This is a genomic window from Tautonia marina (genome assembly GCF_009177065.1).
In the GTDB taxonomy this organism is placed as follows: domain Bacteria; phylum Planctomycetota; class Planctomycetia; order Isosphaerales; family Isosphaeraceae; genus Tautonia; species Tautonia marina.
In genome coordinates this window covers 287,976-345,394 of sequence record NZ_WEZF01000002.1, presented here as the reverse complement: position 1 = coordinate 345,394, position 57,419 = coordinate 287,976, and the positions used below count along the sequence as shown (strand labels likewise).

The following is a 57,419-nucleotide window of genomic DNA, read 5'->3' as shown; positions in this document are numbered from 1 at the left end:
CCGCCTTCTCCGTCTATGCGTTACGCCGCATCGGTTTGAATCGCGAGGCAAGGAACTTCCTCGCCTGGGTCCACGACGTCATCGACCAGGATGGCGGGCGTCCCCGAGTCCTTTACACCCTCGACGGTCGGCAACCCGAGCCGGAACGGGAGGACCCGACCCTGAGCGGCTATCGAGGCTCCCATCCCGTCCGCTGGGGCAACGACGCCGCCGAGCAACGCCAGCATGATGTCTTCGGAGAGATCATCGACTGCGCCTTCCAGTGGGTTCGCCACGAAGATCATCTCAGCGAGCGGTTATGGAGCCGTCTTCTCCCCTTGGTCGAGGCGGCTCGCGTCGAGTGGAACGAGCCGGATCAAGGCATCTGGGAGATCCGGTCCTCGGGACGCCCCTTCACCTACTCGGCCGCGCTGTGTCAGGTCGCCCTCGATCGCGGCGCCTGGATCGCCGAGCGACTGAAGCTCCCCGGAGACATCGACGGCTGGCGTGCCGACGCGGCCCACCTCCGCAAGACGATTCTCGAACACGCCTGGGACCCCGAGCAGAACGCCCTGACCGAGCACATTGGCGGCGAGCAGCGGAGTGGACTCGATGCCAGCATCTTGGCACTCCCCTTGCGTCGAGTCGTCCGGGCCGATCACCCTCGCATGATCGCCACGACTGAGGCAATTCGCCGCACCCTCGATGCCGGTGACGGTCTGCTCTACCGATACCGCCCCGACCACTCTCCCGACGGCCTCCCCGGCCACGAAGGGGCCTTCATTCTCTGTAGCTTCTGGCTCGTCGATAACCTGACGCTTCAGGGCAGGCTCGACGAGGCCCTCGATCTCTACAACTCCCTCTGTGCTCGGGCCAACCCTGTCGGTCTCTTCTCCGAGCAGATCGACCCCTCCAGTGGTCGGTTCCTCGGCAACTTCCCTCAGGCGTTCAGTCAAGTCGGGGTGATTTCCTCCGGCGTCAACCTCTCCCGGGCGCTCGAACAAGGCCACCACGACCTCGGCGAAGGGGCTGCCGGCCGTCCCAATTCCGCCCGATCGTAAGGTGGGGAGGACGAGCAGCGCGGGACCCTTGATCTCCTCTTTCGGTGGCTTGCCTTGTCGGGGCTCGATCGGCCGATTCTAATGAAAGGGTCTACGTCGTCTCCCGCGATCGACTGGCCACCGCGCCGGTCTCCCTTTCGCGGAGGCTGGCGACGCCCACGTCTCCTGCCCGTTGCCCCCCTCCGTTGCCGATGAGGTCCGCCCGATGGAGTTCCCGCCGATCGCCCGAGTCCGCCAGTCGGTTCCCCAGCCCCGGGTCGATGACATTCCCGGCACCGTTCGCCGCCTGATCCGCGAGAGCCGGATCACCGATCGGGTTCCCGCCGGCGGGCGCGTCGCCGTTGGGGTCGGTAGCCGAGGGATCAACACCATCTTCGTCATTGCGAAGGCGGCGATCGAAGAACTCAAGGCGATGGGCTTCAATCCCTTCATCGTCGCCGCCATGGGCAGCCACGGCGGCAACACCTCCGAGGGCCAGCGCCAGCTTCTGGCCGAGTACGGCATCACCCCCGATCGCCTCGGCGTCGAGGTGAAGACCGACATGGAGACGACCGTCATCGGGACCAGCCCGATCGGCCTTCCCATCCACTTCGACAACAACGCCCTGGCGGCCGACGGCATCGTCCTGCTCAACCGCGTCAAGCCTCACACCGACTTCACCAGTGAGTTCGAGTCGGGCATCCTCAAGATGATGGTCATCGGCCTCGGCAAGCGCGAGGGGGCCAGCCAGATTCACAAGCTCGGCCTCACCGGCATGCGAGAGGTCCTTCCTGCCGTCGGCAAGTTCCTCATCTCGAACACCCCCTTCGCCCTCGGCCTGGCGATCCTCGAAAACGCGAAGGATGAGCCGGCCGAGATCGTCCCCGTCGATCCCGACACGATCCTCGACGTCGAGCCCCGCCTCTTGCAGCGGGCCCGCGAGTTGATGGGCCGCTTGCCCTTCGATCAGATCGACGTACTCGTCGTCGGCGAGATCGGCAAGAACTACTCCGGGGCCGGCATGGACCCGAACGTCATCGGCCGGCTCATGGTCGAGACGATGCCCGATTTCGACCGCCCGAAGGTCACCCGCCTGGCTGTCCTCGATGTCTCCGAGGAAAGCCACGGCAATATTGTCGGCGTTGGCTTTGCCGATCTGGCGACCGAGCGAATCGTCGAGAAGATGGACCCCGAGCCGTTCCGGATCAACGTCCTCACCTCCTGCTTCCTCGAACGCGCTCGCATTCCGATCACCCTACCAACCGACCGCGAGGTCCTCCGCGTCTGCCTCGAAACCTGCTGGCGGATCACCCCCGACGAGGCCCGCGTCGTCTTCATCCCGAACACGCTCGAAGTCGATCACCTTTGGGTTTCTCCCGCCATGAAAGCCGATGTCGACGCCCACCCTCATCTGAGCTTCGAGACCGACTTCCAGCCCATGCCGATTGACGAGGCCGGCACACTCGATCAGGAATTCCTCTTTCCCCACAGCGTCCGCGGCCGTCGCGCCTCCGGCGCGTACGTTTCCGCCTGACCGGGAAGGCCAACCCGATCGAGGGATCTCTCACACGCTGCTCAAGCCTTCGATGCGGTCCCTCGATCAGCCCTCGTCCTTCGGCTCGGCCGTTTTCTCACGTTCGGTCGGGTCGAACCCCTCCAGCGGAGCATCCTGCGGGTTCAGATCAAACCGGAGCCGACCGAAGGCCGGCGGCCCGGGCGCTCGTTGCACGGACATCGGCACGACGATCCGATCGGGGACCGTCTCTCCCGTTGCCAGCGTCATCGCATTGCGATATGCCAGGATGCCCAACCCCCGATCATCCGCGAAGGCCGCCGCCGAGGCGAACGATTCCTCCACGACGACGAAGCTCTCCGGGTCCACCAGAAACCCCGCCACCGTCACCCCCGTGCCTTCCGGCAGTTCACTCCGTTCGATCGTCGCGCCGAGAAAGCTCGTGTCATCGCCGGTCAGGACCATGGCCAGTTCCGGCCGCTCCTTCAGCCGCTCCAGCACCAGGTTGCCCACGTCGTACTGACCTCCCGCGACCGCCTGGGGGCCGTCTCCAATCGTCTCGATTCCCGCTCGCGTCAGGGCCTCGAACAGGGCCCCGGCGCGCCGATCCGCCTCGGGAAAATCCTTTGTGTACACGACGAGCGCCGGTCCCTCGGCCGACTTGCCCAGCTTGCTTGCATCGCTGGCAGCGGCTTCGATGAGTTCCTCGGCGGCTCGCTTGTAGTCCCCCCGGACGACCACCGGCACCGGTTCCCCCCCGGCCGTCACCGGTTCGAGAATCGTCACGACGGCGATGCCTCGACGCCTGGCCTCGGCGATCGCCGGCCCGAGAGCCTCGGCGTCATCCACCACCACGACCATCGCTGCCGTGCCTTCCTGGCTGACCCGGCGGACAAAGTCGGCCATCGACTCCCCCTCGCCGGCCGTTCGGGCGGTGAAGAGCGCGTTCTGTTTCGCGGCATCAAGCTGCGCCGCTTCCTTCCAGATCAAGGGTTGCGTCTGCGGCGCGTTCGGCAGCAAGAACGTGATGCGAGGCACCCCTCCCCTTGATGTCGGGATCGCCGGCAGGCTCGACAGCCCCGATCGGCTCTCCGAGTCCGTCGCGACCGGGGCGATCCGGTTTCCTTGCGAGTCGCCACACCCCAAACCTATCGCCACCGGCACCAGGGCTACGAGGCCCCAAATCGTTGCAGCCGTCCGGCTCATTGTTGAATCGAACCTCCGAACCGGGAAATCAACACCCAGCGCCCATCACAAGCCTGCTGCCGAGGGGCGGAACGGCTCTGCGTTCGGTACGAGGCCGTCCTCCCCCGCGCTGCGGATACTCCGAGTTATTCTACGCAATTCCGATCCTGCCAACACGCGCCTCGGTCTTCCATCACTCAGGCGATCCCTGGCCATTTTGTGTGACTGGCCCGACCGAATTCCTCGATACTGTTCTCGTGGCTCTGTGTTTTCAACGCGATTCCCCAAAGCGCCCCGAACTCCCGATGCACCCCCTTGGCCCTGTTCCCATCCTCCCCTGGCAACCTCTCAAATCCCGATCGCCGATCGGCCCGGCCCCTCGCGCGAAACGAAGCCATCGCCGGAGCGCTCCACAACGGAACGAAGCCATCGCAGATCACGTAACCTGCTGCTGGAAAATGGTTTTCGAACAAATTGGCGAGGCGCTCCCAAGCATTCCTGCACCCGTTCTGCGTCAGATCAAGAATGCCATCCGGGCCATGACCATCACACTGAGCCAGAGCAGTTGCGCCAGGGCGAGCGTGGCCAAAGCCCGGATCAGCGACCGTCGTCCCCAGCGGGCCATCGACCGGGTCAGGACCGTCTTGGGCATCGGATCGACCACGCGATCGACCAGGAGATACGCCGGCACGAGCAGCAAGACCGGGATGATCAGGAGCGTCCCCGTCTCGCCGATCGTCCGCATCAACCCGAACGCCAGGCCAATCAAGGCGATCGCCACCATCAAGCGGCCGAGACCGATCTGCCGGTCCTTCGACTGGAAACCCTTCGGCAGTTCGAGCGGCGTGCCCGGCAGTTCCGAGACGAGCCACCAGAGCAACCCCTGGATCGCCAACGCATGGCCGATCTTCCCGTTCCGAATCAGAGAGGGGACCTCTCGCGCCGGCACGATCTTCAGACGCAACTCCTCTCCTTCATCCCAGTTCGGTTCGCGGATCAATTTGGCGTTGCGGATCAAAATGGTCGTGATCCGAGAGGTCAAGAGCGATGGACAGGCCCAGACAGTTCCCAGAATGATCGGCTCGTCTCCCGCGTACCCGGTCTCCTCCAGCAACTCCCTGGCTCCAGCCTCCAGCGGGTCCTCTCCGGGGTCGAGCAACCCTCCAGGGGGTTCCAGGCTGTCGTTCGCCGAGCCGGCCCGAAACTGCTCAACCAGGATCAACCGATTCTCGGGCGTCAGGGCGATCACATTGACCGCATCGGCCAGGTGGACCACATAAAAGTCATGCGCCTTTCCCGACTTGCGCGATCGGTACCGTTCCCGACGCAGCGTGATCAGCCAGTTCGATTCGAGGGTCGTATCCCCCTCGGGCTCCCGGACCCAGGAGGCCTTTCCCTGGAATCGATCCCGTTGCGGCGGTTCAGGTTCGGTCGATGCGCTCATGGTCGGGCCTCGTCAAGGAGTTCGTCGTACGATAGCCGATCGCGCCTCGATCCGGGAGCCTCAAGCCAGCAAGACCTCCTCAATGAGCGTCGCAACTCCATCGGCCTCGAAGGTCGGAGCGACCAGATCGGCGGCCTTCTGGACCGCTTCCGGAGCCTGACCCATCGCTACCCCCAGCCCGGCCCCCTCGATCATCGGCAGGTCGTTCACATCGTCTCCCACCGCGACGATCTCCGACGGGTCGATCCCCCAGCGCTCGGCCAGGTGCAGGACGGCCGACCACTTGCTCGCCTCGGTGTTCAGGACCTCGCACATCGTCCCCGAATAGGCCGACGTATGCAGCACGAACGTCCTCAGGATGCCCGGCACCGCCTCGATCAGGGCGGCTTCCACCTCCAGCATCGCCGCCCGCTCTCCCACGGCGAACAGGTGGAAGTGGTCCCCCTGGTCGGGACGGGTCATCCAGTGGGGATCGACCCGAGCATACGGCCCGTTCCGTTCCACATACTCATCGAACAGGGCCCGTCCGGTCGGCCGGGCGGGGATGAGGAAGTCCGGCGGCGTTTCCTCATGATCCACGATCGACACGGCCGGCTCTCCCAGGCGTCGCAAGACATCGAGCACGGCCGTCGTCAGCTCCCGACCCAGATCGGCCCGCCAGAGGGTTGCGTGGCTGCTCGTTTCCTTGACCAACGCTCCCGAGTTGCACACGACCGGCGCATCGAGCTCCAGTTGCCGGGCCACCGGCAAGGCCCTTCGATACCGTCGGCCCGTGCACAGGACCGGCTGGATTCCCGCCGCCGCCGCCCGAGCTACCGCTGCCGCCGTTCGAGGACGCAGGATGCCATCCTTGCCGATCAGCGTTCCGTCCACATCGAGCGCCAGCAGTTTGTACGAGGGCATGGTCCGACTCTTCGGGACGATGAGCAGAAGCGATTTCGGCCGGTTGGGGGGTGCAACCATCGTAGGCCGACGGCCCCAAACCGGCAATCACACCACCCGGACGCTCCCTGTCCGTTCGGAATCGAGCGTATGATAGAGCGCGATCCTCGACTCCCCCGAGCCCTCCGGAGCCCCTCGACGATGATTCCCGAGAGCCTCTCCTCGATCCTCCTCACCGCCGTTCTCATGTTCGGAACCGGAACCGAACCCCCCGCCGACCTGTTCGACCGCGAAAACCTCGTGGCCTGGTGCATCGTTCCGTTCGACGCGGCGCAGCGAGGCCCCGAGGAGCGGGCCGCGATGCTCGACCGGCTCGAACTCCGTCGCCTCGCCTACGACTGGCGGGCCGAACACCTGCCGACCTTCGAGGAGGAGCTGGCAACCCTCGACCGCCACGGGATCGAGCTGACCGCCCTCTGGTTCCCGACCACGCTCGACGACACCGCTCGGTTCTTCCTCGACAGCCTGGCCGAGCACCAGCTCACCCCTCAGCTCTGGGTCACCGGCGGAGGCGAGCCGACCACCTCTCCGGAAGACCAGGCCGCCCGCGTCGCTGCCGAGGCCGACCGCATCCGACCCATCGCCGAGGCCGCCGCCAAAATCGGCTGCACGGTGGCCCTGTACAATCACGGCGGCTGGTTCGGCGAGCCCGAGAACCAGATCGCCATCATCGAGGCCCTCGACTTGCCCAACGTCGGGATCGTTTACAACCTGCACCACGGTCACCCCCACCTCGACCGCTTCCCCGCCTTGCTTGAAACGATGAAGCCCCATCTCCTCGCCCTGAACCTCAACGGCATGGATCGCGACGGCGAGGCGAAAGGACGCAAGATCCTCGTGATCGGTGAGGGAGAGGAGGATGCCCGGTTGCTTCAAGTCATTCGATCGAGCGGCTGGCACGGCCCGATCGGCATTCTCGACCACGTCCCCGAAGCCGACGCCGAGCAGCAGCTTCGGGCCAACCTCGACGGCCTCGATCGCCTGCTCAGGGCGATCGACCAGACGCCTTGATCCCGAACCAGGTTCCTGAACTCCGAAACCCCATCGAACCCATGCCATTCATCGTTCGTCATGCCTTTCCTCATGGTCTCGGTCTTGGCGGGAATCCCCCGAACCCCGTATCATGTGTCGTAACTTCAGGAGCGGAGCGAGGATGATTCCCGATCAGATGAAAGCCGACCGTACGTTTCACTTCGTCAGCCTGGGCTGTCCGAAGAACACTGTTGATTCCGAGCGCATGCTTGGCCTGCTCGCCCAGGACGGCTACGTGCCGGTCGCGGCCCCCGACGGCGCCGATCTGGTGATCGTCAACACCTGCGGCTTCATCGACGCCGCCCGAGCCGAGAGCCTGGCGGTGATCCGCGAGATGCTCGACCGCAAGGCCGCCGGGCAGGTTCGAGGCGTGGTCGTTGCCGGCTGCCTGGCCGAGCGTCAGAAAGACCTGCTGCTCGAAGAGGTCCCGGAGGTCGATCAGGTGATCGGCGTCTTCGGTCGAGAGGAGATCGTCAAGGCGGCCGACCGTATCCTTGGCGGTCTCGACGAGCAGCGATCCATCTTCAATCCCGCCCCGATTCGGGCGATGGACGACACCGCCCGATTGCGGATCACCCCCCGGCACCTCGCCTACCTCAAGGTCTCGGAAGGGTGTAGCCGGTTCTGCACCTTCTGCGCGATCCCGTACATGAGGGGCAAGCACCTGACCAAGCCGATCGAGACCGTTGTGGCCGAGGCGAAGGAACTGGCCGCCGACGGCGTCGTCGAGCTGAACCTCGTCGCCCAGGACATGACCTACTACGGCGTCGATCTCTACGGCCGCCCTCGCCTGGCCGAGTTGCTCCGGGAACTCGATCAGATCGACGGCATCCGCTGGATCCGCATCCTCTACAACTATCCGAATTACTTCACGGAGGAGTTGTACGATGTTCTTGGCTCGTCCGAGAAGATCATCCCGTACCTCGATATGCCGCTTCAGCATATCAACGACCGCATGCTGAAGATGATGAACCGCCGACATACGCGGGCCGAGACCGTCGAGATCATCCGACGCCTTCGCGAGGTGATGCCAGGCCTCGTCCTGCGGACGACCTTCATCGTCGGTTTCCCCGGCGAGACGGAGGAGGAGTTCGAGGAATTGCTGGACTTCGTCAAGGAGACGAAGTTCGAGCGGCTCGGCGTCTTCCCTTACTCCTTCGAGCCCGACACCCCGGCCGCCAAGCTGCCCGGCCACCTGCCCGACGACGTGAAGGCCCATCGTCGCGATCGGGTGATGGAGGTCCAGCAACCCATCGCCTTCGATTTCAACACCTCCCTCGTTGGCAAAACGCTGGATGTGTTGATCGATGGGCCGGCCCCGGCCGAACTCGGTCCAGGAGTCTGGGCCGGGCGTTCCTACGCCGATGCTCCCGACGTCGATGGGCTCGTCTTCGTTCGTGACCGCAACCTTCGCGCGGGGGACCTGATTCCCTGCGAGGTGCTGTTGACCGAGGGGTACGATCTGGTCGCTCGGCCGGTTGAGGGTGCCAGCCCGAAGCGCAAGATCCGTCACAGGCCCAAGGCGAGGAAACTTCCGCCGGCCTCCCCGTTTACCATCTTGCCGGGTTGACCGGAGAACCCAGTGCCTTGACGATCAGACGCTCATGCGATGACGTTCTCTTCGATTGCACAAAGGATTCGCGATGCGAGTTGAGGCCAGTCCCAGCACGAGCAAGCCGATCGGGCTCCTCAACATCCCGAACGCGCTGAGTGTGGCTCGCTTGTTTTTCGGGGTGGCGACGCTCTGGCTCATCGAGATCAACTGGTACATCCCTGCCCTGGTCCTGTTTCTGATCGCCGCCATTACCGATGCCCTGGACGGCTATGTGGCGCGGCTCTTGAAGCAGGAAACAGCCTTCGGGCGTCAGCTCGATCCGATGATCGACAAGCTTCTGATTGCCTCGGTCCTGATCTTCCTGGTCGCCATTCCCGGCAGTGGCGTGGCGGCCTGGATGGCCTCAGTCATCGTGGTTCGGGAACTGGTCATCCAGTGGCTTCGCAGCATGATGGAAGGCAAAGGAGTGGCCTTCGGCGCCAAGATGGCCGGCAAGCTCAAGACGGTCTTCCAGTGTGCGGCGATTGTGGCCGCGCTGCTGGCCCTCGCCCTGAGTCCCGACCCGGCAACCTGGGTTCTGGTCAGCCGCGATCTTCTCATCTGGGTTGCCGTCCTGTTGACGATCTATAGTGGAGTGGAGTACCTGGCCGTCGCAGCGCCGAAGCTGCGAGAGATGTAATGGCGTTCTGAGTCGAACTCCAGTTCCTTGCCCGATCCCCTGAGTAACCGACCCATGACCTGGTTCGAAGCCCTGACCCTGGCCGTGCTTCAGGGCCTGACGGAATTCTTGCCGGTTTCCAGCAGTGGGCACCTGGCGGTGGCGGCGTCTCTCTTTCACTCGCTGGGAACGGTCGAGAACCGTCCTGATGGCCTGTTCTTCATCGTGATGCTGCATCTGGGAACCCTCCTGGCCATCCTGGTCTTTTATCGTCGCGTCATGAGGTCGGGAGCCCGGGGATTGGTGACCGGGGGCGGAGTGGGCGAAACCCCGACCCGAGCGATCGTCCTCCGCAGCGGCTTGCTGGCGGTCGTCGCGACCTTGCCGGCAGTGGTCGTCGGGCTGACCTTGAAGAAGACCGTGGACGAGGCGTTCGAAAACATTCTCGTGCCAGGGTTTGCCTTCCTCGTCACGGCGGCCTTGCTGCTCTCGACCACCCGCATGAAGGCCGGGCTGAAGGGGCCGGCCGAGACGACCTGGCTCGACGCCCTGCTTGTCGGCGTGGCGCAGGCGTTCGCCATTACTCCGGGGATCAGCCGAAGCGGTTCGACCATCGCCGCCGCCCTGGCGTTGGGGTTTTCGCGCACCTGGGCGGTCGGGTTTAGCCTCCTGATCAACGTCCCGGCGATCCTCGGGGCATCGGTCCTGGTCGGCAAGGATCTTCAGATCGAGTCCCTTTCAACCGAGGTTCTTCAGATGACCGGCCTGGCGACGATCCTCTCGGGAATCGTCGGCTATGGTGCAATTGTCTGGCTGGTTCGGATTGTCCGATCGGGCCGACTCTGGTATTTTTCTGTATACCTGGTGTTGCTTTCGGGGGTGGTCCTGGGCTCCGTGGCGCTGATGGGCCAGGGCGAGGATTCGAGGGGGATGACCCATGAGCAAGGCGGCCGACCGGAGGCTCTGGACCGGCCCGGTGGGGGCGTCCTGGCTCGATCGGGTTCGAGGACCGAAGGGGCGGGCCACCACCTGGATCATGCCGACTCCGCTGGCCCGGGACCGGCTGGCCCGTCGGATCGCGCAGGCTCCGGGCCGATCGCCCGCTGACCAGGTCTTCTGCTGGGCCGATCTCTGGCACGACCTCCGCGCCGATGATCCCGGAGGACCGCTCTGCCTGGCTCCGGCCGGGGTTCGGGCCGCCTTGCAAGCGGCCATCGAGCAGGCCAGACACGTCGGAGCCCTGTCCGTCTCGGCCTCGGTCGCCGATTCTTCCGGCTTTCGCCGTCGGGTCTTCCGCCGCATTGCCCGATGGATGGCCGCCGGTCGGGCACCATCCGACCTGCCTCCGCCGATCGGGCCGATCGAGGCGGAGGTTCGGGCCGTGTACCGCTCGTATCAAGAGGTGCTGGCGCGGCTTGGGGCAGTCGATGAGGCCGGGCTACAGTCCTACTATGCCAGTTGGTTTCATCTGGCCAAAACGCTTCCCCGGGCCTGGGGATCGGTCGATCGGGTGGTCGTGGTCGAGCCTCCGACCGAGGATCGTCCCGTCCGGCTGGCCATCGACGCCATGCGGCACTCGGTGAACCAGCTCGGCCTGGTCCTGACCTTCGACGGTGATCCGTCCCGAGCCGAGGTTGATGCACCATCGGCCCGGTTCCGCGAACGGATGCTCGCGTGGGGGTTCCTTGAAACGTCGATCGAGCCGTCCGACCATCGACCCGCCGGCCTTGTTTGCCTCGACCGGCACCTGTTCCGGGAAGGGGATCACGGTCAGGGTCAGGTCGATCGTTCGGAAGGGCTAGCGCTTCGGGGAGCTTCGAGTGGCGAAGGGTTGGCCCGGGTCGCGGCCGTCTGGGCCCGCGAACGCCTGGCGGAAGGGGAGCCTCCTGAAGAACTGCTGATCCTGGTCCGATCCTGGGATGAGCAGGCATCGATCTCCGTCGAGACGCTCCGCGCCTGGGGGCTTCCTGTCACCACGGGACGCGATCGGCCGATTGGTTCCGACGCGGCGGTTCAGGCCCTGAAGCTAGCGATGGCCGTGCCCGTTGAGGACTGGGACACGGAACTCCTCGGCCGACTGCTCCGGAATGGCCGTCTTCGCCCCGACTGGGAGGAGGCCAAGGGGCATCCGATGGCCCTTGCCGCCTCGGCCGCGGCCTTGCGTGAAGCCCGTGTCTATCGAGGATGTGACGCCATCGCAGAGTCCCTCGGCCGGATGATCGATCACCCAACGTCGGACGAGGAAATGACCTCCAAGCCCGATTACCGGCGACGCCATCGGCAGCGCCTGGCCTGGCTGGGGGGAATCGCGTTGCCCGTCTTTGAACGGTTGTCCGAGTGCCTCAAGTCCGTGGCCATTCCCGGTCCCTGGTCGGAACAGGTGGATCGACTCGCCGGACTGGCGATCGAGCTGGGACTCGATCCCGAGTCAGAGGGAGCGTTGGGCCACCTGTTCAGCGCACTTGATGATCATGCAATGGTGCTCGAAGGGCTGGGACTGGGGAGGGAATCGTGGAACTGGGCCTCCTTTGTCGCGGAGGTGGAGGTGATCCTTCAGGACTTGCCCGCCCCGGAAGGATCGACGGTCGGTGCCATTCGCTTCGCCACCGTCGATGAGGCGGCCGGGGTGATTGCCCGGCACATCCTTCTCACAAACCTGGCCGAGGGAACCTTCCCCAACCGCTCCTCCGTGGGACCGACCGCCGACCCAGACGACCAGTCTCACGAGGCGCCGGAACCGGGTCATGATGGGGAGGAACTCCCCCTGAACGACGAGCCTACGGACGCGGTCCTCCGTCGTGGATCGATCAGTCAAATGCGATTGCGCTTTGATGATGCACCGATCGCGGCGTCGGATCCCACACCGTTCGGTCGAGAGATGGCTCGGTTTCTCCGCGTGCTGGGGGCGGCTGAGGTCAGCCTCACGCTTGCGTATCCGACCAGCGACGAGAAGGGAGTCGATAAGCTCGCGGCCGGGTTCCTCGTCGAGGTCGAGACCCTACTGTCAGACGAAGTCAGGCACCGGATTGTTCGGGACAACCGGAAGCTCGATCCCGCGCTTCGAGAAACGCCGCCGCAATCGCCGCTTGAGCGCCGCGTTCGAGCAATGGCCCGAGCTGCGATCAATGATCCGAGCGAGCTGGCCATGCTCGCCTCGGGTCCCGAACATCGTGCCTTGCTTCGCGCCTCGGCCTCGGCCTTGCTGGTCAACGAGCGACGGGCCCGGCACCCCGTTTGGCGGCCCCGACGACATGGAATCAGCCGCTTCGAGGGAATGCTACGCGACCCTCGAATCATCCAACGCCTGGCCTCCGAGTTCGGCCCGTCGTACACCTTCAGCGCGAGCCAACTGGAATCGTTGGCATTCTGCCCATTTCAATTCTTTCTCAGATATGTGCTTCGTCTTGATCCGATCGAGGAGCGTGACGAACTGGAGGAGGACCGGACCGCCGGCGGGAGCCTGATGCACGCGGTCCTTGAATCGTTGCATCTGGGCTTGCGCGACGAGCCGCCCTCGAACGGGATCTCGCTCGATGAGGCGATTGCCGATCGGATCGAGCGAGCGGTTCGTGATGAGCTGGAACGCGAAGCGAGCCCCAGCTCCGACGTGGGCCGAGGGCTCCGGGCGATCGAGGCCGAGCGCATGGCTCGGATCGGGAAAACCTACGCTGATCAGTTTCGGCGTTATGCTGAGTCGCTCGGGCGTGATCTGGCTCCCGAGCATTTCGAATTTTCGTTCGGCGACGAGGAGCATCGCGACGGCCCGGCCCTGGTGCTGGGCGAGGGGGATGAACAGGTGCGGCTTCAAGGAATGATTGATCGCATCGATATGATCCGGCATCCCTCGGGCTTGCTCTTTCGTGTGATCGACTACAAGACCGGATCGGTCCCCTCGCGGAAGAAGCTGGAGGAGGGACTGGCGCTGCAACTGCCGCTTTATGCGATGGCGGTCGAGCGAGCCTTGCCGGCCGAGGAGAATCCGCGGGCGATCGACGCCGGCTACTGGGCCTTGCGGGGGAAAGGGTACGCCCCGCTCGTGACCCTGGCCGAATACCGAGACGGCGACCTGTTCTCCCGAGAAGGATGGAAGCCCGGTCCCGATCGGATCGTTCGCTTCGTGCTTGATCTCGTCGATCGGCTCCGGCTCGGGATGATGCCGGCCCAGTTCGAAAAGCCCGATTGCGAACGGAATTGCGATTACCGAACCGTTTGCCGTTTCCACCAGGTTCGACAGGCCCGCAAGCCCTGGCCCGAGGCCCCGACGATGAGTGAGCCCGGCGAGGAGGACCTTCGATGAGTGGCCCGGATCACGCCGTCGAGCGGACCGTGGTGGTCGAGGCGGCCACGTCCCACCCGCCGACCCCCGAACAGCAACGGGCGCTCGACGCGAGGGTGAGCGTTGCGCTGGCGTCCGGGGCGGGCTGTGGGAAGACCCGAGTCTTGACCGACCGCTTCGTTCTGGCGTTGAACGATCGGATGCCGCTCGATCGCCTCGTTGCCGTGACCTTCACCGAAAAGGCCGCGGCCGAGATGCGCGGCCGCATCCGGGCGGAATGCCGACGCCGGATCCATGCCGGAGGCCCTGACACGCACCACTGGCGTCGGGTGCTTCGTGGCCTTGAAGCTGGACGAATCGGCACCTTTCACGGATTCTGTCTTGAACTGTTGAAGCGGTTTCCGGAGCAAGCGGGGTTGCCACCGGAATTCGGCGTGCTGGAGGAGTCGATCGCCCCGACCCTCCGGGATGAGGCCTTGCGGATCTGCATGCGTCGATGGCTGGCGGACGGTCATCCCGACCTCATCGCCCTGGCCGTCGAACTCGGGCTCGATGCCGTTCGGAACGGCTTGCGATCCCTCTTGCTCGGTCGAGCCCTGGCCCACCCTGGTCAGTGGGCCGACCTGAGCGCGGCCGAGCTGATCGATCGCTGGCGATCGGCCTGGTTGAGCGAGGGGCAACCGTCACTCCTGCAGCGTTTTGTCGAGGATGCCCGGCCTCTGCTGGAATTGCTCCGAAATCACGAATGCGAGCATCCGGTGGGGGCCGATCGTCGAGCGGTCCTGCTCGCTGAGATTCCGCTGTTACCCGAGGCGCCTCACCCGGATCTCTCGTTCGAGGTGATTCGAGAGCATGCGACTGTCGCCGGAGGAGGGACCGGGAAACACTGGACGTCGATCGACGTGTACATGAGTGTCCGAGATGGTTACAAGGCACTTCGGGACGCCGTCGATCGGGCGCGCAAATCGTTGCAGTGGGATGAGGATCTGACCCACCGATCGGCCGAACTGGGGGTGCGGTTCGCGGCGCTGGCTCGGGAGGCCCTGGACGAAGTCGATCGCCTGAAACGCCGCCGCGAGCTGGCCGATTTCGACGATCTCCTGATCAAGGCACGGTCATTGTTGCTCGATCGCGGAGAGGAGGTGCTCGCGTCGCTTCAGGAGGAAATCGAGTTGCTTCTTGTCGATGAGTTCCAGGACACCGACCCGATTCAAGGCGCCATCGTGCAGGCACTGGCCGGTGACGATCCCTCGATGGGTCGCCTGTTCCTGGTCGGTGATTCGAAGCAGTCGATCTACCGCTTTCGAGGGGCTGAGCCGACGATCTTTACGCGATTTCGAGACGGTTTGGAGGAGGAGGGACGGCTCTCATTGACCGGAAACTTCCGGAGTGTTCCGGGGGTGATTCAGTTCGTCAATGCCCTGTTCGCGGATCTCTACACGGACCCTTCGGAGGCCCTTCGGGCCGAGCGTCCCGTGCCTTCGACCCCGAACGATCCCCCGGCGGTCGAGTTTCTCTGGGCGTATGAGCCGGAATCCTCGGGACGATCGAAAACGGCAACGCGACGGGTTGAGGCGGGCTGGATTGCTCGTCTCATCGCCGATCGGCTGGAACAGGGCTGGACGATTCAGGACCCGACCGACGGCTCGAGGCGTCCGGCCCGACCCAACGACGTCGCCATCCTGTTCCGAGCCCTGACGAATGTGGGGGTGTACGAGGAGGCCCTCGCCGCCGAAGGGCTTGATTATCATACCGTCGATGGCTCGGCCTTTTTTGCCCAGCAGGAAGTGCTGGACGTCGTGAACTTGCTGGCGGCGATCGAAGACCCGTTCGATCCGCTCGCTCTGGCGGCGACGCTCCGGAGCCCGTTCTTCGGCATCAGCGATGAGGGGCTCTACTGGCTCGCCAACGCCCGACCCGACGATCGGCCGGCGGATCTGCAGCAAAACCTCCGGCGCTGCGATCAGATCGAGGAGCTTGGCCCGGCAGATCGTCGTCGGGCGGTTCGGGCGCGGGAACTCTTGAATCGCTGGCGATTGCTCAAGGATCGGGCCCCCATTGCGACTCTGTATGATCACGTGCTCGATGAGTCGGGTTTTGAAGCAGCGATCGTGGCTGATCCGCTCGGTGATCGCAAGCGGGCCAACGTGCGGAAGTTGGTCCGCCTGGCCAGTTCGTACGATCGAGGGGGGTATCCGCTGGCCGATTTCGTGGCCCGGCTCCGGAACGACCTGCGGACCCTCGCGCGGGAGGACCAGGCGGCTACGAATACCGAGCAAGGGGATGCGGTTCGCCTCATGACGATCCACCGGGCCAAGGGGCTCGAATTCCCGATCGTCATCGTGCCCGATCTCGACCGCGCCGCTCCCCCGCGGTCGCAATCGGTGTTGATGCATGCGCGCTACGGACCGATCGTCCGCACGAGTCCCGAACCAGGTGAAGACGCGCCGACCTTCGGGCAGGACAACTCACCTCGGGGGCTTGCCGAACTGCTGTACCGTGCCTCCGAGGAGCGCGAGGAGCGGGACGAAGCCGACCGACTTTTTTATGTGGCCGCGACCCGAGCGGTCAGTCATTTGATTCTCTCCAATGGGTTGAACAAGCCCCTGCTGCTCGGGGATCGTGGTCAGGAGTCGTCCCGGCAATCGTTCTACCGACCGTATTCCCCGGCGATGGTGCGCATTGCCCAGCGATTCGATCTGACCAACGGGGCGTTGCGGGTCGAGATCCCGGAGGAGTGGCCTCTCCCTCGGGTCGGGGTCATCACGCAATCCCCGGAACGGCAATCGTTGCGAAATGCGGTCACCCGGAAGCGCGTGGATCGGTTCACGATTGCCCGGACGATTATGCGAGCCACTCCGGGAGGGGCTCCCGATCGCTCGACTCCGGCAATTCGTCCGACCTGGCTCGAACACCTGCCGGAAACGGGGCTGCCTCCCTTCGCCACTCGGGTCCTTCGCCTGATCCGAGGAGTCCTTTGCGATCCGGACGCGGCCTGGGTTGCCGATCCGATCGCCGCGATCGAGCGCGCTGGTCGAGCGACGATCCCGGCGTCTCCACGTCGCGTGGTCGAGGCGGCGAAACATCTGGTGATCCCGTGGTGTGTCGGATCGCTGGCCCGCCGGATTGCAGCGGCCGAGGCTCGGGTCGGCAGGCGCTCCTGGACCTTGCTTGCAGACGGGACCGGTCCTGAGGCAATGGACGGCGTCCACCGGGGTGAGCTTGACCTGGCGTTTCGTGAAGGGGGCTCGTGGAACCTGGTGGTCTGGGAACATCCCCAGTCACCGGCGGGATGGGGGGAACGTCGGCTCGTGCTTTCAGGTCAGGCTGCGCCGGGGCTCGGACTCGCTCGGATCGAGGAGGGCTGGCTCGTTCGTCTCAGAGCAGAGCCGGAAGAAGCCCTGGAGGAGAGGCTCGACCGTCGACGGTTCTCTCGTACAATCGCCAGCGAGGATTCTCCCGCTCGCTCCCAACGCCGACCGGTTCGCCGGCGATCGGCCGGGGCGTCTCGATCCGAGGCCGAACATGACCGCTCCTGATGCGATGACCGACGTCAAGAACCACCCCGACCTGGCCCTGGCGCTGGCCCTGGCCGATGCGGCGACCGAGACGATTCTGCCCTACTTCCGTCGCTGCGCGGTCGAGTGGAAGCCGGATGGGACGGAAGTGACGGCGGCCGACCGGGCAGCCGAGCAACGCATTCGCGAACTCTTGAGCCGGGAACGGCCCGACGACGGTGTGCTTGGCGAGGAGTTCGGCGAGCATCCCGCGCGGAACGGAAGCAATCGCCGATGGGTCATCGACCCGATCGACGGAACGGCGGCCTTTGCCCTGGGCTTGCCGATGTTCGGCACCCTGGTCGCCCTGGTTGAAGGGGACGACCCGGTAATCGGTGTGATCCACCAACCGGCCACCGGCGAAACGACCTTCGCCGCCAAGGGGTCTGGTTGCTGGTGGCGTCCGTCACCCAACGAGTCGCCGGAACCCGTTCGGGTGGCGTCTCCTGTGCGACTTAGTGAGGCCTATGCCTCCACGACCGGCCCTCATTCGAGTGACATTCAGGCATCCGACGGACAAATTCCGTTTCGATTGACGCACCTGATCCGCTCGGCCCGGCGGTTCCGGTTCGTGGGAGATTGTATCCAGCATGCCCTGGTCTGTCGGGGAAGACTCCACATTGCCTGGGATTCGTTGATGAGTCCGTGGGATATCGCGGCCCTGGTGCCGTGTGTCGAGGAGGCCGGTGGGGTGATCTCGGGACTCGATGGTGAGCGCGACCAGATCCTCTCAAGGCGAAGTCTTCTGAGTACCTGTGACCGAAACTTGCATGATGAGGTGTTGCGGGTTCTGGCCCCCGATCAGAAACGCTGAGCACCGAGGACCAGGGATTCGGCCCCTTGAGCGTTCATCCCTGGATCTCGGTCGAGGTTGAGCATGCTATCGGGCGCGGGGTGTCGCGTCGGGGCGGACGGCGATCAGTTCATCGGGGGTGGTCGCCGATTTCCGTCGGGCGTGGGAGAGCCATCGGGTATGGAGGTCCTCGGCACTCTGGAATCCATAGACGGTTTTCAGCGCGTTTTCGGTTCCGAGGCGCTGTGACGCTCGGAGGAAGCTGAGAAATCGAGCGGGTGAGTCAAGCTGGATCAGGTATCGCGTCAGCGAGGCACTCTGGGCCATGAACAGGTCCCAGTCGCGCGGCTTCGGCCCCGATGCACTCATCATGGCTCCGGTGCGGAAGACGCGGCCGGAGGCGAGAGATGCTTCGAGATCGGCCAGTCGGGCCACCTGGGCGTCGATCGGCTCGGCGATGACGGCCATCCCCTCATCCGCCCAGCGGGGGATCTGCTGGCCTGGAAAGAGATCGGCGAGCACGACGTGAGAGACCTCGTGCGGTGCGACCGCGTCGAGCAGGCGGTCGGCATCGGCCCGCAGATGGATGCGACGCGAAACCACACGTCCCCGGCTCAGGTCGAGGGTCGAGAAGCCCGGAGAATCGGCGGGCTGAGCGGTCATCCGTTCGAACGTCGCGGCGTTGGGGTAGAGGTACAGGTCACAGCGAGGGGACCAGGAAGACGCTGATGACGAGGCGGTCCAGTAACGATAGAGATCGCTCCGGGCGTCCTCGACCCGGCGAGCCAGTTGATTCGCCAGGGAGGGATCGACGTGATAGATCCGGAAATTCTCGGTTTCGAGGACCTGCCACGATGCGGTGCTCCTGACCGTCTCGCCGGACTCGGACTGCCCCCGAACAATAAACGCGCTTGGCTTGGCCCCGACGGCTGCAGAACGTTCGGTGGCCAGGCGACGAAGGTACTCACTGAACCAGATTTCGGGGGCCAGGGCGCGGACCTCGCGGATCTCGGCGTGAATGGCGGACCATTCGGCCGGAGTGCTGGGCTGGGCATTGATTCGTCGAGCAACAGCGACGAATCGGCAGTAGGCCCAGACCGCCTTGTGCGATTCGGGCAACTGCCCTCGCTGAGCGAGCAGGGCATAGATCCGGCCCGCGTCCTCGTACTTCTGGGAGCGGAAGGCCGCGTCGGCCGATCGCAGCACCTCGGCCAGGGTCTGGCCCTGAGGGGGGGCCGAGAGTGGAGCGGGGGACGAGTCGGCCGCCGGAGGTTGCGCGATCGGAGCGGTCTGCTCTTGAGGAGAAGTCTGGGTCGTGTCCGCCTCATTCATTGAGACCGGGGGCTGAGGCTCTCCATCCGCCGTCGAGTCGGATTTTGGAGGATCGGTTTCCAGAACCCCGGCGGTTGGTTCCTGAACTGGGGACAGCCCCGGTGATTCGGGGGGTGGCAGAGAGTCTTCCGGTTGCGGAGCAGGGGAGGGCGATTCCGCGGGGGGCTCGTCCGGATCGGGAGGCGTTCCGGCCTCGTTCGAGGTCCTGGAGACGGCAGGGTCAGCAGGCCGTTTCGGCCGATTCAAGATCAGGAGATTCTCACGATAGAGCCGGGCGTGGCGTGTGTCTCCCGCGGCCTCTGCTTGCGCGGCGGCACGTTCATACGCCCGTCTCAGGTCGTCAAGAACGGCCGGGCGTTCGGCCGAGGAGACGGCTAGCAAGGCCGATTCGAGCAGGGCGACGGCCGCCGGACCATCGCCTCGGCTGAGTGCCTCGCGACCGGCCTGGAGGTCGGCGGGCGGATCGGCCGTTCGGGCATGGCAAAGCGCGGCGGACAGCGACAGCAGGGCCGCGGCCATCAGGGCGGCGGTCGGGGCGAAAAGCCGATGCATGACGGTCCGTGTCCTCGGTTGTGGCCAACCCGATCCGGGCGGACAGACCAGATCCGAGGGAGTGGATCGGGTCTTCCGGCTCGTTTCGACACGTCTCGTCGTCGGTGTAGGAGGCTCAGAGGGTGCGGTGGACGGGCCGAGGGGCCGGTGTCCGTCGCGGCGGGTCAACCCCTGCGTCCTTGGGGTCATTCTCGCCGAGTCAGGGAGCATCGCTCGCGTCGTCAATCACGTGAGGGTTGGACACGTTGCGGTGCGAATCCTGTGGGCATTCCGGGGGGGAGTATGGCCATCTTGCGCCAGCCGGTCAAGTCGAACTGACAGGTTCCTTGAGAACCGAATCCGGCCCCGGGGTGTCAGGGGAGGGACCGGGAATCGGGTGATGAGCAACGAACCGGCTGAGGGAATCGGATCGGGCCTGGTATACTCGGGGGCTGGTCGGCTCCGCCGATCCGGAAACGGGGCCTTGTCCTTCTGGCGAAGCGAGTGAACGATGCGTATCATCGCCGGTATCCGGCGCGGGCATACGATCCAGGGGCCGAATGATTCGAAAGGGACGAGGCCGACGAGTGACCTTGTCCGCGAGTCGATTTTCAACATTCTCGGCACCGAGGTCGAGGATCGGCCCGTGATCGACTTGTTCGCCGGGACGGGCGCTCTTGGGCTCGAAGCACTGAGTCGGGGAGCCGTCTCGGCGGTCTTCGTCGAGAAACGGCCGCAGAATGCCGCCGTCGTTCGAAAGAATCTCGCGGCCTTGCGATTCGAAGGGCTCGGTGAGGTGGTGGTCGCAAATGCGTACGCGTGGGTCAACCAGTTCGAGCCGTCGAGCGAAGACGGCCCGTTCGTCGTTTTTCTCGACCCGCCGTACCGAGAGTACGACCAGAGCGAGAAGAAGCTTCGCACCTTGATTCAGACGCTCGTCGATCGCTTGCCAATCGGCTCGACCATCGTGGCCGAGGCGGGTCGGGCGCTCGGCCCGGAGTTTCTCCCGGACCCGGACGCCTGGGACCTTCGCCGCTACGGAGACACGCACGTGGCGATCCGGACGCTCGACCAGCCTGCGCAGGAGCTTTGAGGCGATGGGAGAGGAGACGCAACCCCGGCCCTTGCCGACGGTTCAGGAGCGCAGGCGAGCGTTCGCGGTCCAGGTCGTCCGAGGGCTCCGGGAGGCGGGGCATCAGGCCCTCTGGGCCGGCGGTTGCGTGAGGGATCTGCTGATCGGGCTGACCCCCAGTGACTACGACGTGGCGACCGACGCCCCTCCTGAGCGGGTGATGCAGATCTTCCGCCGAACGGTGCCGGTTGGGGTCAGCTTCGGAGTGGTCAAGGTGATCGGACCAAGGGGGGCAGGGGAGGTCGAGGTGGCGACCTTCCGGAGCGACGGAGCCTACATCGACGGCCGACGCCCCGAATCAGTCGTCTTCAGCAGTCCCGAGGAGGACGCCTCTCGCCGAGACTTCACGATCAACGGCATGTTTTTCGACCCGATCTCGGGAGAGGTGATCGACTACATCGGCGGCAAGCACGATCTGGATAGCGGACTCTTGCGAGCGATCGGGAATCCAGCCTCGCGGTTCGCCGAGGACAAGCTTCGCCTGGTCCGAGCGGTTCGGTTTGCGGCGCGGTTCGGGCTCCGAATCGAGCCGGCCACCGAGGCGGCGTTGGTGGCAATGGCTCCAGAAGTCACCGTGGTGGCCGCCGAGCGCATTGCCCAGGAATTGCGGCGAATGCTTGTTCACCCGAGTCGCTCGGCCGCCATGCGTCTGCTGATGGATTTTGGCCTCGCGGCTGTGATCGTGCCGGAGTTGCTGTCCCTGGTCGGAGTCCCGGCGCATGTGGCGGCCCGGCCCGAGCACGATCTCTGGGAACAGACGTTGGCCGTACTCGATGGTCTGCCGCACGATCCCTCGATCGGCCTCGCTCTGGCTGCCTTGTTTCACGAGATCGACCGGGCAACCACGGGTTACGGAGCGGTCGAGGCCCTGAATCGGGTGGCCGATCGCTTGAAGCTGGCAAACGTCGAGCGGGACGCCGCTTCGTGGCTCTTAGCCCATCACGAAACCCTGAACGCACCGCGATCGATTCCGGTGTCTCGCCTGAAGCGATTGCTGGCCGAGCCGGGCATCGGCGAATTGCTCGTGATGCATCGGGCGGTGGCCGAGGCGGCCGAGCTGCCCATCGACCACGTGGCGTTTTGCGAAGACTACCTGAGGGTCGAGCCGGACGGGCCGATTCGGCCGGCCCCCTGGATTGACGGCAATGATCTGAAACGCCTGGGATTGCGTCCCGGTCCCGTGTTCAAGCAGTGGATCGATCGAGCCTACGATGCCCAGCTGGAAGGGACGGTGACGAATCCGGAGGAGGCGGTCGCCTGGTTGAGTCGGCAAATCGAGGCCGAAGGGTCGGCTTCGACCTGATTCCAAGGTTCAGGAGCCGTTCTGGCCAGCAGTTCGGGCGCTGGTTGGGGAGACGATCGGGACACCGATGATCCGGCCGTGGTAGACCATGGCGTCGTCGACGAACCCTTGCGTATCGAAGATGGTTTGGCGGCGATGGAGTCGCTGAGCCTTGCCGACAATCACCAGTCGATCTCCGGGGCGGACCTGACCCCGGAAGCGAACGTCCTCCATGCCGCCGAAGCCGAGGAAGCCGTCGGGGACCAGTTGCACCGCCTGGCAGAAGTAGCTGCAAAGCTGCGCGGCGACCTCGCAGATGAGGACCCCCGGCATGAGTGGGAAGCCGGGAATATGCCCCCGGCACCAGAACTCATCGTCCGTGATGTCCTTGTAGCCGACGATCAGGTTTTGCTCGGTATCGATCTGAACGATCGCCGAGAGTTGCTCCATCTCGAACCGCTGAGGGTTGAAGCGACGGATTTGTTCCTGATCGGCGACGACTTGGGTCAGATCGATTTCGCTGGGCGTGATGAAAGCGACAGGTGGCATGAGTTGATCGGTCCCCTCCGGGAGCCGTCTCGCGACCTCGGCAAATACGGGACACCGTCGAGGCACGGGCCTCCGGCCCGGTCGGCTCGGCAAGCGTGATCAAAGCCCCCTCCGGGGCGAAAGACCTAGGTATGATGACGATCTCGCCACCCTGAGACAAGTCATTTCTTTTCTGTGTTCACGCTGCCTGGGACCCGACAGGGGTCAAGGATCGTGACGGAGCGCGTGGACACCACCTCGAAGCGTCAATCCTCGACTCCCAGCCGGACACTCGGGGGGGTGACGATGGGCAGAAGGTCGATGGACTGGAGGGCGGCGACCAGGTCGGCCTCGGAGGCGGGATGGGTCATGATGACCAGGGGAACGGGGGCGTCGGGGTGATCGTCCTCGCCCGGATCGTGCTGAATGACACTGGCAATACTGACACCATGCTGCCCGAGGATCTGGGCAATGGTGCCGAGCACGCCGGGACGGTCGGCAATCATGAACCGAAGGTACGAGCGGCCTCGGACATCTCGGGGAGAGCAAAGCCGGGGAGCGGGGGCGTCGGCCGGCCAGAGATCGAGCGATCGGGCCGTCAGGGCGGCCCGGCCGATGACGACGTCGATCAGATCGGCCAGGACCGCCGAGGCCGTCGGCCCGGCTCCCGCTCCGGGGCCAGACATCAGGCTCGACCCGACAGGATCGCCGAGAGTCCGGATCGCGTTGTCGGGCCCGGAGACTTCGGCCAGTGGAGATCCCCGGCGAACAAGCCGAGGGGCAACGCGAAGCTCAAGGCCGGCGTCTCCGTGATCGCGGGCCACGGCCAGGAGTTTGACGGTGTATCCCAGTTCGGCGGCGTACTGGATGTCGGACGATTGCAAGGTGTCGATCCCCTGTCGAGGGATCATGTCGGTCGTCACCGAGGCGCCAAACGCAAGTTGAGCGAGAATGGCCAGCTTGTGGCTGGTGTCGGTGCCATCCACGTCGAGGGTTGGATCGGCCTCGGCGTAGCCGAGTTCCTGGGCCTGGCGAAGGGCCTCGTTGTACGAGAGTCCCGACCTGGCCATGCTCGACAGGATGAAGTTGCACGTGCCGTTCAGGATGGCCGCCAGGGCTGAGAATCGGTTCGCCGCCAGCCCGACTCCGATGGCGTTGATGATTGGAATCCCGCCGCCCACGGCTCCCTCGAAGGCCACCGAGCGACCGGCCCGGCGGGCCGCGGCGAAAATCTCGGCACCATGCTCGGCCAGCAGGGCCTTGTTGGCCGTGACCACATCCTTGCCGGCTTCCAGCGCGGAAAGAACTGCGGTCCTCGCCGGCTCGATCCCGCCCATCAGCTCGATGACGACGGAGGTCTCCGGATCGGTGGCAACCTGGATGGGATCGGTGACGTAGCGATCCGGCAGAATCGGGACGTTTCGGGATTTCTGAGGATCTCGAACCGCGACCTTGCGGACGACGACCGCTCGGCCGACTCTGCGGGAGAAGGCGCCTTGCTGATCGTCGATCCTCCGGGCCACCTCCGCCCCGACGGTTCCCAGGCCCAGCAGGCCGATGGCGACCGGTTGCATCGATCCTCCAAGTTCCTCAAACACGCGGAAAGAATCTCATTCGAAAGACACGATCGGAACGCTCGGAACGTAAGGATGGCCGATCACCAGTTCGCGACCCCGATCGACCGATCACTCGCGGTGATCGATCGGATCGGATTCGCCCAGGGGATCGGCCATCCTCGCATCGATCGTCATCCGACCATCGAAGCACGATCTGGGAAGCCGGAACTTAGTCGAGCGACTTGATCCGGATGTTTCGGAACTGGACGAGGCTCGGCGATCCGGTGTACTTGCCGTCGCGATAGCCGCCGTGGTGCTGCAGCGAGAGCGGCCCTTCCTCAGGAGCGCCGGGCAACTGGGCCTCGTCCAGCACGGTGACGTCATTGAGGACGACGGTCAAGCGGTCCCCCTTCATGGTGATCTGGAAGGCGTTCCATTCGCCGACGGGTTTGTCGGCCTGCGTCTTCGGCGTGACACCGGCGCGGACCTCGGCGGGCATGGAGCGATCCATCCGGTAACCGTAAACCTCTCCCGAACCGATCGGCCAGCACCAGATGTTGACCTGGCACTTGCTCGACCCGCGGAGGAAGACACCCGAGTCGGAATCAGGCAGCGCGAGGGCCATTTCCTCGCCCTTGATGTCGCGGGCGTGGGTGCCGTCCGGCAGGACGTAGCGGACGTTCGGATTAATGTTCGGGGTGTCGGTGATCTTCCACTCCAGTTCCAGCACGAAGTCGCCATAGGATTCCTTGGAGACGAGGTCCTTGACCCCCTCGGCCTCGCTGCGGGCGTCGTAGTCAATGACCGGTCCGCCATCGACCTCGATGACCTTCCAGTGGCCGCCGTCCCCCTCGGGGACGATCCAGTGGTCGAGGTTGCCGTCCTTGAACAACCAGGTCCAGCCTTCGTCATCGGCAGAGAGGGCAGGGCTGGCAACGATCGCGATGGCAGCCATTGCGGCGCACAGCGAGGAGTGGAATCTCATCAGTCGGATCCTCCCGGGTGGGGACGTCAATCGATCGAGCGGGCCTCGCAAACCTTGGAGACGCTCAGGTCAGTCACGCTATCGGGCTCGGGCCGTCCCGTCAATCGTCCGGCGGGCCGAGAAACGGTGGCGATTCTGACGATTGAAGGGGTTGTGCCTTGATCGACTTGTACGGAAGTCCATCGACACGGCCTGGTAAGAATCGTAAACTACGAGCAATCGCCGAGATGACGCAAGGCAGAGAGACTGCGCATCAACCGTCCAATCCGAGGGAGGCGTCCATGGGACCTGCCGAGATCGTCATGAGTCTCAAGGAACTCTGCGCGGAGGAAGGCCCCAAGATCCGCACCGAAACGATCGTGGAGTGGATCGACCGCCAGGGCGGCTTCGATTCCGAGGCCGAACTGATTGCCTACGCCAAGAAAATGAAGGCGCGGCAATTTGCGCGTCAACTGACCTATGAGGATGAGGAAACCGGTCTCAAAATCAAGCGCCTCTGGAGCTTCCGAGACCCGGTCACTCGGGAACGCTACTACAACGACATCCTGCAACTACCCGAGGAACAGCGGCGACGCCTGATCATTCAGTATTCCCACTTCCTCGATCAGCTTCGATCTGTTCGCCGCGCGATGGCCGACTATTTCGCCGGCCAGGAGTTTTTCCCCTTCTACGTCGGCGCAGACGCAGACGGCGAGTTTGAGGACGATTAACCGGCCCCGATCGGGCATGTTCGGGACCGGCTTTCCTCCCAGCAAACCATCACCACGCGATCAGTTCGGCCGGCGTCGGGGGGTGTCTCGGATCGCAACGCTGCTGCTGCGCAGGTAGAAGGTTTTGGACAACTCCGGAACCGTGTCGGCATCGGGCTGGGGTAGGAGACGGATGCTCCGTTTGAAGGTCTGCGATGCACCTTCGGGGTCGGTCAAGACGATCGCCAGGGCACAGTCACGATCGGCGCTGAGGCTCCGGGCATCAATCGCGATCTGGCCGAGCTGAGCTGGATTGCCCTGGGACTGCTCGACCTGGCGAACGACCGGCTTGAATCGGCTACCGGGATTCGCCGGCTTGATCTCGACCTTCCAGCCTTGCTCGACGCCGGAAATCTGGAGATCGAGCTTCACGGTATTGTTAACCGTTTCGACCGTCGGCTTCGGCTTCGGAGTCGGTTCGTCGGCATGGGCAAGGTTTGCCAGGGGTAAGGCCAGCAGCGCCACAAGGATTCGGGGGCGAGCGACGATCGGCATGGGGAGCGGCTCCTTTTGCCATCCTTGGTCGGGAGTCGGCGACCGAACAGCACGGTCCAGGAGGACCAGAGGTCGCCGAGCGGGACGAGACTCCTTCCTTGGAGCGCCGCGCGAGGCCGATCATCGGGGGAGGGTGCAGAATCTGGCCCAGCACGGGTTTGAGAGCGCCGGGCCGGCGCGGATCGTCGGCAGGTGAGCGGGTACTCTATCGCGAACGTTCGAGGCGGGCAAGGCCGACTGGACCGGAGAGGAGGGAGATCGGCCTGAATCCGCTCGACGCGTCGCTCGATTGGTTTCGGCTTACATGGTCCTGCCGCCGTCGATGACCAGGATCTGGCCGGTTGTCAGGGTGGCGCGATCGGCCAGGTACAATATCGCCTCGGCGATGTCGTCGGGGGTGGCGGGGCGTTTCAAGGGAGTGAGGGTCATGGCCTCTTCGACCATGTTCTGGTGATCGGCCAGCCATCGGGTCTGCACGGGACCGGGGGCTACGGCATTGACCCGAACCTCCGGCGCGAAGGCTCGGGCGAAGCTCTTGGTCATGGTGATCACGGCCCCTTTGCTCGCCGCATAGGGAATTGAGCTGCCCGAGCCGGCGATTCCGGCGACCGAGGCCACGTTGACGATCGAGCCTTGCCCTTGCTTCAACAGGGGCATGGCCGCCCGACAGGCATAAAAGAGCCCCTTGACGTTAAGCTGCAGGATCGAATCCCAGACGTCCTCGGTCAGTGCCTCAAGGTCCCGATGGGCAATAAAATGCGTCGTCGCCGCGTTATTCACCAGGGCATCGAGCCGCCCGAAGGCGTCTTGCGTGGCGGCGATGAGCCCCCGAACCTCCTGATCGACTCCCACATCGGCCCGGACAACCCGAACATCGGTTCCCCGCGATCGCACGCCGTCAGCGGTTTCCTCGGCTTCGGTCTGCGATCGCGAGTAGTTGACGACCACATCGTATCCGGCCTCGGCGAACTGCCAGGCTGCTGCGCGTCCGATTCCTGCCGCTGATCCTGTCACCAATGCGACTCGTCGTTCTGCCATTGTCGTGATGCTCTCTTGACCAAGGGGTGTTCCCGATCTTCTTTGAAAACCTTCGGTCGCCGACCGATCGGCCCGAGGGCCGGATTGTGGTACTCTAGTGCGATCGAGGTCGGCGGGCCATGACTCGGCGATCGTCCGCAGGCCGACCCACCCTCGCACCGAACCGCGGGCCGTCAGGACCCGACGAACCATGAATCGAATCGACGCCTTGTTCGCTCGTCTCCGATCCGAAGGCCATCGAGCGTTGATGCCCTTTCTCACCGCAGGCGATCCCGATCTGTCGACGACCGCGGCCTTGATCCGAGAAGCGGTCCGTCGTGGAGCGCACATGATCGAGGTCGGGATTCCCTACTCCGACCCGATTGCCGATGGACCAGTTATTGCCGCGAGCTATCAGCGGGCGCTCGACTCGGGAATCAAGCTCGGTCCGATCTTCGACATGATCGCCGCTCTGCGTCGAGGCGCTGGAGGAGACGCGGTCGAGGTGCCGCTGGTCACCATGTCGTCGTACGCGATCATTCATCGCCGAGGCGTCAGCCGCTACCTCGACGAGGCGAAGGCCGCGGGAATCGATGGCCTGATCGTGCCCGACCTACCGGTGGAGGAGGCCGGTCCCCTGGCCGAACTGGCGGCCGAACGGGACCTCCGACTCATTCAACTCATCACGCCGCGGACCCCCCGAGACCGCGCCGCCGCAATTGCCCGGACGACAACCGGGTTTATCTATTACGTCTCGGTCGCCGGGATTACGGGGGAGCGGACCGAGTTGCCGCCCGACCTGTCCGAGGCTGTCGACTGGCTTCGCACCCAGACCGAACTGCCCATCTGCATCGGCTTCGGGATTAGTCGCCCCGAACATATCCGGGCCCTGGCTCCGGTTGCCGACGGCTTGATTGTCGGGAGCGCTCTCGTTCGACGCCTTGCCGATGCCTCGGAAACCCCCCGTCAGGAACTCGTCGATCGGGTCGGGGCGTTTATCGAGGAACTGGCGGGCGCGTTGCCGTCCTGATTCGTGGAGAAGGAGGGCGATCCCTTGCGGCTCTCCCTTCATTGCTGGGTGCTTGCCCGACGAACCCGCCTCACGGGGCGGCCTTGACCGAGGCAAGCCGATCCTGGATGACCGCCCGATACGCATTCGGGTCGGTCCCTTTGGGAGAGGCGATCCCGATCCCGACACAGGCGCTGATCGGGACGACCCGGACGATATTCCGCTCCTGGTCACCCAGCAGGGCCACTCGGGTTTCGCCAAGCTGCGCGGTGTTGTCCCAGTGACACCGAGACGCCGATCCATCGGCCAAAAAGAGCATCACCTCGGGCATTCCGGCGTCTCGCAACTGTTGCCAGAGTTCAGTAATCAGGTCGCCCATGTCCGCCATCCCTCCGCAATCAGGCGGGGCCCGGGATTCCGAATGAACTCCCCGCGACCGTCCGCCCCAAGGAGTCTAGGACACCAGGGACTCGTGGCAGTCAGAGTTTGGTCCCGTGAACCCTGCGATTCAGACGGAAACGGCGTATTTGGGACCCTGGCCCGTCAGAAGCCAGTGAGGCTCGACTCGGGTCAACGCAAGAAACCGCAGCAGTACCTCTCCGGGGATGGCGGTTCCGTGTTCGTAGTCAGACCAGCGATGGAAGGGCAGATGAAGGGCCGAAGCCAGGAGCGGCCCGCCGTGTTCGCCATACAACTCGAACCGCACCTCGCGAATCCGGGTTGCCACCTCGACCCGGATCGACGGCCAGTCCCAGTTCTCAGGAAGTTTGAAGCGATTCATGGCGAAACGATGACCTCCGGACTTCCCCGAAGGACGCGCGACGTGATGTGCTATTTCTAGACAGGATGACTTCTAATTTAGCTTGCTGTCGGCGCGGCGTCCAGTCTCGCAAATCTCTCCGACCCCCCATTTCGATCGGCTGCTCTCGATTCGTACGCCCAAGGAGGGAGTTCGATGACGAGTGATGGAAGGGATTTTCCGGAGGTTCGAACGAATTCTCAAAAATTGTCTGTCGCGGCTCGTCGGGGATTACGGTTCTCGGTGTGGCGAGTTGAGCAGGTGAGATCTTTGTCGCTGCGATGAGGCAGCAAGAATCTCAATCCGCTCGACACTCGCGTTCCACTGCAGGCGAGGGAACTGTGCTGGCGACACTGATCTCAACCCGATGCCTGGCAGATCGGATCCGCCAGGCCTATCTTCGTCGACGTCCATGGTGGACAGGCGTGGATCCCGATGCGGCAGTCTGGTCGGCCTCGGCGGCGGCTTTGATTGATGCCCACTGGTCAAATCCGCATCTCCCGCTCGATCCCGAACTGTTCGTTAATTCTCAATCTCAATGTTATGCCGTTGCCGATCCGTGGGGTGACCTGGTCGGCCCGGCGGCGGTGCGTCGCTATCGGCGTCGAGTGGCTCGGATCGTTCGGCGCCTTCGTTTCGAGTTGCGTACGGAGCTGCGATGGATCCGAACGCAGTCTGCTCGAGGCGTCTCGGTAGAAACGCAACTCGTGCAGGGCGGACGGAAGCTTTCGCCCCTTGGCCGCTACGTCGCGGCCATCCGGCTCGGTCGCCCTGATCTGGCCGCGCTCCTTCGTGACGATGCTCTGCGTCAACACGCCGGCTGCCCATTGTATCAGTTGGCCTGTCGTGGTCTCTTGCCCGCAGACCGCTATCCGATCGCGGTTCTTCCGCCTTCCCCCTTGGCGCCGCTGCCGATAGGTGCTTTCGTCGGTTGGAATTAGGTCGATGCTCGCCGACGAGAGCGATGAGTGGGGCAGTCGTTGGTTTCGATGGCTCGTGGCCAGGGGCTCTGCATTGTGGCAACCCGTACGATCCTGCAGAATTAACGATGCCACAGTAATCCAGGGGATTTCCCTTTTCTTTCTGGGCGTCTCTGTGGCACGATAATTCTTGTCAGAGAAGCTGGCGTTCGCTCTCGGACGGCCGTCGACGTCTATGCTAAACATAGCCGCAGTAGGGGCCTCCGTCCTCGAACCTGAACTCTTGAGGAATTCCATCATGCATGGCTCGTCAGGGCGGTCGTTTGATGGCCTATTCGCTCGTGCGCAGACGGGAGATAAGGACGCCTGGGAAGAGTTGTTCCGCCAGTGTTACCCCAAGGTCATTCGGGTCGTCCGCAGGCGATTGAATCAGCCGATGCGCTCTCTTTACGATTCGGCCGATTTCGCGAGCGATGTCTGGCGAAGCTTACTGGCCAAATCGGATCGATTCGATTTTCCGAATATCAACTCCTTGCTTGCCTTTCTGGAAAAAGCCGCGACCCAGAAAGTGATCGACGAGCATCGAAAACTGAACAGTCAAAAACGGGATCAGTCTCGGACTATCAGTCTCGACGCAAATCTCGAAGGGTTCTCCGTGGGAATGCAGGTGCCTTCAACCGACCCGACGCCGAGCCAGTACGCCGTGGCCAATGAAGGGTGGCAACGGGTCTACGAACGACTCGACGAAACGCATCGCCGCGTGCTTGAGATGGCTCGACAGGGCTACTCCACCCGGGAAATTTCCAAGACCGTGGGCTGGGAAGTGAGGCAAGTCCAGCGGGCGCTCAAGAAGTTGGGTGATGCCTGGCTCTCGAACGAGAGGTCGGGATCATGAACGCCTCCTCGGCGTCTCGGCCACTTGGTCTTGTGCCGGTTTCTTCCTCCACACAATTCCAGGAACTGTGGGAACTCTGGAAACGCAACGGCCAGTCTTGCTCGGACCTCGTCGGTCTGGTCAAGGCTGACCTCCAGCGGCGTTTTGCTCAGGGAGAGCGGCCGGCCGTGGCCGCTTACCTCAGTGCCTTGCCTGCTCTGCGCGACGACTCGAACTGGGTCCTCAGCCTGTTGTACGAGGAGTTCTGCCTGCTCGAAGAAGTGGGGGAGGCTCCCAGTCCCGACTCGTTCTGCGACCGCTATGAACCGTGGCGTGACTCGCTCATCTCGCAACTGAACTATCATCGGGTCATCAGCCAGGCCGCCGGTGGCATGCCCCGATTGCCCCGTTTCCCCGAGCCCGGCGAGTATTTCAAGACCTATCACTTGCGGTCGATTCTTGGCCAGGGCGGGGCTGCCCGCGTCTTCTTGGCAGAGAACGAGGCACTCGGTCGGCGGCCGAGTGCTCTGAAAATCTCGGCCAATCGGGGGGAAGAACCCTCGATCATGGCTCGACTGAAGCACCGGAACATCATGGAGGTGTATTCGGTCGACTTTGATGAAGAGACCGGTTTGCGCGGCCTCGACATGCCCTACCTGCCCGGGCTGCCGCTCGATCAGATCCTGCAACGGATGCGCCTCACGCCTCCAGAAGCTCGCACCGCCCAGACCCTGCTCGACGCCATCGCTCCCGAAGGCCACACCGTCAATCTGGCTCAACCCGGCTGGGCGGATTTCCCTGGCGGATCCTATGTGGATGCCTGTCTCTGGATGACCGCGAACCTGGCCGATGCGCTGGCTCATGCCCACGATCGTGATGTCCTGCACCGGGATGTGAAGCCCGCCAACATCCTGATTTCCTGTTCCGACGGTCCCCAACTGTTCGACTTCAATCTGGCCCACGATCCGCACACTCCGGAACGCGCCGAAAGTGCCCTCCGGGGCGGAACCCTCCCGTACATGGCTCCCGAGCAGCTCCGAGCCTTCCTTGATCCCAATCACTGGGACGATGTCGGCCCGAGTGCCGACCTCTACGCCCTCGGGCTCGTGCTTCGGGAATTGTTGATCGGCACCCGTCCAGAAGCCCCTCCCGCCAACGTTCCGCTGCCTCGGACCATCAACGATCTGCTGGACGTTCGCTGTGCCGGCTGGCCGCCGACCCGGATCGACAACCCGAACGTGCCTTATGCGCTCGATGCGATCATCGCACGGTGTCTTGCCTTCGACCCGAGCGATCGCTACCCATGGGCCGAAGCGCTTGCGGAAGACTTGCGAGCCCTGCTCCAACGCCAACCCCTGATCCACGAGCACAACCCCAGCCATCGAGAACGCCTGGGATTCTGGCTGTACCGCAATCGACGCAGGTTGGTGGCTTGCGCGACGACAGCCCTGATCCTCTGCGGTGGGATCGCCGTCGCCCTTGCCGGGAAAGCGATCTTTGCTCCCGAGAACGTGGCTGCGACCTCCGTCTCGCCCAAAGAGGACCACCTCGATCTGGGCACGCTTCTCTACGAACGGTCTCAAAGAGACGTCTTTTCCGAACAGAAGGCTCGTGATTTCCGATCGGATGCAACCACCGAATTTCGAGCGGCAATCCACAAAAACCCCTCGACCTTGAAGGCGTGGGGTGTCAACCTGCGTGCCTATCACGGGCTCGCCCTGATCGCCCGAGATGAAGGGGACGAGAAAACGTTCGAGCAAATGCTCGCGCGAGCAATCGGCTCGTACGAGGCCCCGGGCCAGGCTGATGTATTGGACCTCGGACTTGACGAGTGGATGAGGGAACATCGGCCTTATGTCGCGAATCTGTATTTGCAGAAGATCCTCATGGCCAACGGAAAATTTGAACCCTTGCTTCGAAAGACTCAGATTCGTTCCAAGGAGGCCCAGAATCTCGCTGTGGAACTTCGTGGTGTCTTGCAGGATGTCAAGGTCGCGTTGAGATACGCGGAGGAAGCTTCGTTGGCAATGCGAATCGACATCCATTGGGCTGCTGCGTATACGTATGGGTTGATCTTGACTCAGGCAACGGACGGTGATGATCGGGATCGCTTGACTGAGGAGTTCGAAGCCATCGTCGCTCGTGCCCTTGATCAGATCGAGGACGAGGATTCTCAGGGCGAACTCAATCAGTTTACTCAGCGCTTCAATCGGCTTCGGAGTGAACTGTCCTCCTGGGATAAGCGCATAAGTCAGTTGGATTGACTCCGAGTGTCACGGGGTGGGCCTTTGCTGAGGCTCACACATCGGCTGCTGTGGATTGGCATTCCTCCTGAAGTTCACGAAGCATTTCGGCCATCATCTCGCAAAACGATTCGTCCGTTTGGCTCTCGTAAGTCGGGGGTGCCACGGGTTCGGGGGCTGGTTCGCTCTCGACGAGGGAAATTTCCAGCGGGGCCACGCTGACCGGAACAATTCGAGTCGGCAGACCGTCAACCGCAGGAACGAATCGAGAAGAACGGGGCGAACGTCGTCGTTGGCGAATCGCGAACATGGTAAGACCCTTGAACGGACGAAGACCGCTAGAATCGATACGTCGAATCGCGTCTGTGTGCCAGGATGTACGCCGGGCGCACCCGCACGATGCTCGGTTCGTTGAGCAGCGATTTCATTCAACCGAACTCACCACGATCAGATTTCTTCATCGGATCGATGGGTCGAGAGTTGTAGGAAAACTCTCCGTTCGGTAGGCAAGAGGGTGTGGACTCTCTGGTTGCGTGTGCTGGGCGGTGATTCACTCCGCCACTCCAAGGACCGGATTCCCGCTCCGATTGCGACACGATTTCCGACATTTGATCGGAAAGTCGATCCAATGGCTCTCTGAACCTAGTTCATGGCGAGGCTGGCCATCGCCAGTACGATCCCGGCATGAACGGACCAAAGAACGGTCCGAATCCAGTTACTGCGCACGAGCGATCGGCAGGCGACGGGATCAAACCCCGAAGCGAGTCGATGGTGCAGGGGAACCTGAACCATCGCGGTCACGACCCACGTCATGATGGCGACGATCAGCCCTGCAAGTGCAAGCCAGTTCGGAGTTCCCGAGGGGGGCGCCACGACCAGTCCCCCCGCGCTGATCAGTTCAGCGAGCATGGCTGGTGCAACAATCGGCCCGATGCGCCGCACATGCTCGGCATGGTAGCGACCGAACGCACCGGGGCTCACCTCACTGAGCAGCGGATAATGAACCAACTGAACCAGCCAGATCAGCCCCGTCATGAACAGGGTCGAGCCGAGGCAAACCAGGAGCAGCAGCACAGGCATTCACATTCCTCAGAGGGCTCAGCGACCACTTCAGTCGACGCAATTCAGGGCAGGGCATGTCCAGACTGTCGGATGACCAGGCGATGACAATACGTTTCGTTCCGAGAGACACTAGTACGCGGTGATGCTCCGCATGCCTTGAATTCAAAAAAGATTTTACGGCGAATCCGAGGTCTCAACAAGCAACGCCGACGGCACCCGGCTAGACGGCCGGAGGGCCCAGAGACTACGATCCGAACGTCCTGTAACGTCGTGGTCCCCGTTGGTTGACCACTTCCGGATGCGAGAGCTCAGGGAGAGGAGTGCTGAGATGCCCCGTCGTTCGAATGCTCGAGACCTGCAATCCATGCTGGTCAGACTCATTCGACGCGATCCTCGCTGGTTGATCGCTCTCCTGGTCCTTGCGGGGATCGTGTTCCTGCTCGACTCGTTTCAGCGCAATCCCAGAACCCAGGCGCCCGTTCCTCCAGCTTCGACAGAAGGCTATTTGTTCTGTTCCTGGAACGTCGAGAACCTCTTTGACGATGTGGATGATCCCAAGAATCAAGACCCCCTGGACTCCTGGTTCGCGAGCGATCCGAAAGCGCTCGAACACAAGCACAACTTGCTCGCCGATTCACTCCTTTTGATGAATGATGGCCGAGGACCTGACATCCTCGCGCTGGTGGAAGTCGAGAACCGTCGCGCGGTGGAATTGCTTCGCCAGGCGATCAATCGTCGCCTCCCAACCGAATGGCAGTACACCGGGATTGCCCACCAGGACAACATTTCAGGACGGCGCATCGAGCCGGCCATCCTGACGCGGCTTCCTCTCGACCCGAGCGGCACGCGAACCTTCCCCGCCGGGCGTCGCCTTCTTGGGGCCAGAATCACGATCGACGACCAACCACTGGAGATCCTGGTCGGACACTGGACGAGCCGTCTCACCGATCAAGATGGCGCGAAACGCCTCTCGTATGCTCAGGAAATGTATGCGACGTATCAGGAGATCGAAAAGATATCCGAGAAAAATGCGGATGTGCTAATTTGCGGCGATTTTAATGATGAGCCGGATGATGAATCGCTTCGGCTCGGACTTCGGGCGACTGGCGATGTTTCCTCGGTGGTCGCTGGGGCTGGGCTCGATCAACCTCGGTTGCTGAATCTCCTCGCCGGTCGAGATCCGGAATCGTTCGGAACCTATCGATATCGGAACCGCTGGCAGATTCTGGATCATCTTATCGTCTCCCCCGGCCTCCTTGAAGGAGAGGGGTGGACTGTTGCGGTGGAGACCCTGCAAACGATCAACGGGCCATCGCTCCAGGATGGTCGCGGGGGGCCATTGCGATTCGGGGATCAGAATAACCCCAACCCGCGAGGACCCTCCGATCATTTTGCCGTGTGTGTTCGCTTGCTGCCTCCTGAACCGGAAGCGCCGGAGGGGAGCCAGGAGTTGGCGATGACTCCTTGAGCGCGTGGTTCAGCACTCCTGAGATCCCCTCGTGTTCAGAACGGCCTTATTCCGCCTGATCCATCAGGACCGGACGCCCAGGAGAGGAATCGGGCCGACGAGCCTGTTCAATGATCTGTCGAAAATGCCCCTGCGTTTCTTGCGGCACCTGAGGGTGTGACGAGATCACCTCCTCGGCCCAGTTCGGATACGTTTCCACCAGGCGGCCCATCAAAGAGACAAACCATCCCGCTTCCTGAATCTGATCCACGAGCAAGCGTTCGATCAAGGGACGAAAGGTCTTGGCAACGGCACGCCAGCCCTTCGAATCCACTTTGACAAACGCTTCGACCTCGTGCTGAATCCAAGGGCTTCCACTCGCTTCCTTGTAATAGTTTGTATGCACAATCAGGACGATGCGCCCTTCGAGATGCGCCGGCCCGCGAGGGCTGCGGTATTCCAGGTTGCACAGTAACGCGTGCATTTGTGGAGATCGCAGCACGAAACTCCAGGTTGCCGTCGTCCCGTTCCCGTCAGTCCCCTGGTACAACCCGGGCGCAATCTGCATGAGGCGGGCGGGACTGGTGCTCAGGTCCTGCCAGAGCGCCAGCGTCAGCGCCGGCTCGTTCAGGAGACTCAGATACAGTTGCGGATTGCAAGGAAACGTTTCCGGCTGCCCCTTGTGGTGGAAGCTGTGTTCCGTGATCACCTCGGCGACCTCGGCCCGAGCTTCAGGAGCGACCTGATGCAGCGGGAGAACCTCCATCGGGTCGATCCGACGATTCCCCAGCAGCCCCGATGACCCTGGACCCGCGCCCGCGGTCGCGACCACCGCCGCGGCTACGACTACGGCCGACAGCGTCCTGCCCGGCACTCGCCTTATCATGGATCTCACCCCCGATCGAGACTCCCTGCGTCGTCAGAACGCCGATCGTCCCGATCTCTCGCATCCCTGCTCAATCCTCGTCGGCCAGCCGTGGTCCGGCCTTCCTCTTGACTCCTTTGATCGGCCCCCTCATTGCCTGAAAATGACAAGAAAAGACCCGACCCGAGAATTTCTGCCCACTTTGGTAATTCTGGAAGTTTGGGTAATTTTGCCTCGGTCAACCTGATCTTGTCGGACTGGTCCGGTTCGTTAGGATGACCGTCGCCCTCGGTGAGAGGGAGTACGGATCAGGTCGAACATCGAGCCGGCTGACGCAGGGAGGCGACCATGCCGCTGGGACGTGGGGCACAGATGGGGCTGGGGTTCGTGGGCGTCGCGGGATTACTGACTGCGGCCGGACTGGCCATGACGATGGCACCTTCGGGCGCTCCGGTGGCCGATCCCGACCAATCGGTCACGTCGGAGACGTCTTCAACTCCCGAGAATCCGCCGGCGCAGCCACTGACGGCGCGGGCCGGTTTGCTCGCGCAGGGTGATGTCGAGTCGTTGGTTCAGGCGAATCATGCCTTACGAGCGACCTCGGAGTCAGACCAGGGCGAATCGGACTCGGCGGAACCGTTGACCGAAGACCAACTGAACGCCTGGCTCGACGACCTGGCGGGTCTGGGGTCGGGCTTCCGTCGGTTTGGGCCGGTTGATCGCAGCCGGGTGATGGAACTGGTCGGTGTCGGGCTCGATCGGATGACCGTCAGCCCGGTTCCCGATCGCTGGATCGAAGCGTTGACCCCCTCGGCGGAGCTGTTGACGGTGGGTCTTGCCGACGCCTCTCCGGCCGTCAGGGCAGGGGCCGCCGAGGTGCTTGGGCGGGTCTGGGCCTGGCAGCCGGGCGCACCGATCTGGCCCGATGCCGAGCGAACCGTCGCCACCTGGAAAAACCGCCTGCACACCCCCTTGGTCGCCTTGCTCGACGACCCGGAACCAGGCGTTCGGCTGGCCACGGTCATTGCCCTGGGCAAGCTGCCGATCGACGCCATGGCCGAACCGGCGGTGGCTCGGATCGCCGACGACGTTCCGGCCGTTCGAATGCAGGTCCTCACCAGTTTTGCTCACCGGCGCGACGTGTTGACCGATGACGCGGTCCTGCCGCTCCTGTTCGATCCCGAGTCTCCGGTCGCACTGGCGGCTCAATTTGTCCTCAAGGCCCGAGGGCTGGACGATGATCTGATCGGCCTGGCCAAGTTGCTCTATCACCCCCGGGCGGATTTGAGGGCATCTGCCATCTCTCAGATTGAACGTCGAGACGACATCGACCCGATTGTCTGGCTCGACCGTCTCTCTCGTGATGAGGATGAAACGGTCCGATCGAAGGCGATGGAAGCGCTGAGCCGACTCGCATCGCCCGATGCCCGTCGTCGCGTCGCGGAGATGGCGGCCTCAGACCCCTCCCCAACGATCCGAGACGCCGCCCGTCGCGTGCTTGACGACCTGACGGCCGACCTGCCGCCGCTTCCCGGTGCACCGGATCTTTATCCCCGAGCCAACTGATCCTCGTGTGACGACCGAATGCCCTTCCAGGTCGCTCCGGAACGCCCCGCCTTCGCCCGCGGGGCGTTCGATTGCGCGCAAAGGTCGTTGGGTGGTTCGGTCGGGCGAGCCTGACGCCAGGATTACGGGGCTGTTGCGGTGGCGGCCGGCAGGTGACGACTGTTGGGGTACTCCTGCTGGAGGCGTTCGACGACACTCGCAGCGCGATCGTCTCGATCGAGAATCCGCCAGAGCTGAGCGATGGCGGCGAGAGACCGGGCATGCTCGTCGGCCAGGCTCGGGTAAAGGATGTCCGTGTTCAGGTAGGCGAACAGGGCGTCTCGGGGTTTCCCGGCCGCTCGAAGGCAATCGCCGAGGGTATTGTAGGCCGGGGCCAGGGTCGAGGCGTCTTCCGGATCAGCCTCGTCGATCACCGAGCGGACTACCTGTTCCGCTTCGTCAAAGCGGCTGAGACCGGCCAGGGCCTCGGCCCGAGCCAGATCGGCTCGAATCCGGGCGGGGCTACCCTCGGGCAATCGGCCGACCAGGGTCTCGAGTTCCTGAAGCGCCTGTTCCGACTGCCCTCGCTTGACCATCACCTGTGACCTCAGGACCGCCGCTCGGTCGCTGGCCCAGGAAAGTTTGGCCAGATCCTGAAGCGCCCGGTCTGCGGCGTCGTAGTTCTGGGCGTCCAGTTGCAGGGTCGAGAGCAATTCCAGGGCCGGGCCATAATGTCGGCTGCTGGACAGCTCCGTGGTGATTTTCGTGAGGGCGTCGATCGCTGCGTCTCGCTTCGACGGATCGACTTGAGCGCGTCGGGCCAGGGCCGAGGCGCTTCGGAATCGGGCGTCTTGCGCGAGGAGTGGGTTCTTCACCTCGCCGGCGGCTTGCTGGTACAGCTCGGCGGCCTGTTCCAGGTCACCACTGTTTTCCCTCACCCTGGCCTGCGTGAAGGTCGCGCCGGGGGCGTCGTAGGTGATCTCGTCGATCTGGTCGAGCGGAACATCTCGCCCCGCGATTCGCACCAGTTCCGGAGTTTCCCGCTCCACGTTTCCGCGAATCCGGCCTCCGGGAGCGGTGATGGTCGAGCCGGGCACAAGCACCACGTCGTCGGCCATCGAGGCACTTGCCAGGGCCAGGACGAGCAGCAAGGCCCAGGGAGATCGATGAGAGTTCATGCGTCGTGATGTCCTCGGGTCGAGAGTTCGGTTCCGGAGCGCGAGCTCATCCGCCGGCTCGGCGGAGAAGCTGCTCATAGTTTTGCTTGATCTCGGGAGAACCGAGCGTGTTCGACAGGGCCATGACACTCTTAAGCGTTCTCCGGGCCGCATCCTTGCTCCCCTTGTTGAACTGGCAGAGTGCGACGTGGTACCAGCATTCGTAATATTCCGAGGGGCGGGGGCGAGCGCCTTCAAGCCGCTTAGCAAGGTCTTGCCAGTGCCGGATGGCGACATTCCAGTAGCCCGGCTCGACCGCGGCCCAGTCTTCGAGAACCTGGCATTGTTCCATCAGAAAATCGAGCGCCTTGGGATGCTCGGCCACCAGTTTCGCCGAGACGGACCAGGCATCGTTGAACTGCCCGGCCTGCCGATGGGCTCCCGAGAGCTTCAACCGGGTGCGGAGCAGGCGATCACTGTCCGGGAACTCCTCGATGACCCGACGGAAGATCTCGATCGCCCGATCGGGACGCTCAAGGGTGAGCATTTGCTCGCCCGCCCACTGAAGCGATTCGTACGACTGGTTCGATTGCCGTTCGATCAGGGCTTCGAGAAACTGCTCGAAGGTCTTCCGGCTGGCTTCAAGCCTGGCGCGGTCTCCGGCCTGGCGTTGGGCTTCCATCTCCGTTTCGAGCAACCGGCCGAGCGAGAAAAACAGTTGGGTCAAGCGTTCGCCCGACTCCACCGCTTCAAGCAATCTCATATCCTCAATGGCCGCTTCGGTCTGGCCGTCGGCGATGTGGGCTTGAAGCTGGAGCTTCATCAAGCGGAGATAGAGTTCCTCCGTCCGTCCGCTCATCGAGGAGGCTGAGCCAAGCACTTCGGTGTGAGGGCCGATGACCTTCAGGGATTCGCCGGGACGACCTTCGATCAGATGAATCTCGGCCAGATCGGCCGCATTGCTCAGCCGGTCCGGATCGGTTGGCGCGACCCGAGCCTCGATGCGAGCGTCGTAGGTTTCCTGCAGCAGGGCGAGGGCCTTCTCCGCCTCGGCGGTCGCCTCGGGAGATTCGGTCCCTTCGGGGGCCTGCTTCCGCAATTCGAGGCTGCGTTTCCAGTGGGCGGAGGCGGCCTTGGCCTTGGCGTCGAGAATTCGCCCCGAGGTCTTCACCGACAGGTAGGCGTCGATCGCCTCAGGGTATCGACCCTGGCCCAGCGCGATGTCTCCCTGAAGAATGCGAGCGACATCGGCCTGCGACGAGTCGGGCCAGGTGGCAATGGTATAGTCGGCCAACTCTTGAAGACGTCGGAGGTCTTGCTCCTGCCCGCGTCCCTTGAGTGTTTCGTACGCCTGGGCCAGGGCTCCCATACCCAGTTCGGTGGCTGCCAGCGACGAATCCCAGGAAGGATAGCGCCTGGCCAGGAAATTGGCCAGCACCGCCGCCTCGTGATAGCGACCGGCAGAGTAAAGATTGAAGGCAAGCAGGTAGCGGGCCTCGTTTGCCCGGCTCGAATCTCGGGAAGGGTTTACCTTCGTCAGGGCGGCGCGGAGCAGGGCGATGGCATTCTCCCACGAGCGAAGGCCCATCTCCTCTCGGGCTCGGGTCATGGCCTGATCGAAGCTCAGGCCGGCAAGTGTGCGCGCATCGATCGGGCCGCTGGGCCGATACTTCGTCAAGAGCTCCACGGCGTCGGCCTTGTACGGCGACGCATAGGCGACCACCTGGCTCAGTTGTCCGATGAGATCGCGGACCAGCTCATCCTTCCGGGCCACGGCCGCAGTGTAATTGTCTTCCAGCTGGGCGTCGATGTTGCGAGCCAGCTCCAGTTGCACGCCGAGGCGCTCGTACGAGCCGGTATCCCCCCGACTGGCCGTCAACCATTCCCGAGCGAGTCGCTCGGCCAGCGGGAACTCGCCTCGCTTACGGGTGGCGATCACCTTGAAGAAAGCAACCTGACGTTGCAACTCCCGGAGGCGGGGATCTTCATGGGTCAGGAGTTCGTTATAAATGCCCATTGCCGCCCCGAGGTCCCCTTTTTCCTCAAGGCTCTTTCCCTGCCACATCCGGGCGGCGAACCCGGCCATCCAGGTTCGGTACGAGTCGTAGATGGTTTTGAACGAAGTGATGGCCTCATCGAGCAAGCGGTTGCGATCGTCTGACCCTTCGGGATAGGTTTGTGCTTCGTCGTAATCGATCAAGGCACGTTTCAGGATCGCGTCGATCAGGCGGCGCTGGGCCTCGTCTCGGGCCGCTCGTCTGGGGTCGGACTCGTCGAGAAAGGCGACCGGAAAAGCCTGGTAGGCTTGTTCCAGGTCGCTTCGGGCGGCGTCGAAGGAGCGTCGGGCCTCGGCGAAGGCGGCTCGGGCGGCTGCAAGTTTCGCCTCGCGGTCGGTAGGGTCCTCGCTCTCGTCGGCTTTCAGGACGGCGGTCTGGCCTCGTTGGTACAGCACCTGAGCAAGCTGAACCTTGGCTTCCACCGCGAGTTCGTGGCTGGGATGGTTCTTGAGGAAGGCGTCGAACGCGGCCCGGCCCTGGTCGAGCAGCAGGTCGCGCCGTTCCAGTTCCAGGGCGACCTCGGCTTCTCGGAGCTTGTTGCGCCCTTCCTCGAACGCCAGGATCGGTTTCAGCTCGTCCGGGGTTGCGGGATCGGCTCGAAGCGAGGCGATGTACTCGTCGGCCAGGTCGAAATACCCACGCTCGCGCAAGCCTTCGAGAAATCGGAGCGACCGGCTCGAAGGAGCATCGACCGCTTGTTCCTGACGAGCCTCGGCGATGGAGCAAACGCAGGATGCCAGCACCAGCACCGCCGCGATCAGAACCGCGGCGCGACGAAATCGAACCATCGAGAGGGTCTCCCGGGCCGGGGCCGTTGGCAATTCGACGGGAAAACGGACTGGCCGCCGCGTGGTGATCAAGGGAGCTTGCCTGCATCAAACTTTACGACGCGTTCGAGCGGGTCGTCAACCCGCCGGACCAGTCTTCGAGACGTTCGCTCGGGCATCAATCGCCCGGTGCAAGGCCCGAAGCGCGAGCAGGCCGCACTTCCGCCGGGCTGGGGTCAACGGAATGCCGATCCATTCGATCATCCGGTCTGCACCCAGCGCCCGGGCATCTTCGAGACGCTGGCCTTCAATCTGCTCGGCGAGGATCGAGGCCGCAGCCTGACTAATCACGCAGCCGCGCCCCTGGAACCGGGCAAGGGCAATCCGCTCCGGGTCCTCGGTATCGAGCGCGACCTCGAAGTGGATCTGATCCCCGCAGAGCGGGTTATCCAGATCGGCGTCGAGGTCCACCACGTCGAGGCGTCCTCGGTACGGCGAGCTGTCGTAATGGTCGAGCAGTTCTTCGCGGTAAAACGAGTCTTCCATGCGGGGTCGGTCCTCTCTCTGCTGTCGCGTGGGGGGGAGGGGAGATGAGGTCAACCGCTCCGGCGGGACCGTCGATCGCGGAACAGTTCGATCGCGTGGCGGATCGCCTCGGCCAATCGATCAAAGTCTTCGGTAGTGTTGTAGAAATAGGCACTGGCTCGGGCGCTGGCCATCAACCCGTATCGCTGGTGAAGCGGCATCGCGCAGTGCTGGCCGGCTCGAATGGCCACTCCTTCGCGGTCGAGCAACTGGGCCAGGTCGTGCGGGTGAACCGATTCGATGTCCATGCTCAGAATCCCCCCCTTGTGGTCCGGACTCGGGCCGAGAATCCGAACCCCGGGGATGTCTTCCATCAATCGGTGGGCGTGGTCCATCAACTGACGTTCATGAGCAATCAGGGCCTTTGCATCAAACTGTGAAAGGTACTCAACCGCCGCGCCCATGCCGATCGCCTGCGCGATCGGTGGAGTCCCCGGCTCGAACTTGTAGGGCAGGTCGTTCCACTCGGCTCCTTCCCGGGTCACTCGGGTGACCATGCTGCCGCCTCCCCAGGCCGGGGGCATCGCTTCGAGAAGTTCGCGACGCCCGTACAGGACCCCCACACCGGTCGGCCCGCACATCTTGTGGCCGGAGAAGGCGAGAAAATCGATTCCGAGCTTGCCCACGTCGATCGCATGATGCGCGACCCCCTGCGCACCATCGACGACCACGATCGCCCCCCGATCGTGCGCCATGGCGATGACCTCGTCCAGAGGCGTGACCGTCCCCAGCACGTTCGACATGGCCGTGATCGCCACGATCCGCGTCCGATCCGACAGTTGCCGCTCCACGGCTTCGTCTTCCAGACGCCCGTCGTCGGTAATCTCGGCGAAGCGAAGGATCAGGCCCTTTTCCTTCGCCAGCATTTGCCAGGGAATCAGGTTCGAATGATGCTCCAGATCGGTCAGAACGATCTCATCCCCTTCCCGGAGGAAGGTCCGGCCCCACGATTGCGCGACGAGGTTGATGGCGTCGGTGGTGCCTCGGGTCCAGATGATCTCCTCAACCTCGGCCGCACCAACGAATCGGGCCACCGTCTCCCGAGCCGCTTCATACGCCTCGGTCGCCCGTTCGCTCAGGGCGTGGATGCCGCGATGGACATTCGCCGGATACTCCGAGTCGTAGGCTTGCACCGCTCGGATGACGCTCCAGGGTTTCAGGGTCGTCGCCGCGTTATCCAGGTAGGTCAAACGAACACCCGGACGGATTTCCTGGTGCAGTCCCGGGAAATCGGCCTTCAGGTCATCGTGCCGAGGCAAAGGAGAATCAACGGTCGCCATCATGCTCCGGTGGGCTGGCTTCAAGAGAGGGCCGGGCGATATGCTTTCCATCATACGAGATTCGAGGCGATCTTGCTCGGTCTTCCCCCGATCGTTCTCGACCAAAACAATGGGGTTTCGCCCGTCGTCTCGATCCCCGGGAGTTTGCTTCGTGTCCCGATATTTCAAGTACAAAGCCGCCGATGCCCTGCTCTCCGATGCCAAGGCAATGGGGCTCGACATCCGACTCAGTGAGGAACTCACTCCCCTGGCCCAACCCCTGACCATCGGCGGCCGGACGATCGGCAATCGCCTGGCCATTCATCCCATGGAAGGCTGTGACGGGGATCTCGACGGCAACCCCGGGGAACTGACCCTCCGGCGCTACCGACGGTTCGGCGACGGCGGGGCAAAGCTGATCTGGGGAGAGGCCGCCGCCGTCGTCCCTGAAGGCCGGGCCAACACCCGGCAACTCGTCTGCGATGAAGCCCGAGCCGACGGCCTCGCCCGCCTGCTCGATCAATGCCGCCAGTCGCACCGCGAGGCCTGGGGAGACGATTCCGACCTGCTCGTCGGACTGCAACTGACCCACTCGGGCCGTTACAGCGTCCCTCGGCCGTTCCTCGCCCAGCATGATCCCTGGCTCGACCCGCGCACCATCATCGACCGCTCGACGAAACGCTTGGCCGACGCCGACACCCCGCTCCTCTCCGACGACGACCTCGACCGCCTTCAAGATCGTTACGTCGAGGCCGCCGAGGTCGCCGCGCGGGTCGGCTTCGACTTCATCGACCTGAAGCAGTGCCACCGCTACCTGCTCTGCGAACTCCTCTCAAGCCACACGCGCCCCGGCAAGTATGGCGGATCGTTCGAGAACCGAACCCGCTTCATCCGGGAGGTCGTGGCTCGCATTCGCGATCGCCTGCCGGCCTTGATGGTCGCCACCCGGATGAACGTCTACGACGGCATCCCCTGGCGCACCGGGGCCGATCAGGCCGGAGAGCCGGAGCAGGTTTCCTACCCGCTCCGGTCTTCCTGGGGAACCGATCCGCAAGACCACACGCGCCCTGATCTCGACGAGCCGATCCGCCTGATCGGCATGCTCCGAGACCTCGGCGTGGCGATGGTCAACGTCACGATGGGCAACCCGTACGGCAGCCCCCACATCATCCGGCCCTTCGAGTACCCGCCGCCGGATGGCTACGAGACGCCCGAACACCCCTTGATCGGTGTCGATCGGCACTTCCGCGTGACGGAGCAAATCCAGCGGGCCTTCCCCGACCTGCCGATCCTCGGGTCGGGCTATTCCTGGCTCCAGGCGTTCATCTTCCAGGCCGGGGCCGCCAACGTCCGGGACGGTCGCGTGTCGATCGTCGGCGTAGGCCGGGCGTCGCTCTCGCATCCCGACTTCGCCCGCTACGTCCTCGAAGGCCGCCCGCTCGATCGCAAACGCATTTGCCGGACGTTCAGCTATTGCACCGCCCTGATGCGATCGAAGCACAACGACCTGGGCCAGTTCGCCACCGGCTGCCCTCCCTTCGACAAGGAGGTCTACGACCCCATCTGGAAAGAGGCGCAGCAGACAGCCCCGTCGACTTGAGGTTCACGTTGGCCCCGTCGGACCCTTCCGAGTTCGGGATTACTCCTCGTCGTCGTTCTCGGGTCGACTCGCGGAGCGGTGCCGCATCGACCGCCAGAGGTGCTTCCCCTGCGTGCCGATGGACGAGAAAAGCCGACGGGCCTTCGATCGGCTCGACTGCCGATGCAGGTGACGAAGCAAGGCGATTCGCTCGGCATCGGGAAGCCGTCGGGCGATCGCCGGCAAGACCGTCTCGGCCACCGCGCCGGGGGACTGATCCCCCAGCTCGACGGCGATCACGCGGTTGATCCCCTCCGGCAGTTCGGCTTTCAACGCGGCAATGGCCTCGTCCCTGGCGATGGGCTTGAGGGTGGTCCCCACGCTTGCCCCTTCGGCAGCACCCGACCCCCGGAAGTCGGACACATCGCGGAAGCGATTGAACCCGGTCACGACGACCAACGCGGGCGGGCGATCGAGGTGTGGCTGTTCTCGGTACGCTTCGATCCACTCTCGGCAGAAATTCAGGTCATCGCTCAGGTCGCCCCGTGAAGCATCGGCGACCAGAATGAGGAAATCTCCCCCCTCGGCCGCGGCCACGGCATCCTTGCGGCTACTGCGCTCCCGAGCCGTATCCGGCCCCGGCATGGCCCGATACCCAGGGATTTCCAGGAACGTCACCGATTCGAGCCGATCGGCCAGGCCTGGCTCTCGGCCGGCCTGGATCAGCTTCGCCTTGACTCCCGAGAGGTCATCATCCCCAATCGACTTCTCCAGGGCGGCGATCAGAAGCGACTTGCCCGCGCCCCGACCGCCGGCAACCGCGATGACCGGGGTCGGCCCCTCGTCGTGCGTCGCGTCGGCCTTGGCATGCACCCGGCGGGTCAGGCGTCGGTAATGTTCCGATCCAATCGCCAGGCGACCGCTGTAGAGTTCGACCAGATGCAAGCCAAGCCGGTTGACATACGCCCGAAAGAACCACCGCATCAACGACCGCTGCATGTTTCGCCAGGCGGGCTGAGCGATCAGTTTTTGCGTTCCGAGCCGGGCGACTCCCGCCACGGGAGCGAACAGCGGAAGCAGATACGTGTAAATCTCATTGGCCCGGTTGACAAGATTGGCCGCGTCGATCGCTTGCTTCCAGTGCCCAGGGGTGACGATGTCACCGCCGGGAATTTGCCGACAGAGCCGGTTCAGGTCCTCGGCGGCCAGCTCCAGGGCCGTCAGGAGTTCGACCACCGAGACGTTATCCATCGGGTCGCGAGCGCCCGGGTGGTAGTGCCGGGCCAGGGCGACGGCCAGCTCTCGTCCGGTGTTGATATAAATGTCACCCACCGTCAACGCCTCGATCGCCGCCTCGTCGGCCCGCTTGCACATTCCTTGCACGATCTGCCAGGCTTCCCGATCTCGAGGGCTGAACGTCTGGGGAGCATCCCAGTCGAGCGGGGGCAAAAGCGGGTTCGACGACCTCGTCCAGCGATCCGCCAGATAGGCGAACAGCGCGTACGAACCAATCCAACTCAGCGCCACCGCCGTCACCCAGAGCCAGCCGTGCTCCAAGAGCCAGAGGGAACCAATGACGACGTAGATGCCGAACGGCACCACGATCAGGGCGATCAGCACCCAGGCCCGCCAGTTTCGGAGCACGTCGAGACCCCCCGTGATTGCGCGATCGCTCAGGACTCTCCGAGCGAGCCGCGGCGCCGGAACTCACCCGGTTCATCAGACCATCGGACGCAAAATCAAACCCCTATCGTCGGCCCGGTTCCTTCGATTTTCAAGTCGATCGCCGACGGCCCCGTAGTCCCTGGTCGGCCTGATCGCTATAACGGCGACAGAACGGGCCGGTCTCGACGGGAGATTGCCCTGCAATCGCGGAAGCCGATGCAACAAGAGGTGTGCTTCAATGACAGCCCGATGGTTCCGATCGCAGTGGTCGTTAGGATGGATCGTCTCGCTCGCCCTGGGGTTGAGCGGATGTGGTGGTGGGGGAGAAGCCGGGATCGACGAGGAGATCGACTTCGGCGAATCCGCTCCAGAGGTTGCCAGCCCGTCTGAGCTGGAAGCCGAGGCCGGCTCCGAGCCGGTGGTTGAGGAGGAAATCGTCGAGGAGGAAATCAGCAACGAGGAGGCGCCCGTCGCCATCACCCCTCCCCTCGACGCTCCCGCTCCGGAGTCGGAAACCCCGTGATTCGAGGGGCTCGACCCGAAGTCTCGGACCCTGAGAATCGGCCCCCGGCCTCCGATCAGGAGGCCCGGAGGGTCGCGTTGAATCGAGTCCGACAGGCGTCGATGATCTCTCGGATCGACGCCTCGACCTCCTCGCCGGTCAAGGTGCGATCAGCGCTCCGGAAGGTCAGGCCGAAGTGAAGACTATGGCAGCCTTCGGGAATCCCGGCCCCTTCGAAGGTGTCGAGAAATTCGACCGATTCCAGAAGCGAGCCCCCGGCATTGCGTGCAACCTCGGCGAGCGAGGCCCAGGGAAGGGCCTTCTCGACCACCAGTGACAGGTCTCGCGTGACCCCCGGGTACATCGGGACCGGGTGATAGGGCGGCACCAGGTCGGCGCGATCGATCAGGGCATCAAGCCCCAGTTCGGCCGCGGCGCAAGGGCCTCTCAGGCCGAATCGGCGCGCGGCCTCGGCGTCAATCTCTCCGGCGTAGCCGAGGTGCATGTCCCCGAGCAGCAACTCGGCCGAACGGCCCTCGGCCATCGGGAAGGGGGAGGCCGGTCGGCAGACAAGCTGATCCGCCAGATGAAGCCGATCGAGCAGGGCTTCCACAATCCCCTTGATCGCGAAGAAATCCGAGCCGGCAATCAGCGCCACCCGAGGCGATTCATCGGGCAACGGACGCTCGACCCGGGGCAGGTAGACGTGGGCCACCTCGAACAGCCGGGCGTCGGCGTTGCCGTGCGACTGGTTGTACGACCGGGCGGCGAGCAGGCTCGGAACGAGGCTCTGGCGCAGGGCGCTGTTCTTGCGGAAGTCGGCGTGCTCGGCCCGGATTGGCGGCTCGACCGGCAGGGGATCGAGCGGCGCGACGAGTTCATCGGACACGAGACTAAAGCAGACCGCCTCGTCGAATCCAAGGCCGGTCAGGGCGTCTCGCACGGCCCGTTCGATCCGCTCGCGACGACCGAGGCTGGAGGCGGCAAGCGGAACCGGTTGATCCTCGGGGATATGCTCATACCCATAGACACGAGCCGCTTCCTCGATCAGGTCGATCTCCCGTTCCAGATCGCTCCGCCAGGTCGGTGGGCGGAAGGTGGCCGCGTGCTCGTCATGCCAGATCCGTTCCAGGCCGAGCGAGTCAAAAATGGCCTCAACCCGAACCCTGGGAATTTCGATCCCCAGCACCCGCTCGATCTGTGAAAACCTCAGCATGATTGCCGGCCGCTCGGGAGCAGGCTCGGAAGCCAGGTCGATCACCCCTTCGTGCAGGGTGCCGCCGGCAAGTTCCAGAATCAACTGAGCGCACCGCCGGCTGGCCCAGTCGGTTCGTTCGGGGTCCATCGCTCGCTCAAACCGGTAGCTCGACGGACTCATCAAACCGAGCCCTCGGGATGTCCGACGAACCGAAAGCGCATCGAACTGGGCCGCCTCGATCAGGATGTCGGTCGTCTGGTCCCCGATCTCCGTCTCCAGGCCGCCCATCACCCCGGCCAGCCCGACCGGACGCTGAGCGTCGGCAATGACAAGCATCTCAGGAGTCAGTTCATACGTCTTTCCGTTGATGGCAACGAGCTGCTCACCGCGACGGGCCTTGCGGACGACCAGACGGTGTTCGGCCAGGGTCTTCAGGTCGTACGCATGCAGGGGTTGGCCGCATTCGAACATCACATAGTTAGTGATGTCGACAATGTTATTGATGCAGCGGACGCCCAGCGTTTCCAGCCGTTTTCTCATCCACCAGGGGCTCGGGCCGACCTTCGCTCCGGTGACGATCCGAGCCGTGAAGCGTGGGCAAAGGCCCGGCTCCTCGATCGACACGGAGGTGAGGTCGGTCACGGACGAACCGGATGCCGGGGGATTCGCCTGCGGTTCCCGAAAGGTTCGACCGCCGAACACCGCGGCAATCTCTCGGGCCACGCCGAGATGCCCGAGGCAATCGGAGCGGTTGCTCGTGACTTCCAGGTCGATGGCGAGATCGCCTCCGACCTCAGCCGTGCCTTCGTGGTTCAGGCCGGTCAGGGCAAGGCGTTCGGCCAGGTCATCGGCCGGCATGTCGAGCCGGACGTAATCGGTCAACCAGTTCCAACTGACGATCATGATGGTAAGGTTCGACGGCGTTCGGGAGTTCAGGTGCGGGGAGGCGGAAGCGGACCCGGCTCGGCAGGTCCCAGAAGGGCGTCCACGTCCAGCTCGACATCGGGCAGGGCAGTCGGGGCGACGGTTTGTCCCCGGCTTCGGATCAATCGTTCGGTGTAGATTCCGTGATTCGGAGTCCGATGCATCGCGATGCGTTGTTCGATCAGGTCGATCAGCCAGACTTCGGTCACGCCGAAGCGGGCATAAAGCCCGAGCTTGGTGCCACGGTCGTAATCGCTCGAGGAATCCATGACCTCGATCAGGAGCAAGACATCGGACGGTCGCGGGTGGGCCGACGCGTACCCACCCTCGCGTCGCTTGACGATCATCAGATCAGGCTCGGGCTCGGAGTGGTCATCCAGCCGGAGTGGATTCTGAACGCGGACAATCGCCCGACCCACCAGGAGAGGAACCAGGATCTCGACAAGTCGGTCAACGACATCCGCGTGCCTCGGACCGATCGGGCTTATCGCGATGAGATCCCCTTCAATCAACTCGATGCGCGAATCCTCGTGGAGGAAGCCAAGCTCGGCCAGGCGGTGGTAGTCGTCCACGGTGAACTGGACGCGGGCCGGTCGAGCGTCGAGCGCTTCCGAAGGCGGTGGCGTTGCCGGGTTCGGGGATCGAGTCGCGGTCGCCATCGGGGAGGGGACTCCGAAGGGGCCGGGGGCTCAGACTTTGGTCTGATCAGCGTAGGACTTCACGTCTTCGATGGCCAGTTCGATGGACTTGCGACGCCAGTCCGTCAGGGCCGAGTCGAGCGCTCGGGTCAGGTGGTTGACGAGTTGAGCGGCAGCGGCGGCGGGGTTGTCCCCCTCGGCCCGGATCTCGGGGAAGTCGCGGTGGTGAGCAGCGGCCAGTCCGGCGGTCGCGCCGGCGGTGACAATCACGCGGTCTTCGCCTTGGGACATCGTCGAAACCTCGGGTGAGACAGGGGCGATGCTCGAAGCGGCGGGGTTGGGATGGTCGCTCGTTCCGGATCAGCCTGTCGGGAGGATGGTCGATCGGTGGTGGGACCAGGATCGAGCGATGATGCCGCTCGATCGCGCTCAGTCAAAACTGGGAAAGGAACCGTACATCATTCAAGGTGAACTGCCGGATGTCGTCGATTCCGTGGCGTCGCATGCAGAGGCGCTCGACACCGAGTCCGAAGGCGAAGCCGGTCACCTCGTCTGGATCATATCCTACGGCGCGAAGGACGTTCGGGTCGACCATTCCGGCCCCTCCCATTTCAACCCAGCGGTCGCCACCATGCCAGAGCATGTCGACCTCGACGCTGGGCTCGGTAAATGGGAAGAAGGAGGGACGGAAGCGAATCTGGACGTCCTCGCCGAGATAGCCTTCGGCAAAGAGGCGAAGGGTACTCTTCAGGTGGGCCATCGTGATCCCACGATCGATCATCAGCCCCTCGATCTGATGGAACATGAACGAGTGGGTGGGATCGACTTCATCGGGGCGATAGACGCGACCAATGGCGACGATCCGAACGGGAGGGGCCTGACGCTCCATGACCCGAATCTGAATCGTGCTGGTCTGACTGCGAAGCAAGGCGCCGTCGCTCAGGTAGAAGTTATCGGCGGGGTCGCGAGCCGGGTGCGACGGCGGGATGTTCAGCGCCTCGAAGTTGTGGAAGACATCCTCGACCTCGGGCCCTCGGGCCACACCGAAGCCGAGCCGACCGAACAGGTCGATCAGCTCGTCGGCCGTCTGGGTCAACGGGTGTCGATGACCGAGCCGGGGCCGAGGCGTGCCGGGCCGGGTGACGTCGAAGCCAGAGACCGCGGCTTCGGGACGTTCAACCCGTTCCTTGGCCGATTCCCAGGCGGCTTCGAGCGCCTTCTTGACGGCGTTGAACCGTTGACCGTACTGCTTGCGGGCGGAGGGCTCGATCAGCTTAAGCCGCTCCTGGGCGGCCTTGATCTTGCCTTGCTTCAGGCCGAGGTACTCGATCCGAGCGGCTTCGACCTCCTCCGGATGGGTGGAGGACCGGAACGATTCGAGGCCGGAGGCTTCGAGGGATTCGAGCTCGAGGATCGCCGTGGAAAGGTCCATCAATCAGGTCGGATGGGAACCGCCCACCCGCTCTCGGGGGGAGTGGGCGGCGCCCACCTCGGGGAGGGTCTGTCGTCACACAAAGGCTGTGAGCCGGATGAGGCGTCAGGCGGTCGCGGCGGCAGTGGCCGGAATCGCGCCGATCTCCTGCAGCTTGGCGCGGACACGGTCGGCGATGACATCGAAGGTCTCGGGATCGTGAATGGCCAACTCGGAGAGACTCTTGCGGTCGAGGCCGATCTCGAGCAGCTTCAAGCCCTGGATGAACCGGCTGTAGCGCAGACCACGCATCTCGGCGGCGGCGCTGATGCGGGTGATCCAGAGGCGGCGGAATTCCCGCTTCTTGGTGCGACGGTCGCGGAAGGCGAACATCCCGGCGCGAAGCAAGGTTTCCTTGGCCGTGCGGTAGAGCCGACGACGACCGCCGACGAAGCCCTTGGCCTCTTTCAACAAACGCTTCTTGGCCCGTCGGCGGGCCGATCCTTTCCTCGCGCGCATCGCTCAGGTTCTCGACGATCAGGGAGGGGGCTTGGGACAAAGAATTTTGAGTTCAAGGCGTCGATCAGGTCGTTACTCGGCCGCCGGAGCATCGGTGGCCCCGTTGGTTTCGAGCTGTTCCTGGGCGGCGGCCGCGGCGGCGAGGGCCGTGGCGAAACGACCGTGCCCGGCTTCGCGACGCTGCAAGGCCCGGCGGATTTTGTGGGCCATGGCCTTATTGTCCAGGACGGCCGGCTTGCGCAGTCTTCGAATGCGCTTGCCGCTCATGTGGCTATTCAAGTGGGAGGAGCCGCAACGCTTGTGAACGACCTTGCCGGTCGCAGTCACCTTGAAGCGCTTCTTGGTCCCCTTGTGGGTCTTCATCTTCACCGAAGGCATCGTCGTCTGGCCTCGTCTGTGCCCGGTCGGAGCCGGCCGCGGCCGGGCTACCTGCGCTCGGGGTGATCGCTCGGGGATGTCGGTGGGACGCAGGTTGCGTCAGGTCGCAACGCAAGCCCGGAAGAGGAGAATCGTACCATGAGATCGCTCCGAATCCAATCCCGATCGGAGTCCGAGGAGCAAAAATTACCCCCCGAGCCGAAGGCAATGCGGTTCGGCTCGGGGGGGATGATCGGTCAACGGGAGATCCGACGGTCGAAGCCGCGGGGGCGAAGGCCGACTCAAAGGGTGGCCTGGGAACCCCGCGGAGCGGAGCGAATTCGGACTCGGACTCGGACTCCATCAGGATCAACGCGGGGCCACGATGGCGGTCATCCGGCGTCCTTCCATCGAGGGAGGCTTTTCGACCTTGGCCACGTCGTCGAGGGCGGCGATGACCTCCTCGAGCACGCGGCGGCCTTCCTCAATATGGGCCATCTCTCGGCCTCGGAACAGCACGTTGACCAGCACCTTGTCCTTGTGTTCAAGGAAGTCACGCGCCTTCTTGACCTTGACCCGGATGTCTTCGTCTCCGGTTTTCGGTCGGACGCGAATTTCCTTGACCTGGACCTGATGTTGTTTCTGTTTGGCGACTCGCTTTTTCTGTTCGTATTTGAACTTGCCGAAGTCCATGATCTTGCAGACCGGCGGACGCTCATTCGGCGCGACCTCGACCAGGTCCATGTCGGCCTCTCGGGCCAGTTCCAGGGCCTTGGATGTCGGGATCACGCCGAGCTGGGCACCGTCGGCACCAACGACCCGGATCGGCGAAATGCGAATCTGATCATTCACGCGCTGAGTTTTCTCGCGCTCGGTTCGGTCAAACGGCGGTCTGATGGCGTCCTCCCCCGGGACGATACGGATCAACCTCTGATGGGGACTGGTGAGGATTCCGGCCCGATTCGACCCCGAGGCCGGCACCATCCCGCATCCGCGACGCCCACCCCGCGGCAGGTCGTGTTTCGTCGCAGAGGCAATCTTGATCTATAACGGGTCGAGCTCGAACAGTCAAGCAAATCGCAGTGATTCTGCGGGGTGATTCCCCGAAAATACCCGGGAATCACTCACGCAACGGGTCGAGTTGGCGGACGCGGCGGCCCTCGACCATCAGACGCCCTTCGGCATACAGCGCGATGGCTTCGGGCAGGGCCTGGCGTTCGGCGGCCTGGACACGTGCGGCGAGGGTGGCGGGGGTGTCGTCGTCGAGCACGGCAACGGTGCGCTGAAGGATGATCGGGCCGTTGTCGTAATGCTCATCGACAAAGTGAACGGTGCAGCCGGACACCTTCACGCCCAGGTCGATCGCCGCGCGATGGACCGCCTCGCCATGGAATCCCTTGCCGCCGAAGCTGGGCAAGAGGGCGGGGTGGACATTGATGATCTTCCCTTCGTAGTCGCTCGGAATCGGCAGCAAGCTGAGAAATCCGGCGAGGACGACCAGATCGGCCCCCGACGCGCGGATTGGCCCGAACAGGGCGGCTTCGTAGGCTTCGGGCGTCAGGTCGCGCTTGCGGACGACCGCCACGGGCACGCCGGCCCGCTCGGCCCGCTCGATGGCCCCGACCCCCGGCTTGCTGACGATCACCTGGACGACCGAGGCGATCAGACGCCCTTCGGCGATCCGGTCGAGGAGGTTCTGTAATGTCGATCCGCTTCCCGAGGCCAGGACGGCCAGGCGGATCGGCGGCTCGGTGATCGGAGGGGTTCTTGGGGCGTCGGGCATCGGAGTCGGGGGGCCTGGGGACCTGGGATCGGAGTTGTTGCAGCGAATCATACGCGATCATCGCGGCCAAGGAGTGTCCGGAACGACGCGGATCGATAGCGCTCGGGGTTGAATCGATGCGGAGGCGGGAGCGCCCAAGAGATTGCCTCGGGTGCGCCTTCGGGAGCGCTTCCGGAACGCGGGGTCGTTGCGGCGTTTGGTGTTGTCTGAACACGGGTTGCGTCGAATCGGTTGGCTTCGTTCCGTGGATTGCGTGCGTTGAGGGAAATGGCTTCGTTTCGGCAACGCGATAGAGAATGACGCCGGTGAGGGGCGGCGCAATGGCTTTGTTTCGTCAGGCCGATCTGTGCCAGGAAGGATCGTGTTCTGAGGATGGGGTTTCGAGGACGATCGGGGCCTCTCGTCGGAGGCCCGGGGGCATCGTCGCCGGATCGGGTGCGCTGCAGGGTGCGCCTGAGGTGCGCTCTGGGTGCGCCCCCCCCCCGCAAGGATCGCGGTTGGTGTTTGTGCTGCAATGATAAGGGTTTGTGTCGATGGTCCTGGCTTCGTTCGGGGAATTGGCAGGTTGCGATGGGTTCGTTTGGTCAGCGTGTCGGGGGTGCGATGGGTTCGTTTCGTCACGCGAGGGAGGATCGGGCCGCAAACGCGGGGCAAGCCGGGTCGCAACCAGGGAAGGGCAGGGGATCGGGGCGTGGAAGGAGCCCGAGGAAGATCGTTGTCGGGAGGCAACGGGAGGACGCGGAGGGTGAGGCGGTCGCGATGGAGGGAACACGGGTGCGGACTCGGGGACAACGGGGAGGAGACGGGATCGAGTGGGCTCCCTCGTGGTCGTTGGCGCTCGCCGAGAGGGAGGCAAGGGCGGGGAGACGATCGGCCACTCGTGGGGATCGTCGGGAGGGCGGAGACCTTCCTGTCCCTTACTATCGTGATTGGGACGAGGGGCAGTCACACAAAATGGTAAGGACACGATAACGGGGGCCGTCTTGATCGTCTCTGAATGGGTGGTTCGAGCGGATCGACGTACGAGCGCACCTCGACCCGTTGCCAAGCAAGGGGCGATCCCAGGTGTCACCGGGTCGCCGCGTTCTGTTGGTGAGCAGGTGCCCGGTGTTCCCTGATGGACGGACCTTCAAATCTTCCCGCCTTGCTCGGACCGAACGCTATACTGATGGGAGCCAGGGATTGGAGTCGAAGGGGAGTCTCAGCATGCGCTTGGCAGTCCGGGTCGCCGCGACCTACGAATTGCAGGATGAGTCGTTCGGCTGCCTGATGGTCGAGCCGTCGTTGAGCGGGGAACGGCATCGGGTGGTCGAGGAAGACTTGACGACCAGTCCGACCCGATCGTGCGTCCTGGGTCGAGACCTCTACGGCAACCCTCAGCGGCACTTCATCGCGCCGAAGGGTCGGTTCTCCTTCGCATTTTCGGCCACCGTCGAGGTCGAGCCGAATGCCGAGATCCCGGAGGATGCCGTCGAACATCCGGCTCAGGACCTCCCACCCGAGACCTTGATTTATACCTTGCCGTCGCGTTATTGCGAGTCGGACGTGCTCTCCCGGATGGCCCAGAGCGAGTTCGGCGATCTTGCCCCCGGCGCCGGTCAGGTCCGGGCCATCGCGGACTGGGTGCGGAGTCGGGTCGAGTATCGCTACGGCACGACCGGCCCGACGACCTCGGCCCGGGGGACGGCGATTGATCGGGTCGGCGTCTGCCGCGATTTCGCCCATCTCGTCATCGCGTTCTGCCGGGCATTGGACATCCCCGCCCGCTACGTCTCAGGCTATGCCCTGGGGCTCGAACCGCCGGACTTCCACGGCTATGTTCAGGTCTTCCTGGGTGGGGCGTGGCACAATGTCGATGCCACCTTCGCGGGCGTCAGGCCGGCCCTGGTCCCAATCGCCGTCGGCCGCGACGCGACCGACGTGGCGATGATGACGCTCTGGACGCCGCATGAGGTGGTCGAGCAGTCGGTGGAGGTTCGGCAGGTTGGCGAGTGATCCGCCCCATCCTGACAGTTCAGCCAAGCCATTTTAGCCTAACGCCACACGGTGTCTAATTATAAGTGCTAACATTGAGGATGCTCACTGTATTGCCTTTACGCCCTCTTTGTCTCTTCCCTTATCCTCTTTCTGCCTTCTCCAAACTGCCAACATGCTGGTAGAATTCTTATTATCTCAATTACATGGTCTCTGGTCTACTTCGCAAGGCATTGAGCTGGAGGGATTTGGTTGATGGGCAATGCTTTCCTAAACCCAAAGCATTGGATTTACGTGCTTTGCCATCTTTTGCTAATCGTCATCGGTTTCGCTGTGTATGGTATCAGCTCTAATGGCTTGTTCATCGGTATTGGAGGTTCGCTAGTAGCCACTGGATTTGCGGGATGGATCATATTTGTGTATGTGTTAATTTCGGAAGACGTTAGCGAGCGGTTAAGGATCCTTACCGAGTTCGGATTCTCTAATGCTTTTGAAGGGCGATCCGTTCGAATTCGCGACCAATATGACCAGCGACTAAAAAATGCCCGCGAAAAGATTGACATTATTGGGTTTGGGCTCAGTGCATTTCGCGAGGATTTCGGAAATGAATTTGAATCGTGGAAGCATCGCACAAGCGTCAGAATCCTGCTGATCGATCCGGAGTTTCCGTCTCCGGACTCAAATTATGCTGATCAGAGA

47 protein-coding genes and 1 pseudogene (2 of these 48 cut by a window edge) are annotated in these 57,419 nt (G+C 63.7%); 21 read left to right on the top strand and 27 right to left on the bottom strand.

All coding sequences use genetic code 11. The features are described 5' to 3' along the window. On the top strand, positions 1–1,040 hold the 3' portion of the coding sequence (locus GA615_RS03940; protein WP_201750100.1) for a glycoside hydrolase family 15 protein. Its footprint begins 862 nt before the window's first position; 1,040 of the gene's 1,902 nt are visible here — the last part of the coding sequence; the start codon falls outside the window, past its left edge; the stop codon is at positions 1,038–1,040. 205 nt (positions 1,041–1,245) lie between these two features. After that, the gene (locus GA615_RS03935) at positions 1,246–2,553 is read left to right on the top strand and encodes a lactate racemase domain-containing protein (protein ID WP_152049951.1); all 1,308 of its coding nucleotides are present in this window, start codon (positions 1,246–1,248) and stop codon (positions 2,551–2,553) included. A 66-nt stretch (positions 2,554–2,619) separates the two neighbouring features. Here GA615_RS03935 and GA615_RS03930 read toward each other — a convergent pair whose 3' ends face one another. From GA615_RS03930 to GA615_RS03920, 3 genes are all read right to left on the bottom strand, one after another. Next, a complete protein-coding gene (locus GA615_RS03930; protein WP_161602155.1) occupies positions 2,620–3,570 on the bottom strand; it encodes a substrate-binding domain-containing protein in 951 nt (316 codons plus the stop codon). Between the two features lie 661 nt (positions 3,571–4,231). Beyond that, entirely contained in the window at positions 4,232–5,161 is a 930-nt protein-coding gene (locus GA615_RS03925) for an NUDIX hydrolase (protein ID WP_152049949.1), read from the bottom strand. 60 nt (positions 5,162–5,221) lie between these two features. After that, complete coding sequence (locus GA615_RS03920) at positions 5,222–6,064, bottom strand: HAD family hydrolase (protein ID WP_152049948.1); 843 nt, start codon at positions 6,062–6,064, stop codon at positions 5,222–5,224. 180 nt (positions 6,065–6,244) lie between these two features. Between GA615_RS03920 and GA615_RS03915 the strand changes: the two genes are divergently transcribed. The 7 genes from GA615_RS03915 to GA615_RS03885 all read left to right on the top strand — a co-directional run bounded on the left by GA615_RS03915 (position 6,245) and on the right by GA615_RS03885 (position 17,995). After that, complete coding sequence (locus GA615_RS03915; RefSeq protein ID WP_235905060.1) at positions 6,245–7,114, top strand: sugar phosphate isomerase/epimerase family protein; 870 nt, start codon at positions 6,245–6,247, stop codon at positions 7,112–7,114. A gap of 142 nt (positions 7,115–7,256) precedes the next feature. Beyond that, positions 7,257–8,705 carry a 30S ribosomal protein S12 methylthiotransferase RimO gene (rimO, locus tag GA615_RS03910; protein WP_235905059.1) on the top strand — a complete coding sequence of 483 codons (1,449 nt, stop codon included), beginning with the start codon at positions 7,257–7,259 and terminating at the stop codon, positions 8,703–8,705. Positions 8,706–8,778: 73 nt separating this feature from the next. Next, positions 8,779–9,369, top strand: a complete 591-nt coding sequence (gene pgsA, locus GA615_RS03905) for a CDP-diacylglycerol--glycerol-3-phosphate 3-phosphatidyltransferase (RefSeq protein WP_152049946.1) — start codon at positions 8,779–8,781, stop codon at positions 9,367–9,369. A gap of 54 nt (positions 9,370–9,423) precedes the next feature. Next, complete coding sequence (locus tag GA615_RS28010; protein ID WP_152049945.1) at positions 9,424–10,455, top strand: undecaprenyl-diphosphate phosphatase; 1,032 nt, start codon at positions 9,424–9,426, stop codon at positions 10,453–10,455. Next, the gene (locus GA615_RS28560; RefSeq protein WP_152049944.1) at positions 10,385–13,645 is read left to right on the top strand and encodes a PD-(D/E)XK nuclease family protein; all 3,261 of its coding nucleotides are present in this window, start codon (positions 10,385–10,387) and stop codon (positions 13,643–13,645) included. The genes GA615_RS28010 and GA615_RS28560 overlap by 71 nt, the downstream gene beginning before the upstream one ends. Then, complete coding sequence (locus tag GA615_RS03890; protein WP_152049943.1) at positions 13,642–17,163, top strand: UvrD-helicase domain-containing protein; 3,522 nt, start codon at positions 13,642–13,644, stop codon at positions 17,161–17,163. The genes GA615_RS28560 and GA615_RS03890 overlap by 4 nt, the downstream gene beginning before the upstream one ends. Further along, entirely contained in the window at positions 17,150–17,995 is an 846-nt protein-coding gene (locus tag GA615_RS03885) for an inositol monophosphatase family protein (RefSeq protein ID WP_201750099.1), read from the top strand. Before GA615_RS03890 ends, GA615_RS03885 begins: the two co-directional genes overlap by 14 nt. A gap of 66 nt (positions 17,996–18,061) precedes the next feature. Here the strand turns inward: GA615_RS03885 and GA615_RS03880 are convergent, their stop codons facing one another. Beyond that, the gene (locus GA615_RS03880; protein ID WP_152049942.1) at positions 18,062–19,858 is read right to left on the bottom strand and encodes a peptidase MA family metallohydrolase; all 1,797 of its coding nucleotides are present in this window, start codon (positions 19,856–19,858) and stop codon (positions 18,062–18,064) included. A 490-nt stretch (positions 19,859–20,348) separates the two neighbouring features. On the opposite strand from GA615_RS03880, the gene GA615_RS03875 reads away from it, so the two are divergent. Both GA615_RS03875 and GA615_RS03870 read left to right on the top strand, forming a co-directional pair. Continuing rightward, positions 20,349–20,930, top strand: a complete 582-nt coding sequence (locus tag GA615_RS03875) for an RsmD family RNA methyltransferase (RefSeq protein ID WP_152049941.1) — start codon at positions 20,349–20,351, stop codon at positions 20,928–20,930. 4 nt (positions 20,931–20,934) lie between these two features. After that, positions 20,935–22,272 carry a CCA tRNA nucleotidyltransferase gene (locus tag GA615_RS03870; RefSeq protein WP_152049940.1) on the top strand — a complete coding sequence of 446 codons (1,338 nt, stop codon included), beginning with the start codon at positions 20,935–20,937 and terminating at the stop codon, positions 22,270–22,272. A 9-nt stretch (positions 22,273–22,281) separates the two neighbouring features. Here the strand turns inward: GA615_RS03870 and GA615_RS03865 are convergent, their stop codons facing one another. The 3 genes from GA615_RS03865 to GA615_RS03855 all read right to left on the bottom strand — a co-directional run bounded on the left by GA615_RS03865 (position 22,282) and on the right by GA615_RS03855 (position 25,320). Then, positions 22,282–22,800 carry a 3-hydroxyacyl-ACP dehydratase FabZ family protein gene (locus GA615_RS03865; RefSeq protein WP_152049939.1) on the bottom strand — a complete coding sequence of 173 codons (519 nt, stop codon included), beginning with the start codon at positions 22,798–22,800 and terminating at the stop codon, positions 22,282–22,284. A gap of 245 nt (positions 22,801–23,045) precedes the next feature. Then, positions 23,046–24,353, bottom strand: coding sequence for a homoserine dehydrogenase (locus GA615_RS03860; protein ID WP_152049938.1), 1,308 nt, complete (start codon positions 24,351–24,353; stop codon positions 23,046–23,048). Positions 24,354–24,564: 211 nt separating this feature from the next. Further along, positions 24,565–25,320, bottom strand: coding sequence for a 3-keto-disaccharide hydrolase (locus GA615_RS03855; protein ID WP_235905058.1), 756 nt, complete (start codon positions 25,318–25,320; stop codon positions 24,565–24,567). A gap of 281 nt (positions 25,321–25,601) precedes the next feature. Here GA615_RS03855 and GA615_RS03850 point away from each other — a divergent pair, with 281 nt between their 5' ends. Beyond that, a complete protein-coding gene (locus tag GA615_RS03850; RefSeq protein WP_152049937.1) occupies positions 25,602–26,030 on the top strand; it encodes a hypothetical protein in 429 nt (142 codons plus the stop codon). Positions 26,031–26,090: 60 nt separating this feature from the next. Here the strand turns inward: GA615_RS03850 and GA615_RS03845 are convergent, their stop codons facing one another. Together GA615_RS03845 and GA615_RS03840 are read right to left on the bottom strand one after the other, a co-directional pair. Beyond that, positions 26,091–26,564 carry a hypothetical protein gene (locus GA615_RS03845; RefSeq protein ID WP_152049936.1) on the bottom strand — a complete coding sequence of 158 codons (474 nt, stop codon included), beginning with the start codon at positions 26,562–26,564 and terminating at the stop codon, positions 26,091–26,093. A gap of 300 nt (positions 26,565–26,864) precedes the next feature. After that, positions 26,865–27,602 (bottom strand): SDR family NAD(P)-dependent oxidoreductase, encoded by a 738-nt coding sequence (locus tag GA615_RS03840; RefSeq protein WP_152049935.1) that lies wholly within the window; start codon positions 27,600–27,602, stop codon positions 26,865–26,867. Between the two features lie 190 nt (positions 27,603–27,792). Between GA615_RS03840 and trpA the strand changes: the two genes are divergently transcribed. Continuing rightward, entirely contained in the window at positions 27,793–28,611 is an 819-nt protein-coding gene (gene trpA / locus GA615_RS03835; protein ID WP_152049934.1) for a tryptophan synthase subunit alpha, read from the top strand. 70 nt (positions 28,612–28,681) lie between these two features. Here the strand turns inward: trpA and GA615_RS03830 are convergent, their stop codons facing one another. The 3 genes from GA615_RS03830 to GA615_RS03820 all read right to left on the bottom strand — a co-directional run bounded on the left by GA615_RS03830 (position 28,682) and on the right by GA615_RS03820 (position 30,201). Beyond that, complete coding sequence (locus GA615_RS03830) at positions 28,682–28,969, bottom strand: hypothetical protein (protein WP_152049933.1); 288 nt, start codon at positions 28,967–28,969, stop codon at positions 28,682–28,684. A gap of 129 nt (positions 28,970–29,098) precedes the next feature. After that, a complete protein-coding gene (locus tag GA615_RS03825) occupies positions 29,099–29,371 on the bottom strand; it encodes a hypothetical protein (RefSeq protein ID WP_152049932.1) in 273 nt (90 codons plus the stop codon). 503 nt (positions 29,372–29,874) lie between these two features. Further along, a complete protein-coding gene (locus tag GA615_RS03820) occupies positions 29,875–30,201 on the bottom strand; it encodes a hypothetical protein (RefSeq protein WP_161602153.1) in 327 nt (108 codons plus the stop codon). Positions 30,202–30,607: 406 nt separating this feature from the next. Between GA615_RS03820 and GA615_RS03815 the strand changes: the two genes are divergently transcribed. After that, positions 30,608–31,204 (top strand): RNA polymerase sigma factor, encoded by a 597-nt coding sequence (locus GA615_RS03815; RefSeq protein WP_161602152.1) that lies wholly within the window; start codon positions 30,608–30,610, stop codon positions 31,202–31,204. After that, positions 31,201–33,447, top strand: a complete 2,247-nt coding sequence (locus GA615_RS03810) for a serine/threonine-protein kinase (RefSeq protein ID WP_152049929.1) — start codon at positions 31,201–31,203, stop codon at positions 33,445–33,447. Before GA615_RS03815 ends, GA615_RS03810 begins: the two co-directional genes overlap by 4 nt. A 621-nt stretch (positions 33,448–34,068) precedes the next feature. On the opposite strand, the gene GA615_RS03805 is transcribed toward GA615_RS03810, so the two are convergent. Further along, positions 34,069–34,506 carry a hypothetical protein gene (locus GA615_RS03805; protein WP_152049928.1) on the bottom strand — a complete coding sequence of 146 codons (438 nt, stop codon included), beginning with the start codon at positions 34,504–34,506 and terminating at the stop codon, positions 34,069–34,071. Between the two features lie 310 nt (positions 34,507–34,816). Between GA615_RS03805 and GA615_RS03800 the strand changes: the two genes are divergently transcribed. Then, positions 34,817–35,956, top strand: a complete 1,140-nt coding sequence (locus GA615_RS03800; protein WP_161602151.1) for an endonuclease/exonuclease/phosphatase family protein — start codon at positions 34,817–34,819, stop codon at positions 35,954–35,956. A gap of 46 nt (positions 35,957–36,002) precedes the next feature. Here the strand turns inward: GA615_RS03800 and GA615_RS03795 are convergent, their stop codons facing one another. Next, positions 36,003–36,701: a hypothetical protein gene (locus tag GA615_RS03795; RefSeq protein ID WP_235905057.1), complete on the bottom strand. Its 699-nt coding sequence runs from the start codon at positions 36,699–36,701 to the stop codon at positions 36,003–36,005. 447 nt (positions 36,702–37,148) lie between these two features. Here GA615_RS03795 and GA615_RS03790 point away from each other — a divergent pair, with 447 nt between their 5' ends. Next, complete coding sequence (locus GA615_RS03790; protein WP_152049925.1) at positions 37,149–38,366, top strand: HEAT repeat domain-containing protein; 1,218 nt, start codon at positions 37,149–37,151, stop codon at positions 38,364–38,366. Positions 38,367–38,488: 122 nt separating this feature from the next. Here the strand turns inward: GA615_RS03790 and GA615_RS03785 are convergent, their stop codons facing one another. The 4 genes from GA615_RS03785 to GA615_RS03770 all read right to left on the bottom strand — a co-directional run bounded on the left by GA615_RS03785 (position 38,489) and on the right by GA615_RS03770 (position 44,191). Beyond that, positions 38,489–39,523: a tetratricopeptide repeat protein gene (locus GA615_RS03785; RefSeq protein WP_161602150.1), complete on the bottom strand. Its 1,035-nt coding sequence runs from the start codon at positions 39,521–39,523 to the stop codon at positions 38,489–38,491. Positions 39,524–39,569: 46 nt separating this feature from the next. Further along, a complete protein-coding gene (locus GA615_RS03780; RefSeq protein WP_152049923.1) occupies positions 39,570–42,347 on the bottom strand; it encodes a tetratricopeptide repeat protein in 2,778 nt (925 codons plus the stop codon). A gap of 117 nt (positions 42,348–42,464) precedes the next feature. Beyond that, complete coding sequence (locus tag GA615_RS03775) at positions 42,465–42,872, bottom strand: iron-sulfur cluster assembly scaffold protein (RefSeq protein WP_152049922.1); 408 nt, start codon at positions 42,870–42,872, stop codon at positions 42,465–42,467. 50 nt (positions 42,873–42,922) lie between these two features. Beyond that, on the bottom strand, positions 42,923–44,191 hold the full coding sequence (locus tag GA615_RS03770) for an aminotransferase class V-fold PLP-dependent enzyme (protein WP_152050096.1): 1,269 nt from the start codon (positions 44,189–44,191) through the stop codon (positions 42,923–42,925). A 151-nt stretch (positions 44,192–44,342) separates the two neighbouring features. Between GA615_RS03770 and GA615_RS03765 the strand changes: the two genes are divergently transcribed. Next, complete coding sequence (locus GA615_RS03765) at positions 44,343–45,770, top strand: oxidoreductase (RefSeq protein ID WP_152049921.1); 1,428 nt, start codon at positions 44,343–44,345, stop codon at positions 45,768–45,770. Between the two features lie 39 nt (positions 45,771–45,809). Here the strand turns inward: GA615_RS03765 and GA615_RS03760 are convergent, their stop codons facing one another. Continuing rightward, positions 45,810–47,393 carry a GTPase domain-containing protein gene (locus GA615_RS03760; protein WP_235905056.1) on the bottom strand — a complete coding sequence of 528 codons (1,584 nt, stop codon included), beginning with the start codon at positions 47,391–47,393 and terminating at the stop codon, positions 45,810–45,812. A gap of 259 nt (positions 47,394–47,652) precedes the next feature. On the opposite strand from GA615_RS03760, the gene GA615_RS03755 reads away from it, so the two are divergent. Then, positions 47,653–47,937, top strand: coding sequence for a hypothetical protein (locus tag GA615_RS03755; RefSeq protein ID WP_152049919.1), 285 nt, complete (start codon positions 47,653–47,655; stop codon positions 47,935–47,937). 55 nt (positions 47,938–47,992) lie between these two features. On the opposite strand, the gene pheT is transcribed toward GA615_RS03755, so the two are convergent. The 8 genes and pseudogenes from pheT to purN form a co-directional block, all read right to left on the bottom strand. Further along, the gene (pheT, locus tag GA615_RS03750) at positions 47,993–50,017 is read right to left on the bottom strand and encodes a phenylalanine--tRNA ligase subunit beta (protein WP_152049918.1); all 2,025 of its coding nucleotides are present in this window, start codon (positions 50,015–50,017) and stop codon (positions 47,993–47,995) included. A gap of 29 nt (positions 50,018–50,046) precedes the next feature. Continuing rightward, complete coding sequence (locus GA615_RS03745) at positions 50,047–50,697, bottom strand: Uma2 family endonuclease (RefSeq protein WP_152049917.1); 651 nt, start codon at positions 50,695–50,697, stop codon at positions 50,047–50,049. A 30-nt stretch (positions 50,698–50,727) separates the two neighbouring features. Beyond that, the gene (locus tag GA615_RS03740) at positions 50,728–50,967 is read right to left on the bottom strand and encodes a hypothetical protein (protein ID WP_152049916.1); all 240 of its coding nucleotides are present in this window, start codon (positions 50,965–50,967) and stop codon (positions 50,728–50,730) included. A gap of 142 nt (positions 50,968–51,109) precedes the next feature. After that, a complete protein-coding gene (gene pheS, locus GA615_RS03735) occupies positions 51,110–52,108 on the bottom strand; it encodes a phenylalanine--tRNA ligase subunit alpha (protein WP_152049915.1) in 999 nt (332 codons plus the stop codon). Positions 52,109–52,213: 105 nt separating this feature from the next. After that, complete coding sequence (gene rplT / locus GA615_RS03730) at positions 52,214–52,606, bottom strand: 50S ribosomal protein L20 (protein ID WP_152049914.1); 393 nt, start codon at positions 52,604–52,606, stop codon at positions 52,214–52,216. 162 nt (positions 52,607–52,768) lie between these two features. Next, a pseudogene (gene rpmI / locus GA615_RS03725) lies at positions 52,769–52,984 on the bottom strand (50S ribosomal protein L35); the annotation flags it as partial. A 348-nt stretch (positions 52,985–53,332) separates the two neighbouring features. Continuing rightward, positions 53,333–53,860, bottom strand: a complete 528-nt coding sequence (gene infC, locus GA615_RS03720) for a translation initiation factor IF-3 (protein WP_367096140.1) — start codon at positions 53,858–53,860, stop codon at positions 53,333–53,335. Positions 53,861–54,083: 223 nt separating this feature from the next. Then, on the bottom strand, positions 54,084–54,746 hold the full coding sequence (purN, locus tag GA615_RS03715; RefSeq protein WP_152049911.1) for a phosphoribosylglycinamide formyltransferase: 663 nt from the start codon (positions 54,744–54,746) through the stop codon (positions 54,084–54,086). 1,206 nt (positions 54,747–55,952) lie between these two features. Here purN and GA615_RS03710 point away from each other — a divergent pair. Together GA615_RS03710 and GA615_RS03705 are read left to right on the top strand one after the other, a co-directional pair. After that, positions 55,953–56,741: a transglutaminase-like domain-containing protein gene (locus tag GA615_RS03710; protein ID WP_152049910.1), complete on the top strand. Its 789-nt coding sequence runs from the start codon at positions 55,953–55,955 to the stop codon at positions 56,739–56,741. 234 nt (positions 56,742–56,975) lie between these two features. Beyond that, positions 56,976–57,419, top strand: partial view of a hypothetical protein gene (locus tag GA615_RS03705; RefSeq protein ID WP_152049909.1) — the 5' portion only. It continues 330 nt past the right edge of the window; only the first 444 of its 774 coding nucleotides appear in the window; its start codon is at positions 56,976–56,978; its stop codon lies beyond the right edge, outside the window.

Excerpts from the sequence above, each read along its gene's own strand:
- GA615_RS03710 (WP_152049910.1), top strand. The coding sequence starts at position 55,953 with ATGCGCTTGGCAGTCCGGGTCGCCGCGACCTACGAATTGCAGGATGAG.
- GA615_RS03840 (WP_152049935.1), bottom strand. The coding sequence starts at position 27,602 with ATGGCAGAACGACGAGTCGCATTGGTGACAGGATCAGCGGCAGGAATC.
- GA615_RS03860 (WP_152049938.1), bottom strand. The coding sequence starts at position 24,353 with ATGCAACCGGTCGCCATCGGCCTGCTGGGCCTGGGAACCGTCGGGGCG.
- GA615_RS03790 (WP_152049925.1), top strand. The coding sequence starts at position 37,149 with ATGCCGCTGGGACGTGGGGCACAGATGGGGCTGGGGTTCGTGGGCGTC.
- GA615_RS03890 (WP_152049943.1), top strand. The coding sequence starts at position 13,642 with ATGAGTGGCCCGGATCACGCCGTCGAGCGGACCGTGGTGGTCGAGGCG.
- GA615_RS03845 (WP_152049936.1), bottom strand. The coding sequence starts at position 26,564 with ATGCCGATCGTCGCTCGCCCCCGAATCCTTGTGGCGCTGCTGGCCTTA.
- GA615_RS03915 (WP_235905060.1), top strand. The coding sequence starts at position 6,245 with ATGATTCCCGAGAGCCTCTCCTCGATCCTCCTCACCGCCGTTCTCATG.
- GA615_RS03740 (WP_152049916.1), bottom strand. The coding sequence starts at position 50,967 with ATGTCCCAAGGCGAAGACCGCGTGATTGTCACCGCCGGCGCGACCGCC.
- rimO (WP_235905059.1), top strand. The coding sequence starts at position 7,257 with ATGATTCCCGATCAGATGAAAGCCGACCGTACGTTTCACTTCGTCAGC.
- GA615_RS03830 (WP_152049933.1), bottom strand. The coding sequence starts at position 28,969 with ATGGGCGACCTGATTACTGAACTCTGGCAACAGTTGCGAGACGCCGGA.
- rplT (WP_152049914.1), bottom strand. The coding sequence starts at position 52,606 with ATGCGCGCGAGGAAAGGATCGGCCCGCCGACGGGCCAAGAAGCGTTTG.
- GA615_RS03745 (WP_152049917.1), bottom strand. The coding sequence starts at position 50,697 with ATGGCGACCGCGACTCGATCCCCGAACCCGGCAACGCCACCGCCTTCG.
- GA615_RS03755 (WP_152049919.1), top strand. The coding sequence starts at position 47,653 with ATGACAGCCCGATGGTTCCGATCGCAGTGGTCGTTAGGATGGATCGTC.
- GA615_RS03770 (WP_152050096.1), bottom strand. The coding sequence starts at position 44,191 with ATGGCGACCGTTGATTCTCCTTTGCCTCGGCACGATGACCTGAAGGCC.
- GA615_RS03880 (WP_152049942.1), bottom strand. The coding sequence starts at position 19,858 with ATGCATCGGCTTTTCGCCCCGACCGCCGCCCTGATGGCCGCGGCCCTG.
- GA615_RS03825 (WP_152049932.1), bottom strand. The coding sequence starts at position 29,371 with ATGAATCGCTTCAAACTTCCTGAGAACTGGGACTGGCCGTCGATCCGG.
- GA615_RS03855 (WP_235905058.1), bottom strand. The coding sequence starts at position 25,320 with ATGAGATTCCACTCCTCGCTGTGCGCCGCAATGGCTGCCATCGCGATC.
- GA615_RS03800 (WP_161602151.1), top strand. The coding sequence starts at position 34,817 with ATGCCCCGTCGTTCGAATGCTCGAGACCTGCAATCCATGCTGGTCAGA.
- GA615_RS03920 (WP_152049948.1), bottom strand. The coding sequence starts at position 6,064 with ATGCCCTCGTACAAACTGCTGGCGCTCGATGTGGACGGAACGCTGATC.
- GA615_RS03810 (WP_152049929.1), top strand. The coding sequence starts at position 31,201 with ATGAACGCCTCCTCGGCGTCTCGGCCACTTGGTCTTGTGCCGGTTTCT.
- GA615_RS28560 (WP_152049944.1), top strand. The coding sequence starts at position 10,385 with ATGCCGACTCCGCTGGCCCGGGACCGGCTGGCCCGTCGGATCGCGCAG.
- GA615_RS03925 (WP_152049949.1), bottom strand. The coding sequence starts at position 5,161 with ATGAGCGCATCGACCGAACCTGAACCGCCGCAACGGGATCGATTCCAG.
- GA615_RS03865 (WP_152049939.1), bottom strand. The coding sequence starts at position 22,800 with ATGCCACCTGTCGCTTTCATCACGCCCAGCGAAATCGATCTGACCCAA.
- pgsA (WP_152049946.1), top strand. The coding sequence starts at position 8,779 with ATGCGAGTTGAGGCCAGTCCCAGCACGAGCAAGCCGATCGGGCTCCTC.
- trpA (WP_152049934.1), top strand. The coding sequence starts at position 27,793 with ATGAATCGAATCGACGCCTTGTTCGCTCGTCTCCGATCCGAAGGCCAT.
- GA615_RS03785 (WP_161602150.1), bottom strand. The coding sequence starts at position 39,523 with ATGAACTCTCATCGATCTCCCTGGGCCTTGCTGCTCGTCCTGGCCCTG.
- purN (WP_152049911.1), bottom strand. The coding sequence starts at position 54,746 with ATGCCCGACGCCCCAAGAACCCCTCCGATCACCGAGCCGCCGATCCGC.
- GA615_RS03795 (WP_235905057.1), bottom strand. The coding sequence starts at position 36,701 with ATGGAGGTTCTCCCGCTGCATCAGGTCGCTCCTGAAGCTCGGGCCGAG.
- GA615_RS03775 (WP_152049922.1), bottom strand. The coding sequence starts at position 42,872 with ATGGAAGACTCGTTTTACCGCGAAGAACTGCTCGACCATTACGACAGC.
- GA615_RS03850 (WP_152049937.1), top strand. The coding sequence starts at position 25,602 with ATGGGACCTGCCGAGATCGTCATGAGTCTCAAGGAACTCTGCGCGGAG.
- GA615_RS03815 (WP_161602152.1), top strand. The coding sequence starts at position 30,608 with ATGCATGGCTCGTCAGGGCGGTCGTTTGATGGCCTATTCGCTCGTGCG.
- pheS (WP_152049915.1), bottom strand. The coding sequence starts at position 52,108 with ATGGACCTTTCCACGGCGATCCTCGAGCTCGAATCCCTCGAAGCCTCC.
- GA615_RS03780 (WP_152049923.1), bottom strand. The coding sequence starts at position 42,347 with ATGGTTCGATTTCGTCGCGCCGCGGTTCTGATCGCGGCGGTGCTGGTG.
- pheT (WP_152049918.1), bottom strand. The coding sequence starts at position 50,017 with ATGATCGTCAGTTGGAACTGGTTGACCGATTACGTCCGGCTCGACATG.
- GA615_RS28010 (WP_152049945.1), top strand. The coding sequence starts at position 9,424 with ATGACCTGGTTCGAAGCCCTGACCCTGGCCGTGCTTCAGGGCCTGACG.
- GA615_RS03875 (WP_152049941.1), top strand. The coding sequence starts at position 20,349 with ATGCGTATCATCGCCGGTATCCGGCGCGGGCATACGATCCAGGGGCCG.
- GA615_RS03870 (WP_152049940.1), top strand. The coding sequence starts at position 20,935 with ATGGGAGAGGAGACGCAACCCCGGCCCTTGCCGACGGTTCAGGAGCGC.
- GA615_RS03885 (WP_201750099.1), top strand. The coding sequence starts at position 17,150 with ATGACCGCTCCTGATGCGATGACCGACGTCAAGAACCACCCCGACCTG.
- GA615_RS03935 (WP_152049951.1), top strand. The coding sequence starts at position 1,246 with ATGGAGTTCCCGCCGATCGCCCGAGTCCGCCAGTCGGTTCCCCAGCCC.
- GA615_RS03805 (WP_152049928.1), bottom strand. The coding sequence starts at position 34,506 with ATGCCTGTGCTGCTGCTCCTGGTTTGCCTCGGCTCGACCCTGTTCATG.